Origin of the sequence: Flavobacterium reichenbachii, assembly GCF_002217435.1 — a bacterium.
In the GTDB taxonomy this organism is placed as follows: domain Bacteria; phylum Bacteroidota; class Bacteroidia; order Flavobacteriales; family Flavobacteriaceae; genus Flavobacterium; species Flavobacterium reichenbachii.
The window spans coordinates 48,518-93,977 of record NZ_MUHF01000010.1 but is presented as its reverse complement, the minus strand read 5'-3'; the positions used below and the strand labels follow the sequence as shown (position 1 = coordinate 93,977).

Genomic DNA, 45,460 nt, shown 5'->3' with positions numbered 1-45,460 from the left:
TTTTTTGGATATTTTCCAAAAGCCAGATTTTCCCAATTCCAAGAAACGCACCTTCGGCTTCTTCAATCCAAACGCGAACTTCAATCGAATATTTTTTATTTATACTCATTTTATTCTTTAAATAACTTTGTAAAAATAAAGATTAATGCATAAAATAATTCTTTCTTTTTTTTTCAAATTTTTTATAGAAAGAAAATATTTTATACGTATTTTGAATTACGAATATAAGTGTTTTTACGTAATCAAAAATAAGTATTTTGTTATTTTATTTGTTTGTCAATGAAATAGCTTTGCAACAATCGACAATAAATGTAAATTTGCGACATAATTCATTAAGTGATAAAACCTTTGAACCTTTGTCACTTTGCAACTTTGAACCTTAAAAAATGAAATACAATCCAAACGAAATTGACGCCAAATGGCAAAAATATTGGGCAGAAAATCAAACTTTTGCAGCAAAAAACAACTCTGAAAAGCCGAAACACTATGTTCTCGATATGTTTCCTTATCCGTCTGGAGCAGGACTGCACGTTGGGCATCCGCTGGGTTATATAGCTTCAGATGTTTATTCTCGTTTCAAAAGACATCAAGGTTTCAATGTTTTGCACCCAATGGGTTATGACAGTTTCGGATTGCCGGCAGAACAATATGCAATTCAGACCGGACAGCGTCCAGAAGATACAACACGCGTAAATATTGACGGTGGAGTAGATAAAGAAGGAAAACAAATTGCAGGTTACAGAAAACAATTAGATAAAATCGGATTCTCATTTGACTGGGCGCGTGAAGTGCGTACATCAAATCCTGATTATTACAAACATACTCAATGGATTTTCATCCAATTGTTCAATTCGTGGTATAATAAAAACACAGACAAAGCAGAAGATATTTCGACTTTAACAGCTGTTTTTGAAACAGAAGGGAATGCAAGTGTAAATGCAGTTTCAGATGATAATATTGCAGTTTTTTCTGCCTCAGAATGGAATTCTTATTCTGAAGATCAAAAAGAAAAAATCCTTTTGCAATACAGATTAACGTATTTGGCAGAAACAGAAGTAAACTGGTGTCCTGGTTTAGGAACTGTTTTGGCAAATGACGAAATCGTAAACGGCGTTTCTGAGCGTGGAGGATTTCCTGTTATCCGTAAAAAAATGACACAATGGAGCATGCGAATTTCTGCTTATGCAGAGCGTCTGCTTCAAGGTTTAAATGATATCGACTGGAGCGAATCTATAAAAGAATCCCAAAGAAACTGGATCGGGAAATCGGTTGGAGCATTAGTTAAGTTTAAAGTCAAAAGTCAAAAGTCAAAAGACGAAAGTGAAGCTGTACTTTCAGACTTTGGACATTCGACTTTAGACTCTTTTATCGAAGTTTTCACCACCAGACCTGATACAATCTTCGGAGTAACCTTTATGACTTTGGCACCAGAGCACGATTTGGTGGCTAAAATTACAACTGCAGAACAAAAAGCGGCCGTTGAGGCGTATATCGAAAAAACAGCAAAACGTTCAGAGCGTGAGCGTATGGCCGATGTAAAAACCATTTCTGGTGTGTTTACGGGCGCTTACGCGGAACATCCTTTTACAAAAGAACCAATTCCGGTTTGGATTGGCGATTATGTTTTGGCAGGTTACGGAACAGGCGCTGTAATGGCGGTTCCTTGCGGTGACGAAAGAGATTATGCTTTTGCTAATTTCTTTAAAGGAAATGAAGGAATGCCAGAAATCAAGAATATCTTCGCAAACGTAGATATTTCTGAAGCCGCTTACGGATCAAAAGACAATGTGGAGATCGCAAATTCTGATTTCTTAAACGGATTAAATTATAAAGATGCTACGGTAAAAGCAATTGCAAAATTGGAAATAATCGAGCAGGGAATAGGAAAAACAAATTACCGTTTGCGTGATGCGGTTTTCTCTCGCCAGCGTTATTGGGGAGAACCTTTCCCGGTTTATTATGTCAACGGATTGCCAAAAATGATTGATGCACAGCATTTGCCAATCATTTTGCCAGAAGTAGAAAAATATTTACCAACCGAAGACGGTCTGCCTCCTTTAGGAAATGCAGCAGTTTGGGCTTGGGATACAAAACAAAATAAAGTTGTTGATACTGATTTGGTGGACAACGTAACGATTTTTCCTTTGGAATTGAACACGATGCCAGGTTGGGCGGGAAGTTCATGGTATTGGATGCGTTATATGGATGCACATAACGAAACCGAATTTGCAAGTAAAGAAGCTTTAGCATATTGGGAAAGTGTAGATTTATATATTGGAGGAAGCGAACATGCAACCGGACATTTACTATATTCTCGTTTTTGGAATAAATTCTTAAAAGACAAAGGTTTCGCTCCAACCGAAGAACCATTCAAAAAACTGATTAATCAGGGAATGATTTTGGGCGTTATTGAAAAAGCATTAAAAGCCAGAAATAGTTCTAATCAGATTTGGGTGAATAAACAAAATATTTCACTTTTTGATGAAAACGAAGAACTTGGAGAAATAATATTTGGAAATGATTGTGCCGGAATTATACTAGAAAATAGCGATCTAAAAGAAATTGATCCTTTAGCAGTTCCAGTTGAATTTGTTTCTGACTATAATGCAACAGATAGACCATCATTTTTGAACGAGGAAGGAATTCTAAAGTTTTGTAATTGGCAGAATTTTAAAAATCCTGTATTTATTTCGAAAGAAGGTTTTTATAAACTTAGAGATAGGAAATTTTACACTTTTGATGGAAAGGTTAAAAACATTGAAGATATTAAATATTTTACCGAAAGTGAAATAGGTAAAATGTCGAAATCAAAATACAATGTCGTAACACCAGATGATATTTGTGATGAATATGGAGCTGATACCTTACGTTTGTACGAAATGTTTTTAGGACCATTAGAACAAGCAAAGCCTTGGAATACCGCTGGGATTTCTGGAGTTTTTGGTTTCTTGAAAAAATTATGGAGATTGTATTTTGATGAAAATACAGGTTTAATCGTAAACAACGACGAACCAACAAAAGACAACTTAAAATCGTTACACAAAACAATCAAAAAAGTGGCAGATGATATTGAAAGTTTCTCTTTCAATACTTCGGTTTCTCAATTTATGATTTGTGTAAACGAATTGTCTTCTCAAAATTGTCATTCAAGAGCGATTTTAGAACCTTTAGCAATTTTGGTTTCGCCTTACGCGCCTCATATAGCAGAAGAATTATGGTTGCAGTTGGGAAATACAGGATCAATTTCTGAGGTAGCGTTCCCAATTTTTGAGGCAGGTCATTTGGTTGAAACCAATAAAGAATACCCGGTTTCTTTCAACGGAAAAATGCGTTTCACAATCGAATTGCCTTTGGATTTAACCAAAGAAGAAATCGAAGAAATCGTAATGAAAGACGAAAGAACTCAAAAACAATTAGATGGTAAAACTCCAAATAAAGTGATTATTGTTCCTGGGAAGATTATCAATTTGGTTGGATAACTAAATAAATTATAATCCCAAAGCGTCGGGATCTAAAATCCAAATTCCAACTTTCTGTTGGAGTTTGGATTTTTTTATGCATAGTGAATTCACACAAAATTAATTCGTGCAATTCGTGGCAAAATCGATAGGATTTAGAAGCGTTTTAAAAAAAAGAAGCTCCGCAATACTACTATTGCGAAGCTTTACTTTTACCAAAAACAAAAAATTAAATCCTAACCTTTAGAATTTATAGCGGAAGAACGCAGGCTGTCAGTGTTGCCGAAACGTCTCCATTATTTAGTAGCAGCAGCGGTAAGTTTATTAACAACTTTTCCGACCACAAACATTTTTACAGTTAAATAAATAGAGTCAATATAATTGCTAAAGTTTTTAAAATCGATTTTATAATAAAATTCTTTAAGAATCAATTGTTCCTATTTTACAGCAAAAATAGAGGCTTATTATACAGAGGACAATACCTGATAAAATGTATTTTTTTTTACCTGATATCAGGTAAAAGAAGCCGATTATGTTTTGAAAGTCGTTCAGCTTTAATAACTTTGATTAAATGCCCATTTATGAAGAAAATCTACGCCTTATTATTTTTTTTATTTTTTTCTGCAGTTTCCCATTCTCAGGTAATCCTTTCTCTAGACGACGATGCCGTTTATATTGACAGTATTGTAAAATTTACCAAAAATGTAAAGTCTGATAGTATTAAAAGTCTCAATAGTTTCAGATTGTCCAAATTGTTTTTGATGGTTCAGGATGTAAAAAAGTCCAAAGAATATCTGGAACAAGCCAATCGGCTGAAAACAAAATTTCCTTTTTTAAACGATGCATCCATTTTTTACAACGCTTCTAGTTTTGTTGAAAAAGGTGATTTGGAAGGTTTTGAAAAAGCTTTGCTTGAAGCCAATACAAAACTTAAAAAGTACCGCTGCAAAGAAGCTTATAAACTTCGTGCTATTATACTTCAGAATTATGGCATTATGCAGCAACGTAAGAATAACGAAAATGAATACATGAAGCTGCTGGTAAATGAGGCGATTCCTATTGCAAAAAAAAGCGGCGATTTTGAGCTGATCAGCGCCCTGAACAAAGCAGTTGCGATTATTTTTATGAATAATAATGAACGTGAAAAAGCGGCAGAATATTTAGAACAGGCACAGAAATACATCGAAAATACGAGTGAAAAATCACCGACTCTTGCTGAATCAAAAATGGAAACGTACATTATTAATGCAGAGAATTTAGTAGAACTCAAACATTTTTATGATGCAAATGAAATATTAGAAAAAGCTTTTTCGACCTTAAAAAAATATCCCAATTCAAATTTGAATGATTCTTATTTTTATTCGGAGGGAATCTATTTTTCAAAACAAAATAAACATCAGCAAGCTCTTCAGAGTTTTGCAAAAGGTATTGAATCCGCAAAAAAACACGAAAATCATGTCGCTTTGAACCGACTGAAATTTGCAGAGTACGAAGTGCTTTTTAAGCTGAAAAATTATGTGAGGGCAAAAAGTAATCTTGAATATCTGGTAGAAAACACGCCTTTTATGATTGATAAAAAGAATTACTTTAAGGAATTGTCAAAATTTTACAACGCCACAAAAGAATATTCAAAAGCATATTATTATTCTAATCGGTACAATATTATTAATGACAGTCTTAATGATGCAAATTTAAAAAACGAAATTGTAGAGCTTGAGGCAAGGTATAAAAAAGCTGAAAACGAAAAAAAGATCACTTTGCTGCAGTCGCAAAATGAGAAAGCAGTTTTGCAGGTAAATAATAATCGGTTGAATATGCTGCTTTTTGCGGTACTTTCTTTTTTGTTGTTTCTAACCGTTTTGTTTTTATGGATTTGGAACAACTATCAGAAAAAATTAAATTTTCAGAAAGAAGTCAATCATAAGCAGGAATTGAGTTCACTGGAAAATCAGCAGAAATTATCCATTTCAAATGCTCTTATTCAAGGCGAGGAAATTGAAAGGAAAAGAATTGCCCGAGATCTGCACGATGGACTCGGAAGTATGCTTTCCGGCTTGAAAATCCATCTTAATCTTGCTGACAGAGAAAATAAAGAGATTGGTCCGAACATTAATGCGATGCTAAACGATTCGATTAAGGAGCTTCGCAATATTTCTCAGAATTTAATGCCGGAAACACTTCAAAAACTAGGTTTAGAACATGCACTGCGAGATTTATGTGTTTCGCATTCTAATTCTCAGACAAGTGTTGAATTTCAGTATTTAATTAAAAAACCAAATTTGCCGCAACATCTTGAAATTATGATTTACAGGATTATTCAGGAACTTTTAAATAATGCCCTGAAATATGCAAAGGCTTCTCAGATCTTGGTTTCCTGCTCGCAGAACAAAGATGTTTTTTTTATAACTGTAGAAGACAACGGAATTGGATTTAATGTAGGCTATGCGGAAAAAAGAGAAGGAATGGGGCTGAAAAACATTAAAAACCGTGTAGCATTTTTAAACGGAAAATTAGAAATTGATTCCGTTCCCGAAAAAGGAACTTCTACTTACATTGAATTAAAAATATAAGCCAAAAAAAAATTATGAGATATAGAACGGTAATTGTAGACGATCATCCTATTGTTATTTCGGGAATAGCGGGCTTGCTGACGGATTTGAATAATATAGAAATCGTAAAGAAATTTGAGTCGGGAATAGCGCTTTTGGATTATATTGAAGATCATCATGTAGATTTGATTTTGATGGATATTTTTCTGCCGGTAATAAATGGAGTTGATTTGTGTAAAACAATAAAGCAAAAACATCCAAAAATCGTAATTATCGGAATGAGCAGCCAGTCTGAAAGAAGCCTCGTAATGCAGTTTATTCAGAATGGAGGAAACGGATATATTCTTAAAAATGCCTCTTTTGATGAATTTAAAGATTGTATTTATAAAGCTATTGACGGCGAAATTGTTTTTAGTGAAGAAGTAAAAACGATAATCAGCCAGCCGCTTTCTGAAGATTTAGAACGTATTCCTGCGTTAAGCAGAAGAGAGCGCGATATTGCATTATTGCTCTCGCAGGGAAAATCGACTCAGGAAATAGCAGACGATTTGTTTTTGAGTTTTCTAACGGTGCAGACGCATCGGCGAAATATTCTTCAAAAGTATAAAATGAAAAACGTGGCAGAATTAATTGCTTTTCTTCTCAAAAATAATATGATGAATTAAGACAAAATTGCTGTAAAAATGCCAAAAAGACATTTTGTTAAAGTGGTTCGCAATTTGCAGTTTGTTTTGTAAATTTAATCATCAACTAAAAAAAATAAAACATGGGAGGTTCATATATTATTCTTGCCGGAGTCATAATGTTATTCAGCTGGCTGGTAAGTGCAAAATTAAAGAGCAAATTCGAATTATATTCTAAGCTGCAATTAAGAAACGGAATGAGCGGTGCAGAAATCGCAGAAAAAATGCTTGCAGATAACGGCATTACAGATGTTCGTGTTATCTCAACGCCCGGACAATTAACAGATCACTATAATCCTTCTGATAAAACAGTAAATTTAAGTGAGGCCGTTTACAATCATCGAAATGCAGCAGCTGCGGCGGTTGCAGCTCATGAATGTGGACATGCTGTACAGCATTCTATAGGTTATGAATGGCTTACGATGCGCTCTAAACTGGTTCCAATTGTGAGTGTGGCTTCAAATTATGTACAATGGATTTTGATCGCAGGAATCCTGATGATTAGGGTTTATCCGCAATTGCTGCTAATTGGAATTATCATTTTTGCAGCTACAACTTTATTTTCGATCATTACACTGCCTGTAGAATATGATGCCAGCAACAGAGCACTTGCATGGTTAGAAAATAAGCACATGCTGACAGCTGAAGAGCAGGCGGGAGCAAAAGATGCTTTAAAATGGGCGGCAAGGACGTATGTTGTAGCAGCTATTGGTTCTATTGCAACGCTGCTTTATTATATTTCTATTTATTCTGGAAGCAGGAGAAATAATTGATAATTGAGATAATTAGATAATTGTTCAATTAGATAATTTATAACAAACCTAACAGGTTTTCAAAGCCTGTTAGGTTTTTTTATTAATTATGATAATTAAAAAAGAGAAAGATTAAAATCCATATTCCAGATATTATATAAATCGAATTTAAGTATTGTTTGTTTTCAGATTTATAATACTTGAAAAAAAGAATTAAAGTGTAAATTATACTTATTGGAATCAGTAATAAAAAAAGAATAGTGCTAATCCCAGGACCATGCGGACTCCCATTTTGAATACTTCCCACAAAATAAATGATGGCAATAAACGATAAAAAAAATAAAATAGTTTTGTATTCGGATCTAATATTTATCATGCAGTTTTTAAATTATCAAATTGACACATTCTCTAATTATTAAAACTAAAAATAAGGAAAAGTATAATCCAAAAACCAGAAATGATATAAATACAGTTTAAGTACTGTTTGTTCTCTGATCTGTTGTATTTAAAATAAAGGATCAGACTGTAAATAATGCTGATTGGAATTGAAAGCATAAATAATAAAAAACCTGCTCCGGGCGTACAAACACCACTCGGGCTTACTTTTTCTGAGATAATGGCTGTTATAAAATAAGCAATAAAAAAAATTATGGTTTTAATTTCGGGTCTAATAGAAGTAAACATTGGTTTAAATGGAATTTAAATTATCAAATAGCCGTATTTTCTAATTAAGTAAATTATCAAATTGGTTAAAGTTGTATCTGTCTGTCAATCTGCTGATCTAACGAAATGAAAGTCTCTGTTCTGGAAACACCTTCTATTGCTTGTATTTTTGTGTTTAAAAGCTGCATCAAATGTTCGTTGTCACGACAGATAATTTTAATTAAAACGGACCAGTTTCCTGTTGTATAATGGCATTCTAATACTTCTGGAATTTTCTTTAAATCCTTTACTGCTTCAGAATTGCGGGAAGCTTTGTCCAGATAAACGCCTACAAAAGCCATAGTGTTATAACCCAGAACTTTTGGGTTTACTGTAAATTTTGATCCTGAAATAACGCCAGATTGTTCGAGCTTTTTTAAACGCTGATGAATTGCAGCGCCAGAAATACCTATTTTATTGGCTATTTGTAGTATGGGTTTTCGGGCATCATCCATTAAGTAGCGCAGGATTTCTTTATCGATACCGTCAATTTCAATTAATAGGGAATTGATTTTCATAACTTAAAATTTGAAACTATTTTTTGTGATTTGGGTTTTGAATAGAAATCAAATGTAGTTAAAAGGAGGTAAAAAAGAAAATTACAATTTTAAAATATAGCCCGTGGTTTCAACCACAGGATTGAGAGATGATGAATATTGCGTTCCAGTGGTTGAAGCCACTGATAATGTTTGATTTATAAAATTGATTAAAAAGAAAAATTCCAAATACCAAGTGATTAATTTGGAATTTGGAATTTAAAATATTTTTATTCTTAGGTTTATTTTCCTTTGTTTGCTTCGGCAATGTATTTTTCTAAAGCCATTGTCATAGAAGGAGTTTCTGGAGTTGGAGCAAGAATATCAATTCTTAAGCCATGATCTAGAGCTTCTTTTTGAGTTGTGCTTCCAAAAACTGCTATTCTGGTATCGTTTTGTTTAAAGTCTGGAAAGTTTTTAAACAATGATTTAATTCCCGTTGGGCTAAAAAACGCCAAAACATCATAATAAACATCTGCAAGATCCGATAAATCACTCATTACAGTTCTGTAAAAAACAGCTTGTGCCCAATCTACTTTTAATCCGTTTAAGGTTATTGGTGCGTCAGCATTTAATTGATCAGATGCCGGAAGCAGGAATTTTTCGTCTTTGTATTTTTTTATCAATGGAGATAAATCTGCAAAGTCTTTTGCGCCTACATAAATTTTACGTTTTCTATACACCACATATTTCTGCAGGTAAAACGCAACTGCCTCAGATTGACAAAAATATTTCAATCCTTCAGGTACTTTATAACGCATTTCGTCTGCTACTCTGAAAAAATGATCTACCGCATTTCTGCTTGTCAAAATAATTGCAGTATAATGATTAAGGTCGATTTTTTGTAATCGAATCTCTTTTGCATTAACCCCCTCCACATGAATAAATGGTCTGAAATCAATTTTTATTTTGTGTTTTTGTTGGAGCTCAAAGTAAGGAGAATTTTCCACTTTAGGTTCAGGCTGTGACACCAAAATTGTTTTCACTTTCATATTATAAACTTTTACTAAGCCACCTGTTTTGTAATCCAATAATACATGAAATAATAAGGGGCTATTTCAAGAGCGCAAAGATATAAAATAAAATAAAAAAACTTACTGATTATTGCATTTTGATATGTTTTAATTGAAATAAAGTAAGAGTACAGGCTAATACACAGTGAAATAGCTATGATCACGAGCGGAATCGTTTTCGGAATATCATCATAATAGAACAAAATTGCATTGATCGGAAGTACCAAAATACCAATATAAGTCCTGTATGTTACTTTTTGTAAGTTAAAGAGCTCTACAAATTCGTCGATATTGAATGAGGCTGCAACAATTTTCTCCACCAAATATTTTCCAAGAATAAAGTACAGCAGGAAAGTTGCAATCTGAATAAACAGAATCCAATCGGTCTTTTCTGCATATCCAAAAATATGCATCGTCAGCTGAATGAAAAAAGCATACGAAATAATTTGAACGAAAAATAAGCCAACCGTAAAACTGCTTTTCATATGGCTGTTGTCACGATAAATTTTTGCGTATTTATCAGAAAATATCAGCTTGCTGAATTCACTGAATCTGGTCTCGTAAGCAGATTTTGTCATAGCAACAACGGCAAAGGCCAACACAAACAAAAGTGTTGCCCAGTCTTTGTTTTCAATAATTCGAGGATGAAGTTGTTCAATCATAACGATACAAAATTAGTAATTTTTTGTGTCAATACTTTTATTATAAATTTATTATGAGTCAAATGCTATAAAAAGTTTACTTTTGCGGTGAAATTACCCAGAAAAATGAATGATAGTATTGTCATAATTCCCACTTATAACGAAATTGAGAATATAGAAAGTATAGTTAGAGCTGTACTTTCGCAGCATAAATCTTTTCATCTTTTAATTATTGATGATAATTCTCCCGATTTTACTGCAGATAAAGTAATTGCACTGCAGGAAGAATTTTCAGGAAGACTTTTTTTAGAAAAAAGAGCTAAAAAATCAGGTTTAGGAACAGCATATGTTCATGGATTTAAATGGGCTTTGGAGCGAGAATATGAGTTTATTTTTGAAATGGATGCCGATTTTTCTCATAACCCAAATGATCTGGAGAAATTATATGATGCCTGCCACTTCGGCGGTGCTGATCTTGCAATTGGATCGCGTTACGTAACGGGCGTAAATGTGGTAAACTGGCCGCTTAGCCGCGTTCTGATGTCTTATTTTGCATCGGTTTACGTAAAGTTTATTACCGGAATGAAAATTCACGATGCAACTGCAGGTTTTGTCTGTTATAAAAGAAACGTTTTAGAAACAATAAATCTGAATAAAATTAAGTTTGTTGGATATGCTTTTCAGATCGAAATGAAATACAGAACGTATTGTGCAAAATTTGAAATAAAAGAAGTGCCTATTATTTTTACCGATAGAACAAAAGGAGTTTCTAAAATGAGCAACGCTATTATAAAGGAAGCAATTCTGGGAGTAATTTCGCTGCGATTAAAAAAATTAGTCAATTCATTATAAACGAATCAGAATGAATAGGATTTTAATAAAAAATGCCAAAATTGTAAACGAAGGGTCTATTTTTGAAGGCGATGTCTTAATTGAAAACGACTTGATAGTCGAAATTGCAGACAGTATCAGTCTAAAAAGTTCAGATTGTATCGTTATAGATGCAGAAGGAAATTATTTAATGCCGGGTGCAATAGATGATCAGGTGCATTTTAGAGAACCAGGATTAACCCATAAAGGTGATATCGAATCTGAATCGAGAGCTGCTGTTGCCGGCGGTATTACTTCTTTTATAGAACAGCCTAATACGGTTCCTAATGCAGTTACTCAGGAAATCTTAGAAGATAAATATCAAATTGCTGCAGTAAAATCATTTGCGAATTATTCGTTTATGATGGGAGCAACCAATGATAATCTGGAGGAAGTTTTAAAAACAAATCCAAAAAATGTTGCCGGAATCAAGATCTTTCTAGGATCTTCAACCGGAAATATGCTGGTAGATAATGAAGCGGTTTTAGAAAAGATTTTTTCGAGCACGCCAATGCTGATTGCGGTTCACTGCGAAGATGAAACTACAATTCAGGAAAATCTTAAAAAGTTTAAAGAGCAATATGGTGATGATGTTCCCGTAACGGCGCATAACCTGATCAGAAGTGCAGAAGCGTGTTATATTTCTTCGTCAAAAGCAGTGGCGCTGGCCAAAAGAACTGGTGCAAGACTTCATATTTTTCATCTTTCGACTGCTAAGGAAATGGAATTGTTTACAAATAAAATTCCGTTAGAAGATAAAAAAATTACTGCTGAGGTTTGTGTGCATCATCTTTGGTTTACAGATGAAGATTATAAAACAAAAGGTAATTTTATAAAATGGAATCCTGCTGTAAAAACGGCAGCAGACAGAAAAGCATTGTGGGAAGCCTTAAACGATGGTCGAATTGATGTAATTGCAACCGATCACGCACCTCATACAAAAGAGGAGAAAAAACAATCTTACTTAAATGCTCCTTCTGGAGGACCTTTAGTACAGCATGCTGTTGTAGCAATGTTTGAAGCGCATCATCAGGGAAAAATTAGTGTAGAGAAAATTGTGGAAAAAATGTGCCACAATCCAGCTAAAATCTTCAAGATTGAGAAGCGCGGTTTTATTAGAGAAGGCTATTATGCTGATTTGGTTATTGTAAATCCGAGTCTTCCGTGGAGTGTAAATCAGGACAATATATTAGCAAAATGCGGGTGGTCTCCGTTTGAGGGTTATGCCTTTAAATCAAGAATTACACATACTTTTGTTAATGGCGAATTGGTTTATAATAACTTTAAAGTAAAAGATTCGCGTGCCGGAAAAAGATTATTGTTTGATAGATAAATAACTGAGATGAAGAATTTGATAATTATAATATTGGTTTTGTTTCTTTCTGTAAGTTGTAAAAAAGACTTGGTAAAACAGCCTAAAAAACTTATTGAGAAAGAAAAGATGATTGATATTATGTATGATTTGTCGCTTTTGGAGGCTATGAAATATCAAAGTCCGCTTTTGGTAGATTCTATAGAGACCAATCCTGTTAAGTTTATTTTAAAAAAATACAAAGTAGACAGTCTTCAGTTTGCACAAAACAATATTTATTATGCTTCAGATTATGAAGGATATAAAGATATGTTTGATGAAATCTCAAAGCGTTTAGCAAAAAATCAGAGAGCAGTAGATTCAATTTTAAAGATTGAAGAAAAAAAATCAGGAAAAATCAAAAATAAAATTTCTAAAGATTCTGTGAAAGCGCCTTTAAAGCCAGAAATTAATGCTGGTAATGGGCAGGATGTTCCAATGGATCAATAATTATAATTTAGAAACATCTTTTATGTACTGATGTACATCTAAAAAAACCGTTCCCAGAGCGGTTTTTATTTTTTCATTAGAATACAGATTTTTAGAATACGAAGCTTTTGCGGCCGCTTTTGTAATCTTTCTTTTCTGAAAAAATAACGTCGAAAATAGGCTGTCGGCGATCCAAAGAAAATTCATCAAGATAGGTTTAGCATGAATGCTTGGTTTTTTTACTTTTAAAGTTGCTGCAATAGTATTCAAGATATCGCGAAAGATTACATTGTCTGCAATTAAAGTAAAACGTTCGTTTTTGATAGTGCTTTTCATTAAATCAAAAGCAGTTTTTATAACATCGGTTACGGTTATAAAACCAGTACTTCCAATTGTGTAAAACGAAAGGCCGTTGGCTACTCTGGTATAAAATTCAGCACTTCCCTGATCACAGTTTTTTGTTTTCGGAATCGGTCCTAAAATTACTCCCGGATTTAAAATAATAACATCCAACCCTTCTTGCAGACCGCGCCAAACTTCCATTTCGGCACCATATTTAGAAATGGCGTAATCGCTGTGTGGTTTTTCCGGATTCCAGTCGGTCTCTTCTGTAATATACGTTTCATGCGGTGCAATATCTCCTAAGGCAGCAATAGAACTAAAAAAGCAGAATTTTTTAATTCCTTTAGCTATAGAAAAATTAACCATATTAGCCGTTCCTTCGATGTTGGTTTTTCGAAGTTTTTCTTCATCTTTTGCATCAAATGAAATTAAAGCTGCGCAGTGATAAACATATTCAATATCTATAAAAGCATTTTCTAAAGAAGGAACGTCTAAAATATCGGCTTCAAGCCAATTAATCTTATCAAACAATTCGGCTTTTTTGTATAATTCAAAAACCGTTTTTGTTTTCTGAATGTTATTTTGATTTCTGTAAATTGCCCTGACATTTTCTCCATTTTCAATTAAATGAAGTAATAAATGTGCACCAACTAAACCTGTTCCTCCAGTTACTAATACCATTTTGTAAAGATAAGTTTTTTGGTTTTAAGGTACAAAGGGGCAAAGGATCAAAGTTGCAAAGGTTTTATGAAAGGATCAAAGTTGCAAAGGTTCAGAGAAGCAGAGGTTTATATTGTGTTGAAATTTATTTTTTAAGATTGAAATTGATTTTACCGCTTTCATTACTATTGATAATGTTGCTGCTTTTTGATTTTGCCATTGTCATTGATTATATTTGCGCAAAATATTTTTAAAATGAAGAATCTAGTTGAAGAATTAAAATGGCGCGGTCTATATCATGATAGTATGCCTGGAACAGAAGAACAATTGCTGAAAGAAGTAACTACGGCTTATATTGGTTTTGATCCAACGGCAGATTCGCTTCATATCGGCAGTATGGTTCAGATTATTTTATTGGTTCATTTAAAGAATTTTGGGCATCAGCCAATCGCTTTGGTTGGAGGCGCAACAGGAATGATTGGTGATCCTTCTGGAAAATCGGACGAAAGAAATTTATTAAACGAAGAAACTCTGGCTAAAAATGTTGCTGGTATTAAAAGTGTTTTGTCTCGTTTCTTAGATTTTAATTCAAATGAGGCAAACGCTCCAATTATGGTGAATAACTATGACTGGATGAAAGAATTCTCTTTTATTGATTTCGCACGTGAGGTTGGAAAACGCATCACGGTAAATTATATGATGGCAAAGGATTCTGTTAAAAAGAGGTTGAGCGGAGAAGGAGAAGGAATGTCTTTTACAGAATTTACTTACCAACTGATTCAAGGATACGATTTTTATCATTTATATAAAAACAACAACTGTATTTTGCAAATGGGAGGTTCTGACCAATGGGGAAATATCACCACAGGTACAGAATTGGTTCGCAGAATGGGAGGAGAAGGATCAAAAGCATTTGCTTTGACAACGCCGTTAATTACAAAAGCAGACGGTTCTAAATTTGGTAAAACTGAAGGTGGAAATGTTTGGCTGGATGCAGATAAAACTTCAACTTATAATTTTTACCAATTTTGGTTAAGAACAACTGATGTTGATGCTGAGAAATACATCAAAATCTTTACTTTCCTGGATAAAGAAACTATTGAAGCTTTGATTGAAGAACACAAAGCAGCACCGCATTTGAGAGTTTTACAAAAGAAATTAGCGGAAGAAATTACTGTTTTTGTTCACGGAAAAGAAGCTTTAGAAGATGCCATAAAAAAATCTGAATTTGTTTTTTCTAATTTTTCAATTGATAGTTTGGTAGAACAAGGAGAAGATTTTTTTATTGATATATTCTCTGAATTTGATCAGCCTGTTGTTAAAAAATCAGATTTAATGAATGGAGTTGACGCGGTATTAGCATTGTCAGATTTAACACAAATTTTCACTTCACGGGGAGAAGCCAGAAAAGCTCTTGCAAGTAATGCTGTTTCTGTGAATAAAGAGAAAATTCAGGTAGAAACTTTATTGACTTTGAAAGATATATTTTTTGAAAAGTATATTTTGGTTCAGTTTGGTAAAAAGAAGAAATATTTCATTATCAATGTTGAAAACGATTAAATATTCATAAGGTTGCAAAACCCAAAAGTATAAGTCCCAATATCTTGAAAGAGTTGTTGGGATTTTTTTTAAGCAGATAAAATTATTTAATAAAATTACGATTAAACGATTAAACAAGTCAACGATTAAACTATAGAACCATCAAATTACAGCCTCGAATATCAGAATTATCAAAACGTCCCAATACCTCAAAAGAGTTGTTGGGATTTTTTTTGCCTAAATCCTGAGTAGCAATAAAAGAACAGGAATTGATGTTGGCTAAATCGATAACATTTATGCCTCCGGTTTTTCCGTCTTTCACGTAAGTGAGAGCATCTTCGGGATCACGAACGAGAATATGCATCCATGAAGGACATTCGAATATACCTTCGCCTAAAGAATAAGCCTGTCCTAAAAGTTCCGTCATTCCATATTCTGAATGGATGGCATTTACGCCAAAACCTTTACAAAGTTGTTCGTGCAGTTCTTCGCGAATCATTTCTTTACGCTTTCCTTTCATGCCGCCTGTCTCCATGATAATGGTATTTTGAAGATTAAATTGATGTTTTTCAATCAAATCTAACAAAGCGTATGTAACTCCGATTAAAATCACATTTTGACCAGATTCGTCTAAAGTGGTCAGCTTTTTTATTAAGTCGTCGTGGTTGTGCAGATAAAACCCGCTATCAGGCTGATTGGATAGTTTTATCAAGTCTTCGACCATATAGATCAACGAAGAGCCTTCGCGTTCTAAATAAGACGGCAAAAGGGCTAAAACTACATAATCTTCGATATTGCCATAAAATTGAGAAAACCCTTTTCGATAACTTTCTTCATAAAGCGTGACATCTGTAACCAGATGTCTGCTGGTAATCATTCCTGTTGTACCGCTGCTGGTAAAAGTTACCTGCGCCGGATTGGTATTGGACACCACATCGTGGCTTTTAAAAAACTGAATGGGTAAAAAAGGAATCTGCTCCAGCGATTTTACCTGCTGTGGATTTACTTTTAGAAAGTCACAGAAATTGCGGTAGACGATATTATTCTCGTGCTGAAAACGAAATACTTTTAATGCAGTTTTTTCAAATTGTTTCTGACTGGAAATTGTAAATATATCGCTGGCTGTGATCAAAACTTTTTTTGCAAAGGTAAATAATTGTGAGATGTACAGATAATAAAAAAGCTCCAAATATAATTTGGAGCTTAAATTTTATGTTTTATCGAATAATGAGCTTTCGTGTTGCGGTTGCGTTTTCTTCACTTATTTTTATGATGTAAACGCCTGGAACTAATTCTGAAACGTTTAGTTCTCTGGAACTTAAATGTGTTTGAAGTACTTTTTTGCCTAATATATCAAAAACTATGATTTCTTTTTCTGAATCGTTTTTAGTAGAAATATATACTCTTCCGTTTGTAACTGGATTAGGATACAAGCTTAATCCCTCAATAGAAGTACCTTCTTGAGGTTTTGGTAATTGTTTACTATCTTGAGCAGAAACACTCAGAGTAAAGAAAAAAGCCAATAAGAATGTAATATAAAAGTAATTTTTTGCCATCGCTCAATTTTAGTTATAGTAAATATACAAAAAAAATTACAAAAATGACGCCAAAAAAAAACATCCTAAAATTTTAGGATGTTTTTAACAATTTATAAACTAACTACTTAATCTTTAATTTTTCAAACAAGTACTGTAGACGCCGTAATTCTATTAAAATAAGTCTAAAAGTGCTTTATAAAAAAAGCTGCCTGAAAATCTTTCAGACAGCTTTTAATTTATTTATGCTTAAACTAATTACTTAGTCCAGTTAGCCCAAGTTGGTAAGTCAGCACCAGCACCAGCACCTAGAGCACCAGTAGTTGTTCCTGATAATTTAACACCATCAAAAACAGTGATAGAAGCTCCAAAAGTATAGTTTGAGATAGTAAAGTTACCAGCAGCGATATTTGCAGTTGCACCAGCATCAGTAGATATTTTCGTAAGGTCTTTTGGCATTCCGTCAGCAACATATAAGTTTGTGTAAGCTTGTTTTCCACCACCTTCTTTATAGTTGATTGCTTTTTCGTCTGCTAAGAAAGCAGCATCCCCTTTAATGATAGAGATGTTGATGATTTTAGCGTTAGTCATTGGAACAGCTGTACTTGGATCTTTTGCGTTTGTAGATCCTTCAACACCTGCTTTAGTAACACCTTTAATGTAAACATTTGTAGCAGTACCTTGCCATCCATCAGCAAAATCTAATGAATCATCATAAGAGTTTATGATTACTAAGTTAGAAGCGTTTACTGCTCCTCCGAAGAATTCAATTCCGTCATCACCACTTTCGAAAGTGTAGATATCAGATACTACAGTTCCTGAACCAACTCCGAAGAAAGAAACTCCATTGTATTCTTTTTCATTAGTGTATTTAGAACCTGTGTAAGAAATTCTTAAGAAGTTAATATTTCCAGAAGAATCTGCATTGTCATTACCTCCGTAGCTTAAAGCACCTACTTCAGAAGTACCATTGTCTCCAGTGTTTACTTTAGCATTACCAGCGATAATTAATCCACCCCAGTCACTTTGAGCAGGAGTAGCTTTTCCAGATGTCATAACAACTGGTTTAGCAGCTGTACCATTGATGTTGATTTTAGCGTTTCTTTCTACAGCAATAAATAAAGATGTAGATAGTGCAGTAGCAGAACTTTTGATTACAGTTCCGGCAGGAATAACTAAAGTAGCTCCACCTTTAACAACTAAACCTCCAGTTAAAGTGTAAGTTTGAGTTGGGTCTAAAGTTACAACACCATCATTGATGTCTCCTTTTAAATCGTCAACTTTTAAAACGAAAGTACTTTTGTTATCGTTTTTGTTATCATCATCAGAACTACAGCTTGTTAAAGCAAGTCCTAATATTGCAGCCATTGCAAATAAACTTTTTTTCATTTTGTTGTGTTTTATTGTTTTATTTATTTCAAAGCAAAGTAAACGAACATATGTTTTTGCTGAGTTAAGACCGTATTAACAATACATTAAGTATATTGGGGTAAAAAGAAACCTGCTTAATATAAAATTTACATTGCGTTATTATAAATAAAAAAAGGTGATTAGTTAATACTAATCACCTTTTATGTATTTATGGTTTTATTTTTTAGAATGTATAGTTTAAAGTAATTCTAAAATCTGAACCTGCTTTGTATGAATTTGCAGTAATATCACCAACAGATTCTTTTCCAGGTACTTTTCCTTGCTCTTGTACACGTTTGAAAGTTGGATTCAGAATGTTATTGTAAATAAGACCAAGTTTAAGGCTTTTAGTCAAACTTGTATTAGCAATAAAGTCTAATTTATTTACAGCTTTATCAACCAGGTTTCCTACTCTTGAAGTTCCAATTACGGCTAATTTATCTGAAAAATAAGAATACGATACCGTTGCACTGAAATCTTGTCCTTCTCTGAATTCATTTAAAAATGATAAGTTAGCATTGGCAAGAAAATCAGAAGCTCCTGTTAATTTACTTTCTGTAAAAGTAAAGTTTGCTCCAAAATCATTTTCGTCGTTTACTTTATCGTTGCTTAGATCTTGGTTTGTGTATAAATATGATCCGTTTGCGTCAAAAGAAAGTTTTGTCTTTAGACCATCATTTTTTTCAATTGTAAAAATGTCTTTTCTAAATTCTACTTCAACTCCTGCTACCGTTCCTTTATCTCCTGTGTTTGCATAAGAGATATCATTTGAAGAAGAGTTAAGGAACATTTCGTTGATCGGGTTTTGAATAATTTTTCCAAATGCAGTTACAGAAATTAACTCTCCTGCTTTTGGGAAATATTCCCATCCTAAATCAAAGTTGTAATTTGTCGAAGCGTATAAATTAGGATTTCCTTCGTAGGCTTGTGCAACATCTTCGTAAATAATTGGCACTTTTTCTTTAAACTGAGGAAGCGTATAAGTTTTACTTGCAGAGAATTTTAAATTTTGTTTCTCATTCAAGGTATACTTTGAAATTAAACTTGGTAAAATATTAAACTTTGAATCATTAGAGCTGTCGCCATCAGGAACTGTAGTTGTAATATAAAAAACATTCTGAGTCAATTGTTCCAGTCTTGCACCTAATATCACACTGAATCTTTCAGTTAAAGAATACTGAACATTAGCGAACGCAGCATTAATATCTAAATTTCCATTGTACAATTGTTTAATTCGGTTTGAGTAAGAAGAACCCCAATGTGCAGGATCTAAATAATTGTCTACATTATGTATGTCTTCTTTAGGAAAAGAAATTGTAGTTCTGCTCGGGAAGAATGAATATTGTTCCATGTTGTAATCTACATCTTTGAATTTTCCTGAATAACCCACAGTTATTTTCCCTTTGTAGGTATCATCGCTTTTTTTGTTGAAATTATATGATAATGCAATATTTGCAGCGATTTCGTTTTCCTTTAAGTCTTGAAAAAACCTGTGATTGTTGATGTTAGAGTTGGTGAAAAACGTATAGTCTACACCATTAGGAGCGTGAACAAAAGAGTTTTGCATACGATCCGGAATTGCACTGTTAGACATACTGTATCCTACACCCCAGTTTAAATTCCATTGATCGTTGAATTTGTTTTTTCCTGTTAATTGGTTCACAATTAATTGAGTTCTTTCAAAAGTTCCACGTTTGATAAAACCTGTAATTTGTTGAAGAGCGTTTCCGCCACCGTCAAAATTCTGGTTTGTTCCTTCGTACTCACTATAATCCTGATCACTTGAATTTAAGAATAAAGAAGTAAAGAAGATTGAGTTTTTGTTGTTGATTTTATAATCAGCAGTACCCATAACAGTTGTTGTAGTGCTGTGTTTGTAAGCTGTTCTGTTAAAGTCAGAAAATATATCTCCGTCAGAAGTAATTCCTCCTCTGCTGTATCCTTCAGTGTATTTATTTTTTGCACTAAATGAACCCGTAACAAAAGTACCAATTGAACTTTCGTCATTTATATTAAATCTTTTACCGGCAGATAAAGTATAGAAAGCATTCAATACATTTTTGTTTTCCTGTCTGTCCCAGCTTGTTGTATAACTGTATGGTTGTAATGGAGCATTAGGAACTCCAACTTTTTTAAATCCGGTATAAGAAGGTCCGTCTTGCAGATAAAAATGATCCTGTCCTAAAACATTTGTGTTAGCACCAGCTCCAATAGAGAAACTAACAAAAGGTTTTCCGCTGAATCTTTTTGCACTGATATCAATATTTGCTCCACCAAAATCGGCATAGTTTTGAGCCTCAAAAGTTTTGCTGATTCCAATGTTGTCAACAATATTTGTAGTAAAGATGTCTAAAAGTATGTTTTTGTTTGCCGGGCTGTTTGATGGTAAAGGAAGGCCATTTAGAGTAGTAACATTATAACGATCTCCTAATCCTCTTACGAAAACATTTCCTGAGTCATCTTGTTTAGAAATTCCACTAACTTTTGCAACTGCGTTTGCTACATCGTTAACCCCTTTTCTAGATATTTCATCTGCTCCAATTGCAGTTTTAAAAGCAACAGCATTTTTTTGGTCTAATAATAATGCAGATTCTTTTTGTTTATTTGTAGCAGCAGATTTTATTACAACATCTTTTAGTGTATAACCTCCAGAAGAAAGCACTTGATTTAATGTTGTTGTTTTACCAGCTGAAACAGTTACAGGCTGTTCTACAGATTCATATCCTACGAAACTAAAAATAACTACATAATTTCCAGGATTTACATTTACAGAATATTTTCCGTCAATGTCGGTATTTGCGCTAATATTTGTACCTTTAATTAAGACATTAGCAAAAGGCAGAGCGGCGTTGTTCATTTCCTTGTCGGTTAGAACTCCAGAAATCGTACCTTTGTTTTGTGCGATCGAAATCGTACAGATAAATAATGCAATAAATAGAAATTTTAAATTGAATTTCATTTCAGTGTTGTGTTTAATTTATTTTTGTGCAAAGAAATAACCACACCGTAAAGTTCATGTTACGCACTTGTTATGTTTTTGTGTCTTCAAGATTATCAAATTGTTATGAGATTAAATTACCGTTAACAGCATTATTTACCGCTTCGTTTATTAGTATATTTACCCTGTGAAATAAAAAACATCAGGTATTTAACAAAGAAAATTTGATGTAAGAATCTCAATTTTTGCTATTTATGAAAAAAACACAAACCAAGATTTTATTAGTTGACGATGAACCAGATATTTTGGAAATAGTTGGCTATAACCTTGCTCAAGAGGGCTATCAAATTGTAACTGCGTCTAACGGAAAAGATGCAATAGCAAAGGCTCAAAAAGAATTACCAGATTTGATTATTATGGATGTGATGATGGCTGAAATGGATGGTATGGAAGCTTGTGAACACATCAGAAAAATTCCTGAATTAAATAATGTTATCATAACATTTCTAACAGCGAGAAGCGAAGATTATTCACAAGTTGCTGGTTTTGATGCAGGTGCAGATGATTATATTACCAAACCAATAAAACCCAAATTATTGGTCAGCAAAGTAAAGGCTTTGTTAAGAAGGTTAAAAGAACAAGAAGTGGTCAGCGATACTCTAAATGTTGGCGGAATCGAGATTAACCGAGAAGAATATAAGATCATAAAAGGCAACGTAGAAATTGCTTTACCAAGAAAAGAATTTGAATTGTTTTATTTACTAGCCTCAAAACCAGGAAAAGTTTTTAAAAGAGATGAAATTCTCGATAAAGTCTGGGGTAATGAAGTAGTAGTGGGCGGAAGAACAATCGACGTTCACATCAGAAAACTGCGCGAAAAAATTGGTGAAGATCTTTTTAAAACCATAAAAGGAGTAGGTTATAAATTTGAAGTTTAGACATTCAATACATATTTGAACCATATAAGTGATATAAGTTCAATTAAATTGTTGCCTGTAAATTTTAAAAATTATTATATTTAGCACATGTAAACAATGTTTATATGTGCTAAGTCATTTATAGTCAAAAGTAAAATGAACTTATATCACTGATATGGTGAAAAAAATAATCCATTAATGGTTAATTGCTTTAATTTCAATGAAAATTAATTTTAAAAAAACATACAAATTTGCTGTAAAATCGGCATTATATATAAGTCTTTTTGCAACAGGATTTGTGTTAATGTTAATGTCTCTTTTCTACAAAAATCAACTGCAGCATCAAGTAGCTTTTGGAATCATCTTCATTATCTGCATTTACATATTTTCTTTTCTGGTTTTGCAGTATCGCGTAGAGCGTTTTATCTACAGAAGGGTTAAGAAAATTTACGATGACGTTTCCTTATTAGAGTCAACAACCCTTATCAACCAGCCGATAACGACAGATATGGAAACACTGTCACGCGAAGTGAAAAAGTTTGCCACCGATAAAAAACTTGAAATCGAAATGCTGGAAATTCGTGAGCAATACCGCAGAGAGTTTCTGGGCAATGTATCTCACGAACTAAAAACACCTTTGTTTACCGTTCAGGGATATGTTTCTACATTGCTCGACGGCGCTATGGATGACAAAAATATTAGAAAAAAATATCTAAAACGTGCCGAAAAAGGAGTAGAGCGTCTTATATATATTGTAGAAGATCTAGACATGATTACAAAATTAGAATCTGGAGATTTAGATTTGGTAATGTCTGATTTTAATATTGTTGAGCTGATTCAGAATGTTTTTGATTTATTAGAAATGAAGGCTGATAAAAAGAAAATCAAATTGGCGTTTGAAAGCAAGAATGTACAATCGGTTATTATTCGCGGTGATCAAGACAGAATACAGCAGGTTTTAGAAAATCTGATTGTAAACTCTATTAAATATGGTAAAGAAGGAGGACTAACAGAAGTTGGAGTTGTAAATCTAACTAAGAAAAAAGTCTTAATCAGAATCAGCGATAATGGAGAAGGTGTAGAAAAACAAAATATTCCAAGACTTTTTGAACGTTTTTACAGAGTTGATAAAAGCGGAACACGCTCAGAAGGCGGTTCTGGTTTAGGATTGGCAATCGTAAAACATATCATTGAAGCACATAAAGAAAAAGTCTATGTAGAAAGTGAGTTCGGAATTGGTTCTGAATTCTCTTTTACGCTGGAAAAAGCACATAAAACAATAAAAGCTGATGTTAAGTAAATGTCAGCTCTTATTCTGTAACCCGCATTACAAAAGGATTGTTTAGCGTAAGTCATATTTAGCTAACAATTTAGAAACAAATCTTCTTATTATGGTAACACCTTGTTAATGATTTCTTAACATAGGTGACACATCTTTGCATCTTGAACTTAAGTGCGTTAGAGAAAAAATGATAAAAAGAAAATTAATTACACTTTTATTGCTGATTTGTGCTGCAGTAAATGCTCAGGAACTACAGAAAGAAGATGTCAAAAAAGAAGTTTTACGTCTCTTAGATTCAATAAATAAAGCAAAACTTCCAGATACAAAATCTGGAGTAAGCGAAGAGCATTGGTACGATAGAATCTCTTTAAGAGGTTATGCACAAATAAGATACAATGGTTTGTTTTCTACAAATGACAAAGTTTCGTGCGAACAATGTGATAAATCCTGGGGAACTACTTCTACAGCTCCAGATGCAAAATCAAACAACGGTCTTTTTATCAGACGTGCCAGATTAGTGTTTTCAGGGCAGGTTCATCCTAATGTTTTTTTCTATTTTCAACCCGATTTTGCCAGCTCTCCAAGTACAGGAATTCAAAATTTTGTTCAGATTCGAGACCTTTATTTTGATCTTTCATTTGATAAGAAAAAAGAATATCGTGTTCGTATCGGACAAAGTAAAATTCCATATGGTTTTGAAAATATGCAGTCGAGTTCGCAGCGTTTGACTTTAGATCGTGCCGATGCTATTAACAGTTCGATAGCTAACGAGCGTGATTTGGGAGCATTCTTTTATTGGGCGCCAGCCGAAATTAGAGAACGTTTTGCAATGCTGGTTAAAGACGGATACAAAGGATCTGGAGATTTTGGGGTATTTGCTTTTGGAGTTTATAACGGACAGATCGCAAATAAAATTGACGGAAACAGAGATTTGAATGTTGTAGCAAGAGTAACCTATCCGTTTGTTATTGGAAGTCAGATTATCGAACCGGGAATTCAGGCTTATACAGGAAAATGGGCTTTTACCGGTGAAATTTCATCCGGCGTTGCTGTCGATGATCCGCAATATGTAAAAGATCAGAGAGTAGGAGCCACTTTTGTTTTGTATCCAAGACCTTTCGGAATCCAGACTGAATATAATGTGGGTACCGGACCGCGTTACAACCCGCTTACGAATGCAGTTGACGAGACAGACTTAAACGGTGGTTATGTTTTGTTGAATTATAAATTAGATTTTAAAAAACAGCATATTTATCCTTTCGCAAAATTTCAATATTACGACGGAGGAAAAAAATACGAAAAAGATGCCAGAAGTTATGTTGTAAGAGATTATGAATTTGGAATAGAATGGCAGCCAATTAAAGCATTCGAACTTACGGCAGAATATGTTATTGCAGACAGAAATTTTGTAGACAGCGCACTTCCTGTCAATAGACAACAAGGGAATTTGTTGAGATTGCAGGCGCAGTTTAATTTCTAAAAAAATAAAAATCCGTATTTATCTGTGTCTTCACGATAGTGAATCAGTGTAATCTGCGTCTGTAATCAGAAACATAGATTAAACGGATTTGCATTCGCAAAAATGCTGATTAATACGGGTTTTATTATTGAAATTATTCTTCAAAAACCGAAAATAACGAATCCCAGTCGATATCATTTTTAAACTGTGCTAAACCTTTAAACGATTTTACTTTCGAAAGATCTTCAATAGTAAAGTCGTCCTGCATTGCGTACGGTACCAGATTTTCTTCCTGAAGTTTTATCGCCAAATATTCCTGTTCGTATTGTCCCGGCGTCGGAATAAAAAAAGCTTTTTTACCCAGTTTAGCCAAATCCATTACAGTGGTATAACCAGAGCGGCACAAAACAAATTCACTTTCGTTAAAGGTTTGTTCCAGCTGTTTAGAATTCATAAAATTATAAAAAGTAACATTTCCAGATTCTAATTTAGTCTGCGTTTTTTCTACAACACCTTGTACAAAGACCACCTTGCCGTCAAAACCTTTAATTTCCTGCTGCAGTTTCTCATCCAGATAAGTACGCTGCGGTTCTGGTCCCGATAAAATAATCATTAAATCAAATACTTTGGGAGTTTCCTTTTTTTTCATTCTGCTCAAAGGACCAATATATTTTAAATTGAGATGATTGGTTTTAAGATGTCCCAATTCGCCTGTCAAATTAGTTTCTCCATCCGAGTCAGGAACCCAGCATTCGGTATATTTTTTTATAAAGTATTGATGACATTTACTGGTAAACCAAGTCGTATTTCCAGTCATTACATTTAGCTGATGCGTCATAAAAACCGAAGGAATCTTTCTGCTGAAAACCCCAAGACGGTTGTCCGAAATAATTCCGTCAATGCCGTGTTTTCTTATCCAGCTGTTTACCATTTTTTTCTCATCCAAAATCGCGGTGATCATCTTCGGTAAGTTCTTAATCAGTTTCCATTTAAAGTTTTTACCATTTTTAGCATATTCAATATGGTAAGAAGGCAATTCTAAAGTCTGAATGTATGGAAATTCTTTTCGGAGCAAAGCCAATGCAACTCCGTCAGAAGCAATAATCGGAATGAAATTGTTTTCTTGAAGCGCCTTAATAATAGGAATACATCTTGTGGCATGGCCTAATCCCCAGTTTAATGGAGCTACTAAAATAGTTTTGTTCGCAGAATAGTCAATGCTCATAGTTTAACGCTTTTTAAAAACGAAGATAAAGAAATATGTTTTCTGTGTTATTTTGTAGATATTACTAAATTATTAACTCTATTAATTGTTTAAAGCTTCATTATATACATAAAGATCTAGATAATTGTAATTATTTAGAAATGTAAAGTTACTTGTATGTTAAGAGCAATTAGACTTTTGGGTCGTTGCAGGACATAAAAAAAGAGCTGATCAAAACAGCTCTTTTTAAAATATTCAAAAATGATATTATTCTTGAATATAAGTTTTATTTCCGTTTTTGTTAATGTAATATTTACCGCCTTTTGGTCCGGTATATACTTTTTTTCCATTGTATTCTCCAGTAACTTTATCCGCTACTTTTGGAGCTTTTTCATTCGTTTCTTTCAAAGATTTAGCGCTTGACTTTTTAGTTGCCGCGGCATCTTTTTTGGCTGTTTTTGATGCATCATCAGCTTTTGTTGCTGCTTTTTTTGCTTTCGCAGCATCGCTTTTTGCCTTTGTCGCTTCTTTGTCTGCTGTTTTTTTAGCAGCGTCTGCCGTTTCTTTTTTTGCATTTGCTGATGCTTCATCCGCTTTAGCTGCTGCCTTTTTAGACTTTGCTGCTTCTTTTTTTGCATCTGCTTTTGCTTTATCTGCATCCGTTTTTGCTTTTTTAGCAGATGCTTCTGTCTTGCTCTTCGTAGTTTTTGCTGTTTCCTGACCGTAAAAATTGCTAGAAAAAACAACCATAAAACACAGTAATAATAATTTTTTCATGTGGTTAAAAGTTTAAATTTCAATTAAAATTAAGCAATTTATTGGTACGTTTATCGCAAAGCATTAAAAATAAGCACGAAGCTGTACATTTCCGGTATGAACCGTTGATCCGGTCTCGCTTTTACGGCCTTGGTAGTTTAAATTGACATCTAAAAACTGCGTTATATTCTTCTGCAGAAGCAGTTTCCAAACTAAGTTAGATCCAGCCTGAAGCCCTTCCAACATTTGAAAACCTACAGAAGAAAATTCATTTCCTGTAAATTTATTTTCATAAAAAGAAAACTCTCCATTTACTGTTATTTTTCTTTCGCCGGCAAACGAAAAAGAAGTTCCGATCCTGTTTTGTACTAAAGTCTCCAAATTTCCGATTTGATTTTCTTTATTCTGTAATTCATAAAAGAAATCTAAACTTGTGTTTTTTGAAAATAAATAACTGATTTTTGGTGCTATTTGATAACCCGTCAAATCATAGTTTTTTTCAACAAAATCTTCCGAAACCAATGTTGTTTTAATCGTTTTAGTGAAGAAATTAAACAGCCAGCTTTTTTGATATAAATGCGTATACTGCAATTGATGCGAATTGTTTCTTACATCCTGCGAGCCTATAGAAAGCAGACTTTTTCCTTTATTTATTAAATAAGAATAAGTTACAGAATGTTTTTGTTTCCCTCTATTATAGTATAAACTATTTCTAAAGCTGGAATTTAATCCTAATATATTTTGTTCAGAAGAATCAAAGGGATTTAACTCTAAACGTTCGCCGCTGCTTTTTACTTTTCGGTCCATAATAAACGATGTCTGATTATAAAAATAAGACAACAATTTTTTAAACCCCTGATCGTTCTGCCATTGCAGCGGATTGATTGTAACAGACTGCGAAAATTTATTTTGATTGGTCTTAATATAAATCTGATTTGGCAGAAATATTCTAACATATTTTGCCTGATCAGGAAATGCGGCAATTTCAAACTCTTCCAGTTCCTGAATACCGTTGCTGTTGTAATCATTCCAGGTATAAACTCCTTGTCCCGTCGGAACTTCAATATACGTAAATTCTTGTTGTGCAATAGTTCCTGAACTCGTTTCGTAAGCACTGCTAATTTGCATTAATTGATTAAAAAAACGGTCATTGTATAAAATCCTGGAATTTAAAGAAGGCTCTTTTTTTCGTGAAACATCTACGAAATCCAAAGTCCTGTAGCTGGCATAAACAGCCAGATCTGTTTTTTTATTCTGAATCAGTTTTGATCTTAAATAATAAGTCTGTGAATTGTTTACATGCTGTAATAATCCGTTTTGAAGACTGTCATTACGACGACGCAAAAATCCTAATTCTACATAAACTTTGGTACTGTCGCCGCGTCCTAAAAAAGATCCATATTCTGTAAATCGTTGGCTTAAAGCCGAAAACTGATTGGTTATTTTATCTTTCTCCTGATTGTCTTCAATCTGCAGACTTGCGCCAATCCAGTTTTTGCCAAAATGATATTTGGTTCTCGTTTGATTTCGAATAAATTTAGAAGTAGAAACTGTTGCATCAGAATTTAAAAAACTTCCCTGATTTTCTATTGTCCAGTTTTTTAGTTTAAAAAGCGCCGATGTCGTATGTCTGGATCCCGAATAACTTTCTGTAAAATCTAATTTCTCAAACTGATACGTAAATAATCCAATATTGGTAGAAGTCTTTTTTGCAAATAAATCAAAATTCAGTCCCGTTACCAAAAGGCTTTGATTGCCCAGAAGAGTAGAATTCAAATTCCAATCCCGATTGAATTCGATATTATACAAACGTTCTACAGATCTAAAATTTTCCTGAACAAATTGATAATTAGAGAAAACATCCAAAGTCCAATCTCTTGTAAAAAGGCGTTTTTTAATATTTGTTTTCAAAGCAATTCCTTTATTATCAGAATCGTCAATTCCAGAAAACAAATTAAGGTCATTGTTGCTCACCGCAAGTTCAACATCTATTAAAGTTTTTTCGTCAGGATTATATTTTCCTAAAAAAGTCGCCACCTGTAGTTTTATCGGAGCAGCAAGTTTTACAATTGGTTCGTAATTTCCTTGTAAAACACCATTTACCGGTGGCGCATATTGATAGATACGTTCTACAGAATTGTTGTTTTGTATGGTGTAGTTTCCCAGATTATTTCCCGCCAGACTAAACTTTACATTATACAAAACATCGGCCGGATTATTAGAATATTCGTAAACTTCAATTCCGTTAACAATTGTTTTTCTGTACAGAATTTTATTCTCTGCATAAGTATCTTCGTAAGCAGATGGTGCAGTCATTAAATTCGGATTATCTCCTGCCTGACCTAAAATCTGAACTTGTTCTGTAGAAAGATTTTGCTGTAAAGGCTGGTTTTTTAAATCATTTTCAGAATAAATATAACCCCCAAAACTCCAGTTTTTGTTTTCATGCGAGGCACCGGCGTAAGTTACCAGTCGATTATAATTTCGTTCAGAATATTGATATTCAACGTTAATCCTCATTTCTGAAGTTATAGTAAAAAGGGAAGTAAAAACAATTTCGCCAGCATTATAATCAATAACATAATCGTTGTTTTCGCCTCGTTTCAGCAAAACACCATTTACGTAAACGCGCTCAGAACCCGAAATCACCAATACATACAATTCACCATTCTGGCCTTTTAATTTGTACGGACCCTGATTTCCTTCCTGACCAATAAAAGTACTTTTGGCATACTGGCCTTTTACAAAAGCAACCGAGGCAAAAATATTAGTTTTGCTGGTTTCTGTATCTATGTCAAAATTTGTCGACAGACCCTGCACTTTTTTATTAAACCGTAAAAATTGCGTTTTTCTGTTTTCCAGAAATACATCGCCTGCGCGAATGTTCCATTCATTGCTGAAAAGTTCCATAAATATATTATCAAACTGATCTAGTTTTTGAGAGTAACCCCCATTTTGCAGCGGAATATTATTGTCTTGAAGTGAAGCTCTCAAGCTTATCTTGTCGGATATTTTTCCGGTAATTTGTAAGTCTAAATTAGAATTTAAAACCGTGTTTTGATTATTTCCCACAGTAACGCCGCGTGTAATACTTCCAGAAGTCGTTAAACCGTCAAAAGGTGTGGTTTTTTTTATATTAGTATTTTCGATTTTATACAACTTTTCAGTTCCGGCATCATTACTCACAACCTGATTAGATTTGTAGAGGCCATATTCTTTGGTTAGAAAATCAGGATATTTTAAATAATTTACAATTAAAGTATCAGAAGTAATAGTAAGATTTTCTTTGAGAAGTAAAGTTCCTTTTTTGAAATCAATTTTATAAAAAGAAGTGTCTATGGCTTCGTTTTTAGTATTCAGAATTTGAAAAAAACTCGAATTAATACTAAATTCTTCCAGACGTATAGTGTCTTTGGTGATAATTACTTTTTTTGTTTTGTACGACGATTCTGTTTCCTGAGCAAAAAGACCAGAACAGAAGAGAAACACCGCAGGAAACAGTAATTTTTTCAACATAAATACTTTAACTCTAAAAAGCCAAAAGTAGTATTTATAATTGGTAAATTATAAGACAGGTAAGATGGTTTGAACAATGATTAAAGTAAGTTGTATTATGGGTTTGTTAATTTTCCTAAAATGAAAATTACAGCAATTAAAACAAAAATCATAAAAAGCGAATTAGGATTTGCGAAGTTAATTGTCCATCCGAGTTGTTTAATTCTTTTGGGAGGGAAAATTCGATAGTCTTCCGGATTATAATAAAAAATGCCCCATTTCCAATTGTTTGGGTCTTTATGCCATCGATTTTTAGTTTCTTCACTAGGATTATTGTGTATTCCCATAATTTCAGAAATTAAATTATTTGGATATTCAGTTTTATAAAGATAATTAAACTATACTCAAAATTAAGCTTTTGTAAGAAAACAATTTATTCTTTGTCAGGGTATTTTTACCCGTTTTAATTATTTTTTTGATTTTAATGAGTATTAATTTCTAATATTGTCCTCTATACTTATGTAAGTAAAAACTGAATCGTATATGAATGTCCTTATAGGTAATAAACTTAAAAAACTTAGAAAAAACAGTAATTTGTCTCAAGAAGAAATGGCTGGTTTTCTTGATATATCTCAGTCTGCTTATGCCAGAATGGAAAGTGGCGAAAGTCATTCCTGGGCAAATCATATTCTGAATATCTGCGAAATTTTTAAAATCTCACCAGAAGAATTGGTAAAACGAGATTACCCTGAAGAAAATAATCACCACCAAAAAGTGACAGAAATCTATACCGTTCAGGAATTGTCGGACAAGATTATTGAGCAGTATGAAGAACGTATAAAAGATTTAAAACAAACGATACAGGATTTAAAGGAGTATAGGGATATGTAGAAGGAAATATTTATTGTTTTTTCCAGTTTCTAATGATTAAAAAAAATAGTTTTATTGAAGTAAGTCTTAGTCGAAAATCGGTTTTTTAATGCCTAAATTCAGATTATTATAAATAATTTCTTATGTTTATATTTGTTAAAACGTTAATTATGAATGAAACTGTAGGAAATAATTTAAAAATATTACGTAAAATAAAAAACCTTTCGCAAGAGCAAGTAGCAGATCATTTAAATATATCACAATCTGCTTATGTGAGAATGGAACGCGGCGAAAGTACTTCTTGGGCAAGTCATTTTGTAAAAATCTGCCAGGTTTTTGAAATTACTCCAGAAGAGTTAGTTAAAAAAGAATTGGGAGTATCCACCTATGAAAATTTGATTGGCACGGAACGTTTAACTGAAATTGCAATGCTGAGTGTTTATAGAAAAATAATAAAGACATATGAATTGCAAATGGAAGATCTTAAAACTATAATTAAACATCTAAATAAAGGTAAAAACTAAAAAAGGCTTCACTATTAGTGAAGCCTTCCTGAGAAAATATATTTGAATTAAAATAATTGCCTTTTATAAAGAAATATTAATTAATCTCTTTAGTAACGATCTGCATCGTTTCGCGGCTTACTTGTTTTAGTAAAACTTCTTTGTTTTCTTCAACAGTTTGAGCTGCATCGTCTGTAAAGTGACGAATGGTATATAAAGTTACATTTTCGTTATAATCTACTTTGAATTTTTTCGAAAGAATAGCATTCAATTCATTAAAATTCTCAAATTTATCTTCCACACAAACAGAAAAACTAATCGCAGAGTTCTGAATTAAATTTACTTTAAGTTTAAATTCATGAAATAAGCCAAAAATCTCACTGATGTTTTCTTCCATTATAAAAGAAAAATCTATAGAAGAAAGCGAAATCAAAAGCTGGTTTCTTTTTACAATAAAACACGGATATTGCGGTTCAAGATCAACACCTTTAGAAACGCAGGTTCCTTTTAATAAAGGATTGATAAACGATTTTACATACAACGGAATTTCCTTTTTCTGAAGTGGCTGTAATGTTTTTGGGTGAATAACCGTTGCGCCGTAAAAAGCCAGTTCGATAGCTTCGCGATACGAAATCTGATTTAAAAGACTGGCATTTTCAAAATAACGCGGGTCAGCATTCATCACTCCCGGAACATCTTTCCAGATCGTTACACTTTCTGCATTTAAACAATAGGCAAAAATTCCGGCAGTATAATCGGAACCTTCACGGCCTAAAGTGGTTGTAAAATTATTTTCATCTGCACCCAGAAAACCTTGTGTGATGTTCAATATTTTTCTTGGAACATTTTTGCTGATTAGCTGTTGTGTCGTTTCCCAGTCAACTTCGGCATCTCTGTAATTTGCATTTGTTTTAATGAAATTGCGGACATCAAGCCATTGCGTCTGAATTCCCATGAAATTCATGAAATAACTCAAAATCGTTGTCGAAATCAATTCACCATAACTTACAACCTGATCGTACACAAAGTTATAGTTTGGCGATTTATTATGTGCCAAAAAATATTCCAGCTCAGTAAATTGAGCAGTAACAGCACCAAAAACTGCATGATTTTCATCCTCAAATAAATCTAATAATATTTGATTATGGTATTTTTTTATTTCCTGTACAGAAGAATTTAACTCAGACGATTTGTCAAAATAATTTTTGATTACAACTTCAAGAGCATTTGTAGTTTTTCCCATAGCCGAAACTACCAAAATCACATCTTCGTAACCTACTTTTTGTAAAACGTCATAAACGTTTTTGATTCCATCGGCATCTTTTACAGATGCGCCTCCAAATTTAAATACTCTCATTTTTAATTAATAGATTTTTAGATTTTAGATTTCAGATTCAAATCGAAATCTAGTATTTTGTTTTTTGACGCGAATTGTACAAATTTCCACTAATTTAATTCGTGCTAATTTGTGTAATTGCTTCGCCTGTTCGCTACCGCTCAAATCGTGGCTGATTTTTTTTTATAATTTTTCCAAGAACGAATTAACTCCTGCTTCATCCATTTGAACAACTTGCCAGTCTTCCAGAATTCTTGCGCCAGAATTTTTGTAAAAATTAACTGCCGGTGTGTTCCATGCTAAAACATTCCATTCTACTCTTCGAACGTTATCTTTTTTTCCTTGTTTCATGATTTCAGCATAAAGCGCAGATCCTAAACCTGTGCCGCGCATTTTTTCTTTTACAATCAGATCTTCAAGGTGTATCGTCTTTCCTTTCCAGGTAGAATATCGATAATAGTATAATGCAATTCCGACGATTTCTTTGTCTTTTAGTTCATTTTCTATTTCTGCAACAAAAACCTGAAAAAGAGGTTTTTCTCCAAATCCGTCACGCACCAAATCGTCTACAGTAATCACAACTGCATCGGGTTCTTTTTCGAATATTGCCAGCTCCTGTATTAATCCCAAAACCGATTTCATATCTTCGGGATTTCCTTTTCTAATATTCATATATTCTTAATATTAAGCGTTTATTGGCTGAAAATGTATTTATTTAGATACTAGTTTCTGTCTTTAATTAGCAAATATACAATAGTAGCAAACTAACAAAATAATTTTTAAACCATTCTCACAAAATAAGCGATATTTGTGACTTTAAATTAAAACTATAACGATATAGCAATGGAAGAACGCAATAAAACACTGGGAGAGTTTATTATTGAGAACCAAAAAGCATTTCAGTATTCGTCGGGGGAGCTTTCCCGAATTATCAACTCTATACGTTTGGCGGCAAAAGTCGTAAACTATAAAGTAAACAAAGCCGGACTCGTCGATATTATCGGTGCAGCAGGCGAACAAAACATTCAAGGTGAAGACCAGCAGAAACTAGATGTTTATGCAAACGAAGTATTTATTCAGACGTTAATAAACCGTGAGATTGTCTGTGGTATTGCTTCAGAAGAAAACGACGATTTTATAACAGTTCAGGGGAGCGACAACTGTCATAATAATAAGTACGTAATCTTAATGGATCCGCTTGACGGATCTTCAAATATTGATGTAAATGTTTCTGTGGGAACTATTTTTTCTGTTTTTAGAAGAATAACTCCAATAGGAACTCCGGTAACAAGCGAGGATTTTTTACAACCGGGAATCAATCAGGTAGCAGCAGGCTATGTAATTTATGGTACATCAACAATGCTGGTTTATACAACCGGACATGGTGTAAATGGTTTTACGCTAAATCCGGCGATTGGTACATTTTATCTTTCGCATCCGAATATGCAATTTCCAAAAGACGGACATATTTATTCTGTCAACGAAGGAAATTATGTTCATTTTCCGCAAGGCGTAAAAAATTATATTAAATATTGTCAGCGAGAAGAAGAAGACAGACCTTACACATCCAGATATATAGGAAGTTTGGTTGCCGATTTTCATCGAAATATGATTAAAGGCGGCGTCTATATTTACCCAACAAGTTCTAAAGCACCAAAAGGGAAATTAAGATTGTTATATGAATGCAATCCAATGGCTTTTATTGCAGAGCAGGCGGGAGGAAAAGCAACAGACGGTTTTGGAAGAATTATGGAAATCCAGCCGACAGAGCTTCACGAAAGAGTTCCTTTTTTCTGCGGAAGTCATAATATGGTAGAAAAGGCAGAGCAGTTTATGGCAGAAGCCCTATAAAAATAAAACCCGATAAGCTTAACTTATCGGGTTTGTTTTTTATCTAGTAAAGACTAAAATATTATTTATTCATATTTTCCATTTCGAATGAAAAAGTATCTAAATCTACTTTTTTATCTACTAAGTTTAAAGCTTTAGAAACAATATAATCTACGTTTCCTGGTGTAAAACCTAATGCTAATCCCATACGTTTCAGCATTACTTCCTGCTGGTCTCCTAAATGGTGATCTACGTGTACCATTCTTGCTAAGTCATACAAACGCTCAACACGTTGTGCATATAAATAAGGAGGGTTTATTGGGTGTTTCCAAGGATCTGTAAGGATCTCTTTGTATTCTTCTTCTGAAATTTCTAATCTTGAAGCAAGTTTGTCTAAGAAAGACTGCTCCTCGTCATTAATTTTTCCGTCAGCAAAAGCTACACGTACAATTGCAGAGAAATGACCTTTATTTCTTTGTTTGAATTCGTTATCAAATAATTCTGAAAATGACATAATTAATCGGTTTTTTATCGAGCAAAGATAAATCTTATTTTAATTTAACAAATTTAATTTTCTCATAAAATTTAACTTATTTTTCTGCGTTGTTTTTAGCACAGGGTTTTCTTTAATTTTCAAAATTAATCGTAAGTTTACAACCCCATAATCAACTAATACTATTACCGATATGTCACAATTTTGGATTTATTTTCAAATAGGATTGAAGCACGTCTTAGATATTCATGCCTACGATCACGTTCTTTTTTTAATCGCATTAACAGTACCTTATACCTTCAAGGACTGGAAACGTATTTTGCTTTTGGTTTCTGTTTTTACGATAGGTCATACCGTGGCGCTGCTGCTTTCTGTTTTTGGAATAATTGCTGTGAAAGTAAATATTGTAGAGTTTTTAATTCCGATTACGATCTTAATAACCGCATTGTACCATTTGTTTACGGCAGGAAAAGCAGCGAAGAACGATGGTGTAAATGTGATATTTTTTGTGACACTATTTTTTGGTATTATTCACGGATTAGGATTTTCTAATTATTTCAAGACAATATTAGGAGGGAGTGCAACCTCAAAATTACTACCTTTGGGTGAATTTGCGTTAGGAATCGAAGTAGCACAATTAGTTGTGGTTTTTATTGCCCTGATTATATCCTATATTGTACAAACAGTATTTCGCTTTTCAAAACGCGATTGGGCACTTGTAATGTCAGCTTTTATTATAGGAGTTGTAATTCCGATGATTATAGATAGTCCGATATGGAACAGATAAATAAATGGAAATAAAGAAATTAAATAAATACGATAAAGCTTATTTGCGAATCGCCAAAGAATGGAGCCTGCTCTCGTACTGCAAGCGTAAACAAGTTGGAGCAATTATCGTAAAAGACAGAATGATCATTTCTGACGGATACAATGGTACACCGTCTGGTTTTGAAAATTGCTGCGAAGATGAAGACGGATTAACACGCTGGGATGTACTGCACGCAGAAGCCAATGCTATCTTAAAAGTAGCCCGCTCGACACAATCCTGCGAAGGAGCGACATTGTACATTACACTTTCGCCTTGTAAAGATTGCAGTAAATTAATTCATCAATCCGGGATAAAAAGAGTGGTTTACCATAATGGATATCGTGATGATTCCGGACTTGAGTTTTTAATAAAAGCAGGTATTGAAGTAGAATATATTCCTGATTTAGAAGAGTAAATGAAATTTAACTCAAAATATTTTCCTATAGTTATAGGAGCAGCTCTTGCTCTTGGCATCGTTCTCGGAAGCTTAATGAATGCTCCCGTAGATGATCAGCTTTTGGCTAAAAATTACTCGAAAACCAAACTGAATAAATTAATTGATTTTATCAATAATGAATATGTTGACAGTATCAATACAGATTCAATCGTAAACCTTACTGTAGATAATATTCTTTCTAAGTTAGATCCGCATTCTGTTTATATACCACCAACAGAACAAGCAGAAGTTGCAGAAAGCATGAAAGGAGATTTCGTCGGAATCGGAATCAATTTTTATATGTATAAAGATTCTGTTGCTGTTATAAAACCTATCGAAAACGGCCCTTCGGCAAAAGCGGGATTAAAATCGGGAGATCGAATTTTATTTGCCGGAAAAACAAAATTATTTGGCAGAAAACTGCCTTCAGACAGCTTGTTTTCAAAATTAAAAGGATTACAAGGATCTGAAATCGAATTGACTGTTTTCAGAAAATCAGAACAAAAGAAATTGAAGTTTAAAATTAAAAGAGATATTATACCTATTAAGAGTGTAGATGCTTCTCTTTTATTAAATAGTAAAACAGGCTTTATAAAAATTAACCGTTTTGCAGAAACTACTTTTGCTGAATTTAAAACTGGTTTAACAAGGTTAAAGCAAAAAGGAATAGAATCGCTTGTAATTGACCTTCGGGATAATGGTGGCGGCTATATGGAAGAAGCAGTTGCTATTGCAGATGAATTCTTAAAAGACAAACAACTGATTGTTTTTACTAAAAATAAAAATGGCAATACAGAGAAAACATTTGCGACTAAAGCCGGTAGTTTTGAGACAGGAAAAGTATATGTTTTAATTAATGAAAACAGCGCATCTGCCAGCGAAATTCTTGCCGGAGCGCTGCAGGATAACGACAGAGGCACAATTGTGGGGCGCCGTTCTTTTGGAAAAGGTCTGGTACAGCGTGAAATGGATTTTAATGACGGTTCAGCAGTTCGATTGACAGTAGCTCGTTATTATACACCAACAGGAAGATCTATTCAGAAACCTTATAAAAAAGGAAACGAAGAATATTATAAAGAATCTGAAGGCCGCATTAAATCTGGAGAGCTTTATGCCAAAGACAGTATAAAAGTTGCCGATTCTTTAAAATTTAAAACTCCAAAAGGTAAAATCGTTTATGGCGGAGGCGGGATCGTTCCAGATGTTTTTGTGCCGATGGAAGCAGAGCATGGTAATGAAAACGTCGCTTATTTACTCCAGACAGGTATTGTAGGACATTTTGTTTTTGAAGAGCTGGATAAAAATAGAGATGCATTTTCGGGAGTACATTTTAATGAATTCCTGACGAAGATGAAAAACTCGGATGCTTATTTTAAAAAGTTCAAAAACTATATAGCAATAACTGGTTTAGATTTAAAACTAGATACTACTAAGGCTTTGGTAAATCGATATATTACAGCCGAATTTGCTAGACAATTGTATGGTGAATTGTATTACTACGATGTTGTCCTTAAAGACGATGCTATGATTAAAGCCATTTTAAATCCGAAAAAATAATTCACGTATTAAAATATTAATAATTTTTTAAATCAGGATATAATAAATCTTCTGCTAATCTTTGCGAGATTTGTGCTGATTAGTTTTGCAGTGTGGCAAGACAATTGTATATAATATTAAGTGAATTTTACGTAGTACTTCGTAAACTTTGCGATTAAATAATAAATCAAAATATGAAAAATTTAAAAAAAATTGGTGCATTGATCATTTTAATGACGTTTGTGATTTCTTGTGCCTGTACTAAAGGCAAAAATGCCGTTACAGGAAAAGTAGAGTCTATAGAAAATGGTAAAGATGGTTACACAGCCAAAATCAACACAGATAAAAATGAAGTTTATTTTGCTACAGTAAGCATAGTAAATGTAGGCGGACCTGAAAACTATAAAAGATTTAAAGAAGGTGATGAGGTTTCTGTAACAGGAGAAATCTGGAAAGCTGAAAACGAAAACCATATTAAGGTTACCAAGATCGTTTCTGTAAAATAGTTGTTAAGCATATAATTTTTAAAGTAATAAAACTTTAAAAAAGAAAACCATATAACTTATATAAGTTCATTTAATATGCGTAATGCATTATATTGACTTATATAACTTATATGGTTTAATAATTTTATAGCGAGTTTATCGAATGCTATCGTGGGAGTGAGTCTGAACGCCATTATTCCATAAAGTAAGGATATCTGTGGCAACAGCGGCACCGCTTCCGGCTGCAATTGCCAATTGACTTCTCCATCCTGCTAAAGTTCCAATAACATAAATGCCCTCAGCAACTTTGTGATCCTCGTTTTTAAGCTGAATACGCTGCTTTTCTGGAAGTGCTTTTTTGTGAGGTTCGATATATTGCATTAAACCTTCAATATTAAAAGTATTGGCAGAACCAATTCCGATAACAATAATTTTTGCTTTGTATAAGTTTTTGTTTGTTCTTACACTGAATAAAGGGAATGAGCTTCCAATGCTAAGTACCTTCTCATTTGATATTTGATTAATGTGCGGATAACTTTCGGCTAAGTCCTGCGTGCTTTCTGTAAGCAAGTCAGATCCTAATTTGCCTGGCGTTATTCCATAAGCATTGTAGAAAATTGCCTCTTGTAAAGAAGAATTTTTTTGATGTGTAAAAATCCCGATTTTTTTATCGCTGACAAAAGGTTTGTTTTTTGCAGAACCTAGAACGAGTGCACAAGACATGCCTGAAACTCCTCCGCCGATAATCAAAACATCAAACATATTATCTGCCGTTTGTTTTTTCTTCGATTTTTTTAGAAATTCTAAAAATTAAAAGGATCAAAACAGCACAAAATGAAGCGGCGATTCCAATTAGAGCAACACCACTATCTCCCTTAAAAGGGTTTGTGAAGTCTAGCTGTGTAACATTAAAAACGATCAAGGCTAATGCTAGAAGTACTAATATTGAAGTAAAAATTTTCATAGTGATTATTTTTGTTTTGTCTAAAATAATAAAGTAAAACCTCGAGATGTAAAATTATCTTAAAGTTGAATTTTAGAAATTTTGAGGAGGTAAAAGTATAAAATTAAATGCTAGACGAATAATCCTTTAACATTAGCGGCGAATAATTTAACAGCAATTGCCAAAAGGATCACTCCAAATGTCTTGCGGACTACTCCAAGGCCGTTTTCTCCCAATAAAGTTTCGATTTTTTTAGATGATTTCAATACCACATAAACCAGAATTATATTTAATAATATGGCGATTATAATGTTTATAGTATGAAATTGTGATCGAAGCGAAAGTAAAGTGGTCATTGTTCCTGCTCCGGCAATTAATGGAAATGCCAAAGGTACAATAGAAGCAGACCCTGGTTCTTCGTCACGATAAATCCGAATTCCTAATATCATTTCCAAAGCCAGGAAGAAAAGCACAAAGGAACCTGCAACAGCAAACGAATGTACATCTATGCCAATGAGGTTTAGCAGACCTTCTCCGACAAATAGGAAAACAATCATGATCATTCCGGCAACAATAGAGGCTTTTTCAGATTCTATGTGGCCGACCTTTGCTCTTAAATTTACAATAATTGGAATTGAACCAACAATATCAATTACAGCAAAAAGAACCATTCCTACAGTGATAATTTCCTTAAAGTCAATTTCTAACATGCTCTTGTTTATTAAGTTTAAAAGATGTGCAAAGGTAGATAATAAAGTTAGGTGTTTTTTCAATAGAATGTATTATTGTTATAAAAACACGTTTTGAATATTAAAAAAGTGATATTTGTAACAATTATCGTTTCTGATGCAGAGTTTCGCAAAGTATTCAGTGAAAGATTCACAAAGTATAAATGGTAAAAGAGATTTAAAATTTGATTATTCTCTGCGAATCTTTACGGTAAATTTTTTATCTACTTTCTTTGACTATCTTTGCGCTTTAATAAACTAAGCATTTTTAGGTCATGTTTCAATTAGGTAAAACGATTATTTCTGAGGATATTCTTGAAAAAGAATTTGTGTGCAACTTATCAGCTTGTAAAGGTGCGTGTTGTGTAGATGGTGATGCCGGAGCGCCTTTGAGCGAAGCAGAAACTAAAATAATGGAAGAAATTTATCCAAAAGTGAAACCTTTTTTACGAAAAGAAGGAATTGCGGCTATTGAAGCTCAGGGAACATGGGTAAAAGGAACCGACGGTGATCTTGAAACACCTTTAATTGATGAGAAAGATTGTGCTTACGTTATTTTTGACGGAAAAACTGCGCTTTGCGGTATTGAGCAAGCTTATAATCAAGGTATTGTAGATTGGAAAAAACCAGTTTCCTGTCATTTATATCCAATACGCGTAAAAGACTTTACTGAATTTGCAGCAGTGAATTATGATAAATGGGATATATGTGACGATGCCTGTTCTTTAGGCAAAGAATTAGAAGTTCCGGTTTATAAATTTGTCAAAGAAGCGTTAGTTCGACGTTTTGGAGAAGACTGGTATATGGAACTCGAAAAAGTTGCCGAAGAACTAAAAAAATCATAAAAAAACAGCCTTTAATTTAATACTTTTTTCTGGTCTTTTTTAGCTCTAAAAAATAAATTTTTACCTCAAAAAAAAACTTTTAAAAACAAGTAAAAATTACTTGCATTTTATTTTAAAAAGTCTATATTTTACAGCCCTTCTGGTCAAAATAACCATTTTAAATTACTCATTTACAACAAATTAATTATTGTCTGAAAAATATAGCATTTTTTGTGCGTTGTTAAAAACTACGTCAGATTGTGAATAAGTTTGAGTTTGATTTTTGGCAGTAATTGCCAATCTTTGTAGTCAGCTTAATGAACACAAATTCAATAAGAAAATTAAACAAAATTGTCATGTCGCAAATAGAGCCAATCTTACAAGAAAATAAAAATCGTTTCGTTATTTTTCCTATTAAACACCATGATATTTGGGAATGGTATAAAAAGATGGAGGCCAGTTTCTGGACTGCAGAAGAAATTGATTTGCATCAGGACTTGACAGACTGGAATAATAAGCTAAGCGACGACGAAAGATATTTCATTAAACACATATTAGCATTCTTTGCAGCTTCTGACGGAATTGTGAATGAAAACTTAGCGGAGAACTTTGTAAATGAAGTTCAATATGCTGAAGCAAAGTTTTTCTATGGTTTCCAGATTATGATGGAAAACATTCACAGCGAAACTTATTCTCTTCTAATTGATACTTACGTTAAAGATGAAGCAGAAAAAGCGGAATTGTTTAATGCTTTGGAAGTTTTTCCTGCAATTGGTAAAAAAGCAGAATGGGCTCTAAAATGGATCGAGTCAGATTCGTTTGCAGAAAGACTTATTGCTTTTGCAGCGGTTGAAGGAATCTTTTTCTCTGGTGCTTTCTGTTCAATTTACTGGCTGAAAAAACGTGGTTTAATGCCAGGTTTAACTTTTTCTAATGAGTTGATTTCTCGTGACGAAGGCGTGCATTGTGATTTTGCAGTTCATTTGCACAATCACCATTTAGTAAACAAAGTTCCAAAAGACAGAATTAAAGATATTATTGTTGATGCTTTAAATATTGAAAGAGAGTTTGTAACAGAATCTCTTCCGGTAAGTTTAATTGGGATGAATGCTGCTTTAATGACACAATATCTGGAATTTGTTGCAGATAGATTATTAGTAGAATTAGGCTGCGAACGTGTTTATGGATCAGCGAATCCGTTTGATTTCATGGACATGATTTCTCTTCAGGGAAAAACTAATTTCTTTGAAAAACGTGTTGCAGAGTATCAGAAATCAGGTGTGATGAACACAGACAGCGATGCTCAGAAAATTTCATTCGATGCAGATTTTTAGAACACAAAAATAATTTCAGCATTTACTCTTCAAGAGATGCAGAAATAAAGATTAAACAAATTTTTTTAGGTTGAATCTCTTTCCCAAATCGTAGATTCAAATAGCAATTTTAAACGTATTTAAATTCATTTTTCGAATTTGAAACGGGTAACTATTGAGAATGATGTAATTCTCAAAAAATAATTAAAAAACACGCAATGTTTAAGTGCTGGAATTCGTTTTCTAGTGACTTTAATTTTTTCAATAACATTAAAAATAGTAAGCTTATGTATGTAGTAAAAAGAGATGGCCACAAAGAGCCCGTAATGTTTGATAAGATTACAGAAAGAATCAAAAAATTGTGTTACGGCTTGAATGAGCTTGTAGATCCTGTTAAGGTAGCCATGAGAGTTATCGAAGGATTGTATGATGGGGTTTCTACTTCTGAACTTGATAATCTTGCAGCAGAAACTGCGGCTTCTATGACAATTGCGCATCCAGATTATGCTCAATTAGCAGCGCGCGTGGCGATTTCAAATCTACACTCTAATACCAAAAAATCGTTTTCAGAAACGATGAAAGATATGTATAACTACGTTAACCCAAGAAATGGACAAGAAGCACCATTACTTTCTGACGAAGTTTTTAATGTAATTCAGGAAAACTCAGAGTTTTTGGATTCGCATATCATTTACACAAGAGATTTTAATTACGATTACTTTGGTTTTAAAACTTTAGAGCGTTCTTATCTTCTTAAAATAAACGGGAAAATCGTAGAAAGACCGCAACATATGTTGATGCGTGTTTCGGTTGGTATTCACCTTGATGATTTAAAATCGGTAATTGAAACGTACGATTTAATGTCTAAAAAGTTCTTTACGCACGCAACGCCAACGTTGTTTAATGCAGGAACTCCAAAGCCACAAATGTCTTCTTGTTTCCTTTTGGCAATGCAGGACGATAGTATTGATGGTATTTACGATACATTAAAACAAACGGCTAAAATCTCGCAGTCAGCGGGAGGAATTGGTCTTTCTATTCATAACGTTCGTGCAACCGGATCTTATATTCGCGGTACAAACGGTACTTCAAACGGAATTGTTCCGATGTTGAGAGTGTTTAACGATACAGCTCGTTATGTAGATCAAGGCGGTGGAAAACGTAAAGGAAGTTTTGCAATTTACATCGAAACATGGCATGCCGATATCTTCGAATTCTTAGATTTAAAGAAAAACACTGGAAAAGAAGAAATGCGTGCGAGAGATTTATTCTTTGCGATGTGGACTTCAGATTTATTTATGAAACGTGTTCAGGAAGATGCAAGCTGGACTTTAATGTGTCCTAACGAATGTCCGGGATTATACGATGTTTACGGAGAAGAATTCGAAGCAATGTATTTGGATTATGAATTTAGAGGAAAAGGAAGAAAAACAATCCGTGCTCGTGAATTGTGGGAGAAAATCCTAGAATCTCAAATCGAAACCGGAACACCATATATGTTGTATAAGGATGCAGCAAACCGTAAATCGAATCATAAGAATTTAGGAACAATTCGTTCTTCAAACTTGTGTACAGAGATTATGGAGTACACATCTAAAGATGAAATTGCAGTTTGTAACCTGGCTTCTATTTCGTTGCCAATGTTTATTGATAACGGAAAATTTGATCACCAAGCACTTTACACAGTTACAAAACGTGTAACACGTAACTTAAACAAAGTAATCGACAGAAATTACTATCCTGTAAAAGAAGCTGAAAATTCTAACTTACGCCACCGTCCGGTTGGTTTAGGTGTACAAGGTTTAGCAGATGCTTTTATTATGCTTCGTATGCCTTTTACAAGTGATGAAGCTAAAAAATTAAACCAGGAAATTTTCGAAACATTATACTTTGCAGCTGTAACCGCTTCTATGGAAATGGCAAAAGAAGAAGGACCGTATTCTACATTTGAAGGTTCTCCAATGTCTAAAGGAGAATTTCAATACAACATGTGGGGAATGAAAGATGAAGAGTTATCAGGTCGTTGGGACTGGGCTTCATTAAGAAAAGAAGTAGTAGAACACGGAGTTCGTAACTCATTGCTAGTTGCGCCAATGCCAACTGCATCGACTTCACAAATTTTAGGAAACAACGAAGCTTTTGAACCATATACATCAAACATTTACACACGTCGTGTATTGTCTGGAGAATTTATCGTAGTAAACAAACACCTACTGCACGATTTAGTAGAAAGAGGTTTGTGGAATGAAACGTTGAAACAAGAAATCATGCGTCATAACGGATCTGTTCAAAATATTGATGTGATTCCGCAAGATTTAAAAGAACTATACAAAACAGTTTGGGAAATGTCGATGAAAGATATTATCGATATGTCTCGTCAAAGAGGATATTTTATTGATCAATCACAATCATTGAATTTGTTCATGCAAGATGCAAACTATTCTAAACTTACGTCAATGCACTTCTACGCTTGGCAGTCAGGTTTGAAAACAGGAATGTATTACCTAAGAACAAAATCTGCGGTTGATGCAATTAAATTTACATTAAACAACGATAAAAAAGAAGAAACACCAACTTTAGTTGCAGAAACGGAAGAAATCAGTGTTGAGGATTATAAAGCAATGCTTTTAAAAGCACAAGCTGCAGATCCTGAAGATTGTGAGATGTGTGGGTCTTAATTTTTCTTAGAAGAAAGAGAATAGAATAAAGAGAAAAGATTTATTCTGAATTTATAGAAAGCAGTTATTGTAAGGATAGCTGCTTTTTTTATTGTAGTATGAAAAGAACGGATAAATCTCCGCGAGAAGCTATTTTAACATAGCCCGTGGTTTCAA

40 protein-coding genes are annotated in these 45,460 nt (G+C 33.5%); 21 read left to right on the top strand and 19 right to left on the bottom strand.

Annotated features, from left to right (window positions below; translation table 11 throughout):
* Nucleotides 1-386 precede the first annotated feature (386 nt).
* The 4 genes from B0A68_RS10440 (at nt 387) to B0A68_RS10425 (ending at nt 7,463) form a co-directional block, all read left to right on the top strand.
* Nucleotides 387-3,479 (top strand): leucine--tRNA ligase, encoded by a 3,093-nt coding sequence (locus tag B0A68_RS10440; RefSeq protein ID WP_035681806.1) that lies wholly within the window; start codon nt 387-389, stop codon nt 3,477-3,479.
* Nucleotides 3,480-4,039: 560 nt separating this feature from the next.
* Nucleotides 4,040-6,028, top strand: a complete 1,989-nt coding sequence (locus B0A68_RS10435; RefSeq protein WP_035681808.1) for a sensor histidine kinase — start codon at nt 4,040-4,042, stop codon at nt 6,026-6,028.
* Nucleotides 6,029-6,042: 14 nt separating this feature from the next.
* A complete protein-coding gene (locus B0A68_RS10430; protein WP_035681810.1) occupies nt 6,043-6,672 on the top strand; it encodes a response regulator in 630 nt (209 codons plus the stop codon).
* A gap of 101 nt (nt 6,673-6,773) precedes the next feature.
* Nucleotides 6,774-7,463 carry a zinc metallopeptidase gene (locus B0A68_RS10425; protein ID WP_035681813.1) on the top strand — a complete coding sequence of 230 codons (690 nt, stop codon included), beginning with the start codon at nt 6,774-6,776 and terminating at the stop codon, nt 7,461-7,463.
* Nucleotides 7,464-7,850: 387 nt separating this feature from the next.
* On the opposite strand, the gene B0A68_RS10420 is transcribed toward B0A68_RS10425, so the two are convergent.
* The 4 genes from B0A68_RS10420 to B0A68_RS10405 form a co-directional block, all read right to left on the bottom strand.
* A complete protein-coding gene (locus tag B0A68_RS10420; protein ID WP_035681815.1) occupies nt 7,851-8,126 on the bottom strand; it encodes a hypothetical protein in 276 nt (91 codons plus the stop codon).
* A gap of 65 nt (nt 8,127-8,191) precedes the next feature.
* Nucleotides 8,192-8,662, bottom strand: a complete 471-nt coding sequence (locus tag B0A68_RS10415) for an Lrp/AsnC family transcriptional regulator (protein WP_035681816.1) — start codon at nt 8,660-8,662, stop codon at nt 8,192-8,194.
* Nucleotides 8,663-8,922: 260 nt separating this feature from the next.
* Nucleotides 8,923-9,672 carry a uroporphyrinogen-III synthase gene (locus B0A68_RS10410; protein ID WP_035687793.1) on the bottom strand — a complete coding sequence of 250 codons (750 nt, stop codon included), beginning with the start codon at nt 9,670-9,672 and terminating at the stop codon, nt 8,923-8,925.
* A gap of 14 nt (nt 9,673-9,686) precedes the next feature.
* Complete coding sequence (locus B0A68_RS10405) at nt 9,687-10,355, bottom strand: DUF4271 domain-containing protein (RefSeq protein ID WP_035681818.1); 669 nt, start codon at nt 10,353-10,355, stop codon at nt 9,687-9,689.
* Nucleotides 10,356-10,460: 105 nt separating this feature from the next.
* Here B0A68_RS10405 and B0A68_RS10400 point away from each other — a divergent pair, with 105 nt between their 5' ends.
* Genes B0A68_RS10400 through B0A68_RS10390 form a run of 3 tightly spaced genes read left to right on the top strand, consistent with a single transcriptional unit; the run spans nt 10,461 to nt 13,005 of the window.
* Complete coding sequence (locus B0A68_RS10400; RefSeq protein WP_035681821.1) at nt 10,461-11,186, top strand: polyprenol monophosphomannose synthase; 726 nt, start codon at nt 10,461-10,463, stop codon at nt 11,184-11,186.
* 10 nt (nt 11,187-11,196) lie between these two features.
* Entirely contained in the window at nt 11,197-12,537 is a 1,341-nt protein-coding gene (locus B0A68_RS10395; RefSeq protein WP_035681823.1) for a dihydroorotase, read from the top strand.
* Between the two features lie 9 nt (nt 12,538-12,546).
* Entirely contained in the window at nt 12,547-13,005 is a 459-nt protein-coding gene (locus B0A68_RS10390) for a DUF4296 domain-containing protein (RefSeq protein WP_051892452.1), read from the top strand.
* Here B0A68_RS10390 and B0A68_RS10385 read toward each other — a convergent pair whose 3' ends face one another.
* Complete coding sequence (locus tag B0A68_RS10385; protein ID WP_035681825.1) at nt 13,006-14,007, bottom strand: NAD-dependent epimerase/dehydratase family protein; 1,002 nt, start codon at nt 14,005-14,007, stop codon at nt 13,006-13,008.
* Nucleotides 14,008-14,241: 234 nt separating this feature from the next.
* On the opposite strand from B0A68_RS10385, the gene tyrS reads away from it, so the two are divergent.
* Nucleotides 14,242-15,546 carry a tyrosine--tRNA ligase gene (gene tyrS, locus B0A68_RS10380; RefSeq protein ID WP_035681828.1) on the top strand — a complete coding sequence of 435 codons (1,305 nt, stop codon included), beginning with the start codon at nt 14,242-14,244 and terminating at the stop codon, nt 15,544-15,546.
* 130 nt (nt 15,547-15,676) lie between these two features.
* Here tyrS and B0A68_RS10375 read toward each other — a convergent pair whose 3' ends face one another.
* The 4 genes from B0A68_RS10375 to B0A68_RS10360 all read right to left on the bottom strand — a co-directional run bounded on the left by B0A68_RS10375 (nt 15,677) and on the right by B0A68_RS10360 (nt 21,429).
* Nucleotides 15,677-16,657, bottom strand: coding sequence for a LuxE/PaaK family acyltransferase (locus B0A68_RS10375; protein ID WP_035687795.1), 981 nt, complete (start codon nt 16,655-16,657; stop codon nt 15,677-15,679).
* A gap of 85 nt (nt 16,658-16,742) precedes the next feature.
* Nucleotides 16,743-17,081, bottom strand: a complete 339-nt coding sequence (locus B0A68_RS10370; protein ID WP_035681831.1) for a T9SS type A sorting domain-containing protein — start codon at nt 17,079-17,081, stop codon at nt 16,743-16,745.
* A gap of 237 nt (nt 17,082-17,318) precedes the next feature.
* A complete protein-coding gene (locus tag B0A68_RS10365; protein ID WP_035681835.1) occupies nt 17,319-18,449 on the bottom strand; it encodes a hypothetical protein in 1,131 nt (376 codons plus the stop codon).
* A 205-nt stretch (nt 18,450-18,654) separates the two neighbouring features.
* Complete coding sequence (locus B0A68_RS10360) at nt 18,655-21,429, bottom strand: TonB-dependent receptor (protein WP_035681837.1); 2,775 nt, start codon at nt 21,427-21,429, stop codon at nt 18,655-18,657.
* A 233-nt stretch (nt 21,430-21,662) separates the two neighbouring features.
* Between B0A68_RS10360 and B0A68_RS10355 the strand changes: the two genes are divergently transcribed.
* The 3 genes from B0A68_RS10355 to B0A68_RS10345 all read left to right on the top strand — a co-directional run bounded on the left by B0A68_RS10355 (nt 21,663) and on the right by B0A68_RS10345 (nt 25,087).
* A complete protein-coding gene (locus tag B0A68_RS10355; RefSeq protein ID WP_026983516.1) occupies nt 21,663-22,346 on the top strand; it encodes a response regulator transcription factor in 684 nt (227 codons plus the stop codon).
* A gap of 199 nt (nt 22,347-22,545) precedes the next feature.
* The gene (locus B0A68_RS10350) at nt 22,546-23,625 is read left to right on the top strand and encodes a sensor histidine kinase (RefSeq protein WP_035681841.1); all 1,080 of its coding nucleotides are present in this window, start codon (nt 22,546-22,548) and stop codon (nt 23,623-23,625) included.
* A gap of 169 nt (nt 23,626-23,794) precedes the next feature.
* Complete coding sequence (locus B0A68_RS10345) at nt 23,795-25,087, top strand: porin (RefSeq protein ID WP_035681844.1); 1,293 nt, start codon at nt 23,795-23,797, stop codon at nt 25,085-25,087.
* Between the two features lie 133 nt (nt 25,088-25,220).
* Here the strand turns inward: B0A68_RS10345 and B0A68_RS10340 are convergent, their stop codons facing one another.
* The 4 genes from B0A68_RS10340 to B0A68_RS10325 all read right to left on the bottom strand — a co-directional run bounded on the left by B0A68_RS10340 (nt 25,221) and on the right by B0A68_RS10325 (nt 30,868).
* The gene (locus tag B0A68_RS10340) at nt 25,221-26,291 is read right to left on the bottom strand and encodes a glycosyltransferase (RefSeq protein WP_035681846.1); all 1,071 of its coding nucleotides are present in this window, start codon (nt 26,289-26,291) and stop codon (nt 25,221-25,223) included.
* Nucleotides 26,292-26,537: 246 nt separating this feature from the next.
* Nucleotides 26,538-27,047, bottom strand: coding sequence for a hypothetical protein (locus tag B0A68_RS10335; RefSeq protein ID WP_035681849.1), 510 nt, complete (start codon nt 27,045-27,047; stop codon nt 26,538-26,540).
* Between the two features lie 63 nt (nt 27,048-27,110).
* Complete coding sequence (locus B0A68_RS10330) at nt 27,111-30,542, bottom strand: hypothetical protein (protein ID WP_035681851.1); 3,432 nt, start codon at nt 30,540-30,542, stop codon at nt 27,111-27,113.
* 95 nt (nt 30,543-30,637) lie between these two features.
* A complete protein-coding gene (locus B0A68_RS10325) occupies nt 30,638-30,868 on the bottom strand; it encodes a DUF5808 domain-containing protein (protein ID WP_035681854.1) in 231 nt (76 codons plus the stop codon).
* A gap of 196 nt (nt 30,869-31,064) precedes the next feature.
* Between B0A68_RS10325 and B0A68_RS10320 the strand changes: the two genes are divergently transcribed.
* Nucleotides 31,065-31,412, top strand: coding sequence for a helix-turn-helix domain-containing protein (locus B0A68_RS10320; protein ID WP_035681857.1), 348 nt, complete (start codon nt 31,065-31,067; stop codon nt 31,410-31,412).
* A gap of 149 nt (nt 31,413-31,561) precedes the next feature.
* Nucleotides 31,562-31,915 carry a helix-turn-helix transcriptional regulator gene (locus B0A68_RS10315; RefSeq protein WP_035681860.1) on the top strand — a complete coding sequence of 118 codons (354 nt, stop codon included), beginning with the start codon at nt 31,562-31,564 and terminating at the stop codon, nt 31,913-31,915.
* A gap of 76 nt (nt 31,916-31,991) precedes the next feature.
* On the opposite strand, the gene B0A68_RS10310 is transcribed toward B0A68_RS10315, so the two are convergent.
* Nucleotides 31,992-33,251 (bottom strand): aspartate kinase, encoded by a 1,260-nt coding sequence (locus B0A68_RS10310; protein ID WP_035681863.1) that lies wholly within the window; start codon nt 33,249-33,251, stop codon nt 31,992-31,994.
* Between the two features lie 162 nt (nt 33,252-33,413).
* A complete protein-coding gene (locus tag B0A68_RS10305; protein ID WP_035681865.1) occupies nt 33,414-33,902 on the bottom strand; it encodes a GNAT family N-acetyltransferase in 489 nt (162 codons plus the stop codon).
* A 171-nt stretch (nt 33,903-34,073) separates the two neighbouring features.
* Here B0A68_RS10305 and fbp point away from each other — a divergent pair, with 171 nt between their 5' ends.
* The gene (fbp, locus tag B0A68_RS10300) at nt 34,074-35,081 is read left to right on the top strand and encodes a class 1 fructose-bisphosphatase (protein ID WP_035681867.1); all 1,008 of its coding nucleotides are present in this window, start codon (nt 34,074-34,076) and stop codon (nt 35,079-35,081) included.
* 61 nt (nt 35,082-35,142) lie between these two features.
* On the opposite strand, the gene B0A68_RS10295 is transcribed toward fbp, so the two are convergent.
* Nucleotides 35,143-35,574, bottom strand: coding sequence for a TerB family tellurite resistance protein (locus tag B0A68_RS10295; protein ID WP_035681870.1), 432 nt, complete (start codon nt 35,572-35,574; stop codon nt 35,143-35,145).
* A gap of 172 nt (nt 35,575-35,746) precedes the next feature.
* Between B0A68_RS10295 and B0A68_RS10290 the strand changes: the two genes are divergently transcribed.
* The 4 genes from B0A68_RS10290 to B0A68_RS10275 all read left to right on the top strand — a co-directional run bounded on the left by B0A68_RS10290 (nt 35,747) and on the right by B0A68_RS10275 (nt 38,839).
* Complete coding sequence (locus B0A68_RS10290; protein WP_035681871.1) at nt 35,747-36,340, top strand: HupE/UreJ family protein; 594 nt, start codon at nt 35,747-35,749, stop codon at nt 36,338-36,340.
* Nucleotides 36,341-36,344: 4 nt separating this feature from the next.
* Nucleotides 36,345-36,776: a deoxycytidylate deaminase gene (locus tag B0A68_RS10285; RefSeq protein WP_035681874.1), complete on the top strand. Its 432-nt coding sequence runs from the start codon at nt 36,345-36,347 to the stop codon at nt 36,774-36,776.
* A complete protein-coding gene (locus tag B0A68_RS10280; protein WP_035681877.1) occupies nt 36,777-38,354 on the top strand; it encodes a S41 family peptidase in 1,578 nt (525 codons plus the stop codon). It begins immediately after the preceding gene.
* 173 nt (nt 38,355-38,527) lie between these two features.
* Nucleotides 38,528-38,839 carry a hypothetical protein gene (locus B0A68_RS10275; protein WP_035681880.1) on the top strand — a complete coding sequence of 104 codons (312 nt, stop codon included), beginning with the start codon at nt 38,528-38,530 and terminating at the stop codon, nt 38,837-38,839.
* Nucleotides 38,840-38,974: 135 nt separating this feature from the next.
* On the opposite strand, the gene B0A68_RS10270 is transcribed toward B0A68_RS10275, so the two are convergent.
* From B0A68_RS10270 to B0A68_RS10260, 3 genes are all read right to left on the bottom strand, one after another.
* The gene (locus B0A68_RS10270) at nt 38,975-39,580 is read right to left on the bottom strand and encodes an FAD-dependent oxidoreductase (RefSeq protein WP_035681882.1); all 606 of its coding nucleotides are present in this window, start codon (nt 39,578-39,580) and stop codon (nt 38,975-38,977) included.
* Nucleotide 39,581: 1 nt separating this feature from the next.
* A complete protein-coding gene (locus B0A68_RS10265; RefSeq protein WP_035681886.1) occupies nt 39,582-39,782 on the bottom strand; it encodes a hypothetical protein in 201 nt (66 codons plus the stop codon).
* A 110-nt stretch (nt 39,783-39,892) separates the two neighbouring features.
* A complete protein-coding gene (locus tag B0A68_RS10260) occupies nt 39,893-40,471 on the bottom strand; it encodes a MarC family protein (RefSeq protein WP_035681888.1) in 579 nt (192 codons plus the stop codon).
* Between the two features lie 293 nt (nt 40,472-40,764).
* Between B0A68_RS10260 and B0A68_RS10255 the strand changes: the two genes are divergently transcribed.
* The 3 genes from B0A68_RS10255 (at nt 40,765) to B0A68_RS10245 (ending at nt 45,304) form a co-directional block, all read left to right on the top strand.
* A complete protein-coding gene (locus B0A68_RS10255) occupies nt 40,765-41,334 on the top strand; it encodes a DUF3109 family protein (RefSeq protein ID WP_035681891.1) in 570 nt (189 codons plus the stop codon).
* 335 nt (nt 41,335-41,669) lie between these two features.
* A complete protein-coding gene (locus B0A68_RS10250) occupies nt 41,670-42,647 on the top strand; it encodes a ribonucleotide-diphosphate reductase subunit beta (protein ID WP_035687797.1) in 978 nt (325 codons plus the stop codon).
* Between the two features lie 266 nt (nt 42,648-42,913).
* Nucleotides 42,914-45,304 carry a ribonucleoside-diphosphate reductase subunit alpha gene (locus B0A68_RS10245; protein ID WP_035681893.1) on the top strand — a complete coding sequence of 797 codons (2,391 nt, stop codon included), beginning with the start codon at nt 42,914-42,916 and terminating at the stop codon, nt 45,302-45,304.
* The last annotated feature ends 156 nt before the right edge of the window (nt 45,305-45,460 follow it).

What these genes read in the sequence shown, in the direction of transcription:
- B0A68_RS10405 (WP_035681818.1), bottom strand. Translation starts at nt 10,355, where the DNA reads ATGATTGAACAACTTCATCCTCGAATTATTGAAAACAAAGACTGGGCA.
- B0A68_RS10400 (WP_035681821.1), top strand. Translation starts at nt 10,461, where the DNA reads ATGAATGATAGTATTGTCATAATTCCCACTTATAACGAAATTGAGAAT.
- B0A68_RS10255 (WP_035681891.1), top strand. Translation starts at nt 40,765, where the DNA reads ATGTTTCAATTAGGTAAAACGATTATTTCTGAGGATATTCTTGAAAAA.
- B0A68_RS10285 (WP_035681874.1), top strand. Translation starts at nt 36,345, where the DNA reads ATGGAAATAAAGAAATTAAATAAATACGATAAAGCTTATTTGCGAATC.
- B0A68_RS10315 (WP_035681860.1), top strand. Translation starts at nt 31,562, where the DNA reads ATGAATGAAACTGTAGGAAATAATTTAAAAATATTACGTAAAATAAAA.
- B0A68_RS10410 (WP_035687793.1), bottom strand. Translation starts at nt 9,672, where the DNA reads ATGAAAGTGAAAACAATTTTGGTGTCACAGCCTGAACCTAAAGTGGAA.
- B0A68_RS10430 (WP_035681810.1), top strand. Translation starts at nt 6,043, where the DNA reads ATGAGATATAGAACGGTAATTGTAGACGATCATCCTATTGTTATTTCG.
- B0A68_RS10280 (WP_035681877.1), top strand. Translation starts at nt 36,777, where the DNA reads ATGAAATTTAACTCAAAATATTTTCCTATAGTTATAGGAGCAGCTCTT.
- B0A68_RS10325 (WP_035681854.1), bottom strand. Translation starts at nt 30,868, where the DNA reads ATGGGAATACACAATAATCCTAGTGAAGAAACTAAAAATCGATGGCAT.
- B0A68_RS10360 (WP_035681837.1), bottom strand. Translation starts at nt 21,429, where the DNA reads ATGAAATTCAATTTAAAATTTCTATTTATTGCATTATTTATCTGTACG.
- B0A68_RS10340 (WP_035681846.1), bottom strand. Translation starts at nt 26,291, where the DNA reads ATGAGCATTGACTATTCTGCGAACAAAACTATTTTAGTAGCTCCATTA.
- B0A68_RS10320 (WP_035681857.1), top strand. Translation starts at nt 31,065, where the DNA reads ATGAATGTCCTTATAGGTAATAAACTTAAAAAACTTAGAAAAAACAGT.
- B0A68_RS10260 (WP_035681888.1), bottom strand. Translation starts at nt 40,471, where the DNA reads ATGTTAGAAATTGACTTTAAGGAAATTATCACTGTAGGAATGGTTCTT.
- B0A68_RS10440 (WP_035681806.1), top strand. Translation starts at nt 387, where the DNA reads ATGAAATACAATCCAAACGAAATTGACGCCAAATGGCAAAAATATTGG.
- B0A68_RS10250 (WP_035687797.1), top strand. Translation starts at nt 41,670, where the DNA reads ATGTCGCAAATAGAGCCAATCTTACAAGAAAATAAAAATCGTTTCGTT.
- B0A68_RS10420 (WP_035681815.1), bottom strand. Translation starts at nt 8,126, where the DNA reads ATGTTTACTTCTATTAGACCCGAAATTAAAACCATAATTTTTTTTATT.
- tyrS (WP_035681828.1), top strand. Translation starts at nt 14,242, where the DNA reads ATGAAGAATCTAGTTGAAGAATTAAAATGGCGCGGTCTATATCATGAT.
- B0A68_RS10310 (WP_035681863.1), bottom strand. Translation starts at nt 33,251, where the DNA reads ATGAGAGTATTTAAATTTGGAGGCGCATCTGTAAAAGATGCCGATGGA.
- B0A68_RS10370 (WP_035681831.1), bottom strand. Translation starts at nt 17,081, where the DNA reads ATGGCAAAAAATTACTTTTATATTACATTCTTATTGGCTTTTTTCTTT.
- B0A68_RS10345 (WP_035681844.1), top strand. Translation starts at nt 23,795, where the DNA reads ATGATAAAAAGAAAATTAATTACACTTTTATTGCTGATTTGTGCTGCA.
- B0A68_RS10270 (WP_035681882.1), bottom strand. Translation starts at nt 39,580, where the DNA reads ATGTTTGATGTTTTGATTATCGGCGGAGGAGTTTCAGGCATGTCTTGT.
- B0A68_RS10305 (WP_035681865.1), bottom strand. Translation starts at nt 33,902, where the DNA reads ATGAATATTAGAAAAGGAAATCCCGAAGATATGAAATCGGTTTTGGGA.
- B0A68_RS10365 (WP_035681835.1), bottom strand. Translation starts at nt 18,449, where the DNA reads ATGAAAAAAAGTTTATTTGCAATGGCTGCAATATTAGGACTTGCTTTA.
- B0A68_RS10290 (WP_035681871.1), top strand. Translation starts at nt 35,747, where the DNA reads ATGTCACAATTTTGGATTTATTTTCAAATAGGATTGAAGCACGTCTTA.
- B0A68_RS10335 (WP_035681849.1), bottom strand. Translation starts at nt 27,047, where the DNA reads ATGAAAAAATTATTATTACTGTGTTTTATGGTTGTTTTTTCTAGCAAT.
- fbp (WP_035681867.1), top strand. Translation starts at nt 34,074, where the DNA reads ATGGAAGAACGCAATAAAACACTGGGAGAGTTTATTATTGAGAACCAA.
- B0A68_RS10350 (WP_035681841.1), top strand. Translation starts at nt 22,546, where the DNA reads ATGAAAATTAATTTTAAAAAAACATACAAATTTGCTGTAAAATCGGCA.
- B0A68_RS10395 (WP_035681823.1), top strand. Translation starts at nt 11,197, where the DNA reads ATGAATAGGATTTTAATAAAAAATGCCAAAATTGTAAACGAAGGGTCT.
- B0A68_RS10295 (WP_035681870.1), bottom strand. Translation starts at nt 35,574, where the DNA reads ATGTCATTTTCAGAATTATTTGATAACGAATTCAAACAAAGAAATAAA.
- B0A68_RS10265 (WP_035681886.1), bottom strand. Translation starts at nt 39,782, where the DNA reads ATGAAAATTTTTACTTCAATATTAGTACTTCTAGCATTAGCCTTGATC.
- B0A68_RS10425 (WP_035681813.1), top strand. Translation starts at nt 6,774, where the DNA reads ATGGGAGGTTCATATATTATTCTTGCCGGAGTCATAATGTTATTCAGC.
- B0A68_RS10390 (WP_051892452.1), top strand. Translation starts at nt 12,547, where the DNA reads ATGAAGAATTTGATAATTATAATATTGGTTTTGTTTCTTTCTGTAAGT.
- B0A68_RS10245 (WP_035681893.1), top strand. Translation starts at nt 42,914, where the DNA reads ATGTATGTAGTAAAAAGAGATGGCCACAAAGAGCCCGTAATGTTTGAT.
- B0A68_RS10330 (WP_035681851.1), bottom strand. Translation starts at nt 30,542, where the DNA reads ATGTTGAAAAAATTACTGTTTCCTGCGGTGTTTCTCTTCTGTTCTGGT.
- B0A68_RS10355 (WP_026983516.1), top strand. Translation starts at nt 21,663, where the DNA reads ATGAAAAAAACACAAACCAAGATTTTATTAGTTGACGATGAACCAGAT.
- B0A68_RS10415 (WP_035681816.1), bottom strand. Translation starts at nt 8,662, where the DNA reads ATGAAAATCAATTCCCTATTAATTGAAATTGACGGTATCGATAAAGAA.
- B0A68_RS10435 (WP_035681808.1), top strand. Translation starts at nt 4,040, where the DNA reads ATGAAGAAAATCTACGCCTTATTATTTTTTTTATTTTTTTCTGCAGTT.
- B0A68_RS10275 (WP_035681880.1), top strand. Translation starts at nt 38,528, where the DNA reads ATGAAAAATTTAAAAAAAATTGGTGCATTGATCATTTTAATGACGTTT.
- B0A68_RS10385 (WP_035681825.1), bottom strand. Translation starts at nt 14,007, where the DNA reads ATGGTATTAGTAACTGGAGGAACAGGTTTAGTTGGTGCACATTTATTA.